We start from the raw sequence: 57671 nt of genomic DNA, 5'->3' as shown, positions 1-57671 counted from the left end.
CGCCGTCCTTCAAGTTGGTAATAGCGACAAAACTGACAAGCGGACGTTGAGCATTTAAAGGTCTTCATTGGATGTCTTAAAAAATGAACGTTTAATTAGCTGCCTATATCTTCTTAATTTCCATTATTTTTTACTTAAACTATTGATACTTTATATTTTCTTTATAATTGCTTTATATATGAACATATTTTCGCAAAGAAACGAAACAATCAGTTAAGCTTGGTCAGAAACTTGGTGAATTTTTGGTGAAACCCAATGGGGATCAAGTCTAACGGAAAACCTAATGTATAGTTAGATACGAAATTTTAGCGAGAAATTTTAACGAAAATGATAAGTTAAATCAATCTGATTGCCCAGCATTGATAAGCAGGGTCAAGGGGTGGGTAACCTCTCACCTAATCCACTAACCTTGCCACTGCTTGGTCGCACACAAGCCACAAACGTGCCAGCGCTTCAGTTCTCCTGGCGGTGTGGGACAATGACATTGCGGACAAAGGGGCAAGTTCTGCGATCGCGCCTTAATTTTTGCCGCCCACTGTTCAAATGCCGTTTGGGGTGTAGGCGGTTCCACAGGCGGATCGGCAGACGATGAGACCTCCGGTTCATCCACAAGGCTGGGATGTTCCGATTCCTCAGCCTGGGGTAAGGTTTGCTCTTGATACCACCATCCGGGCGAAAAACGGATAGTCTCTATCGGCGTGGACAATCGAGCATTAAGCTGTTTCAAAATAGAACGGCAATTTAAACTCAGATCTTGAGACCAAACCGAACTTGACGTGGCAACATAAAGAATATTCCGGGATAGTGAATGGGGTCTAGTTTGCTGCGCCCTATCTGCACCCACAACCTCAGCCCAACAGTCGCGGATCTGTTGAAATTGCTTTTGACCTTGCCAAAACGGCTGATTATCCAGTGCTTCTACTATATGATTAAGAGATTTCAGCATGAGTATTTATGCTTCCCTATACAGCTATCTTAAACCAACACCATCCTTAACGACTGTCTTCGTTGTCACAACGAGCCTCTAACTCAACCCTGCCGGATTAAACGGAAGTTCCCTTCATGAGCCAAAAAACCTCAGCTACATCATCAACTCCTTCCTCCCCTCTGTCGATTAACCCTGCTTTGCAGACGGCTTTAGGTAGCCTAGACGTGCAACTCGAAGCCGAATTAGCCCGCTATCGACGCCAACGTCGGGGACGTGGTATCACATCTCCCCAACTGCCGGGACGTTACCCCAAACAGAAACCGGGAGTCAATCAGCTTGAGCCGACAACAGCGTCTCCTATTTCTATCGCCCCAGCCGCCGATTCTACGAGTTCTCCCGGAGACATTGATCGGCAATCCTCTCCCGTGAGTGGTTCTCCCACACCAGAACAGAGGGAATCCCCAGAGACTGAACCCACTCCACCCCTGTTTCCTCCCCTACCTAGCCAGGAAGCCCCCTTGGTGAAGACTCAGGAGCAAAGCGTTACTGACTTCCCAAGCCTAGAGGAATCCCTAGAAGAGGACGGTAAATTAGTTGTCCCGACAACGGATCAGTCTCAGCCAGAAGACTACTTAGAATCCTCAGAAAAACTACGGCAAACGTTAGCCGAACAGGAAACCCCAAAGGAATCCCAAAAACCCATAACGAATAGAATCCTCACTCCCCTCGGTGTCGGTTCGATTTTACTCTTGCTGGTTTCGAGTGCGACATTGACCTATATTTTTCGGACTAGCCTAGGACTTGACTTCTTAGAAACTGAGATACCCACAACGGCTGAGAATTCAACAGCGACAACCGCTAATGGGGAAAATGAATTACTCGGCGTAAATCGACCTAATCTTGCCAGTGATGATGAATTCCCAGACGTGAATATCAATACACTCCCTAATCTGAAAGCCAATCCAACCTCTAGTCCAAGTGCTGCACCCATCGCCCCCATTCCCAATTCACAGCCTCCAGCAGCGGCTCCACCCACAGCTTCAGTGCTACCTTTACCCCAGTTACCGAATCCAGCCTCAAATTTACCATCCGCCCTTTTAACTCCTCCTACCCCACCACCTCCAACGGCGACGCCATCGGTGACACCAAATTCCTCACCCGCTCAACCCGAATCATCGACTAACAAGTCCTCAGAAAAAACGAATAAATCTACCTCGGCTGAACTGAATCCCAACAACGCCGTCTCGAATCTGAGTGATGAGTTCTATTATGTGCTGATTAACTCTAGCGATAGTAGTGTGCTGGAGACAGCCCAAACTATTGTCCCTGATGCTTACGTAGTGAACGTACCCGCAGGGACAAGAATTGCTATGGGTGCATTTAAATTAGAGTCAGAAGCCAAAACCCTGGTCGAGAGGCTTAAACAACAAGGGCTTTCTGCATCGATTTATAAACCTGAATGATTGTAAGAGTTCCCTAATCTCAACCGTTAACTTTAATTGTGTCCACCTACTTACATCAGACAAAGAAGCCTGAGATACCATAGGGTTAAAGTTTTCCCCACCCCTAACCACAATGGAGAGCTGCTATGGGATTGATTGATCGCATCTGGCGAGTAATTCGCGCCAACCTGAATAGCCTGATTGGACAAGCCGAAGATCCAGAGAAGATTCTGGAACAAGCTGTAGACGATATGCAGCACGATTTAATCCAAATGCGGCAGGCTGTCGCCCAAGCGATCGCGTCCCAAAAACGTACAGAACGCCAAGCCTCCCAAGCTGAATCAACGGCACAAGAATGGTACAACCGCGCTCAACTGGCACTGTCGAAAGGGGACGATAATTTGGCACGAGAAGCCCTAACTCGGCGACAAACTCATCAGCAAACGGCTCAAGCTCTCCAGGGGCAACTGGGGCAGCAAGGTGAGATTGTTACTAAACTTAAAAAAGATATGCGGACCCTAGAGAGTAAAATCTCGGAGGCAAAAACGAAAAAAGACCTTTACATTGCCAGAGCGCGTTCAGCTCAAGCCTCAGAGAAAATTAACGAGATGTTAGGAAATCTCAACACAGGCGGGACTTTGAGTGCCTTTGAGCGTATGGAAGACAGAGTACACGAACTCGAAGCCCGCTCGGAGGCGATCGCGGAACTCTCTAGTGGCGATGAACTGGAAAAGAAATTTAATGCCATAGAAAGTGGCAATGACGTTGATACAGAATTAGCCTCGATGAAAGCTAACCTAGGTGGCACAACGGAATCGGCACAATTACCGTCCGCTCAAGCCGCATCAGGTGGCAATGCGGAGATCGAGGCAGAACTGGACAAACTGCGTTCTGATCTGGATAAATCCTAGTTGATGCCCACAGACGTGCCATGGGACATCTGTCAAACGTCTCCTCAATACCAAAAACGAAGACGAGCTAGCACTATTTAGCTGGAAGTTTTTACACTAGATAAATAGCCTCCTGTCCGAATACCATAATTTGATGAGTGTTTCAATTACATTAACCCAGTGCTTTCTCCAAAAGGCAGGAGAGCCTCTATTCCACAAAATTGACCCCCTGAGCAGGTTCCCAAGCTTAGAGCCTGCTTGATACTTAGTTTGTACATTCCGCGAGGATAAACAGCGTCATGGGACTATTCGATCGCCTGAGCCGAGTTGTCAGAGCTAATCTTAACGATATGGTTAGCAAGGCTGAAGACCCAGAAAAAATTCTGGAGCAAGCCATTATTGACATGCAAGAAGATCTGGTACAACTGCGCCAAGCCGTTGCCCGATCCATTGCCACCCAAAAACGTACCGAGCAACAATACAATAAAAACCAATCCGAAGCCAATAACTGGCAGCAACGCGCCCAACTTGCCCTGCAAAAAGGGGATGAAAACCTCGCCCGGGAAGCACTCCAGCGTAAGAAATCCGTCGCTGATACAGCCGCGACCCTAAAAGGTCAGCTTGAACAGCAAACCACTCAAGTAGCCACCCTGAAGCGTAACCTGGTTGCCTTGGAAAGCAAAATTTCTGAGGCGAAGACCAAGAAAGATATGCTTAAGGCACGGGTGAGTGCTGCCAAAGCAAACGAACAGTTACAAAGCACCATTGGTCGGTTGGGAACCAGTTCGGCAATGGGGGCATTTGAGCGGATGGAAGACAAAGTGATGGAACTCGAAGCCCGTTCCCAAGCGGCTCATGAGTTGGGTGGTGCTGACTTAGAAAGTCAATTTGCTGCCCTGGAATCGGGTAGTGATGTTGATGATGAGTTAACGGCAATGAAAGCCCAGTTATCCGGTGGTTCGGTCTCCCAGCCCGCTTTAGAAGGCACATCGGAGCAGAAAACAGACTCGGGTGCTGCCCCCCAATCCGAAGTTGACGACGAATTGGAACAACTGCGAAAGCAAATCGACAATTTGTAAGCATCAGCCATCATCAACAATCCTAGAGACGCGCCATGGCGCGTCTCTAGATCATAATCATGACATTTCCTTTTCCTTGGATGTTTTCTTGCGATCGCCTGAAGGCTTAGACTGATCGAGAGAACCGGAAAAAACGGGCTGACTGACTGATCATCTGACAATGGCTAACCATTGTCGAGAGGCGGTGAGTCTCGCTAGAGTAGTCATTTGTGTTTATGGAGGGTGTTGTGAGTAACGTACTTGAGATTACCGATCAGGAGTTTGAAACCGAAGTTTTAAAAGCTGACAAGCCAGTGCTAGTGTATCTTTGGGCAAATTGGTGTGGACCTTGCCGCCTCGTCTCGCCCTCGGTGAATTGGATTGCACAAAATTATAGCGATCGCCTGAAAGTGACTAAGATGGAAGTTGATCCAAATCCCATTACTGTGAAACAGTATCACGTCGAAGGAGTCCCCTCACTCTTACTCTTTAAAAATGGAGAGGTTGCCCAGTTCCACGAAGGTGCTATTGGTAAGCAAAAGTTGCAGGAAATGATAGACAACGAGCTTTGAGTCTTTTCGGTTGTAGGGGTGGGTTTCACCATTATTGTTTTTTGCCACCAAACTGTCACTAAACCCACCCCGTCTGAATTACATATTACGATTTAAAATTTCCTATGCCCTCACGAATGATTTAAGGGCGGGTTTAGTCCAGTTATCGGTTTGTGGCAAAATGTTATAGCAGTAGACACATCGATTAGGACAAGCGAACTATTGTAGAGACGCGCCATGGCGCGTCTTTACCAAATGATGCGTCCTAACCGCTATGGCGGTTGCTATATTTGTCAAACCATAGGTGTCAACTTAAGGAACCCCCTTTTGCCTTCTGCATTTTGCTATAAAAAATGACCCATGACCCTTGTCTGTGATTTATATTACATTTTTAAACAAAAAGAATCACGGATGAGTTTAAGTATCGATCACTTAGGCTTGTCGCTAAATCTTCGATATTAAAATTCTGATAGAGAATTAAGGTCAAATTAAGACTCTAGAGGGGTAACGGATGATCAGGTTTAAGCATAACCTTGATCAGGATGGTTCTATCTTTTTTCGCTGAGTCTAGACAAAGGTGCTTAACTCAACTACTATGTTTCAAACTGCTATGTTTAGCGTGCCAAGCCGAGGGATGTCAGAGTTTATTCAGTCAGAATTCCTCCAAGCATTGCAACCCCGACAAGCCACTCCCAACTTGACTCTGACCCGTGTTCCCATCGATGAAACCTTATCCTTTGAATTATGGACACCCAAGTGGACACCTAGACTACGCGAGTTTAGCCCTGTAGAACTTAACCTGCTAGAGTGCGATCGCCCGCGTGTCAATCGGATTCTATCAAAGTTAACGTGGTTAATGGGAGCTATCTGTGTGCCAGAAGATGAGTTTGGAGTCGGAGACTGTCAACCCATCTATGACTGGGATGCTGTGCTTGAATTTGTGATTCGTGAAGGTCGCTGTATTAATCCCATTGTGACGCAAGTTAGGTTCAATCCTCAAACAATTATCCCCATTTATGATCGAAATCGCAAACAAGAGGGCATTATTCCGCCTCAAGCCTGGGAAATTTCACCGCCCCACTGGTCAATTATTTTTGATGACCTGATTCCAGGTGAAGACGGTTTTCAACTTAAACAAAGTGGCGATTGGGTATCTGTGGAAATTTGGACGGGTAAACCTATACGTCGAGAAGTTAGAAGTGGCAAGTTTTATACCGAATATCATGATCTTTACGCCACGAGTCGGTTAGCCAAATTCTAAAGCTAGGGCGATTAAAATCGCTGCTACACAAACAAAGTCCGCCTACGCGGACTGGGTTATTACGGCGGTAGCCAACCCAGATACAACACTAGAATTCTCTGTTCCCTATTCCCTCTTTTAACAAGAACGTAGCCGCGTCAGCAAAACCACAATTTCATCAATGGCTTGACGGATTGTACTCACTGATTGATTGGATTGATTCACCATAATACTAAATACCAAAGGTTGATAATCGGGAACGTCTACATAGCCGGAAAGGGTTGACACACCAGTCATCGTTCCGGTTTTGGCATACACTCGACCTTGGGCTGGGGTATTCTGAAAGCGTTGTCGTAGTGTTCCTTCTACCCCAGCCACAGCTAAGGAATCTCGATAGGATTGTGCCATCGGAGTTCGGGCGATCGCCTGTAAGGTTTGTACAATAGCCATGGGACTTACTAGATTGTGGCGAGACAATCCGGAACCATCAGCAAGGACGTAGGATTCCGGTTCAACCCCTAATTCGGTTAAGATATCTCTAATCTGTTCCCGTCCAGCTTTAGCGGTTGACTCATTTGCCTCTTTATCGGTCACACCCAGCGATCGCAATAAGGCTTCTGCATACAAATTATTACTTTGCTGATTGGTTTCAGCAATCAATTCACTCAGGGGAGGAGAGTCTACCGCCGCTAATTCAGTGTCTTCTTGAGAATTCGGTTCAGTCGTTACCAACCCTCGTTCCACCTGAATTCCAGAATCCGCTAACGCCAGACGGAAATGCTCCAGGAAATAGTCCGCCGGATCAGGAATTGCCACCGCCGTTAACCAAAGTCCTGCATCCGCCGCTAATTGACCACGAATTCGTAATAATGGTTTACCCAGCACCCCAGAAATATTAATTGATTCCGCTGGTTCGGCGTCAGTAGTAACAGTTTGATTTTCAATCTGCCATTGTTTTGCTGCAATGGGATCAGCCCAAGTCACGGTGAGGGGTTGTCCTATGTCTTGAGGCGTTAAGGTTAGTAATACTGCATTTTCATTGAGAATTAAGCTATTGACCGCCGTCCCATAATAAAATTGAATATCTGACCATTCCCAGGTTGGGTTAACCTTAGGTTCACTAAAATAACGATCTTCGACAATCAGTTGATCCACGCGCCGAATTCCCTGACGCTGAAGCTGTTGGGCTAAGTCTTTTAACTGATCCGTATTTAAACTGGGATCACCTCGCCCAACGACTCGTAATTGGGGTATAGTTCCTTCTGTTGGCGTGCCATAAATAGAGGTGCGAATGCGAAAATTAGCACCGAGTTGGGATAAAGCGGCGGCTGTGGTGAAGAGTTTGAGATTAGAGGCGGGGATAAAATAGCGATCGCGTTCCCGACTATATAAGGGTGTGTCTGAGAATAGGGGTTGGATCAAGATACCCCAACGCGCATAATCAAATTCGGGACGAGTTGCGATCGCGTCAATGGAGGCTTTGAGATCCGCAGGGCAAATTGTCGGCGTCGTATCCGGGGAGGATTCAACCGTTGTCGGCGGATCTGTTTGAGCCGTGACTGGGGTTGGCTGGGTGACAAGTTGTGCTTCGAGTAACAATAGCAACAGCAGCAGCAGTTGTTTGGGGGTAAACCGAGGGCGGTAAGGACGTTGATTGGTTTTGAATGAGACAAGAGAATTGAGCATAGACAGAGGTTTGCGCTACCTCTGATACTGTACAGGAGTTAAAGGTAAATCGGAATTAGTAACGGTTTATGAAGTATTTGATGCTGATTTCCCTAATATCAAAGTCCAGAAGATAACCACCCTACAAACCTATATCGAAGCCTGTTCCTACTACAACCTCAGCGCCTACAGGAAAGCGATAGAGGGGGTTCGAGGAATTACAAGGATTTCGCACTTCTTGACATTAAGGTTTAAATGCCGAACAGCTTATTAACATAACTTAATAGAGTTGAATTTATTTCCACTATCCTACTTAGTAAAATAAAATAACTTTACATCCGCTTCTACAGTTGTGCGGATTTAGTTATTTTATCCGTTTTGGTCATACAAACTGGATAACCAGGGCAAATCAGTCACCCCTGGATCATAGCCTAACTGACTTAAAAGCGTTGTTAATTGCCCCCGATGATGGGTTTGATGATTGAACATATGGGTAACTAAAACCCAGGTGGGTAAGATACGAGTTTGACCATCAATATTACTTCTATAGTCAAAGAGTTGATTTAACCAGTCCTCAGACAGCGTTTTTGTCCAGTCGATAATTTGCTGATCGAGTCTTTCTCGTTCTTGGCACAGTTGGTGAAAATCATTATACAAAATCTGTCCAATTTTAGTTCCGGTTAAAGGATTGCCCGTGAAACGTCCCATCCAGGCTAAATCGCCATAGAGTAGATGATTTAATGTTCCGTGAATGGACTGAAAGAAAGCACCAAGGTTTTCTTTGCGTTTTTGATCAGGTATTTGAGCGCAAATCGCATACAACTTTTGGTTCATCCACTGGTTATAGGATGCCATGAGTTCATAGGAACTGCGAGTATACATCATGGGATTATTGGCAAGATTGCTATCAGATTATATCGCGCTTATAGCAATGCGCTGTAAAGCACTTAAATTAAATGGTACTGATTTAAGGCTGGTGGGCAATGCCCACCATACGGGATATTAAGAGTTTTGAAGATTCCCCAATGTTTGTTGGGTATAGATAGTGAGAAAGATGCTCACACTACAATTCGCCATTCTGGACATTAAGGTTTAAATGTCAAACAACTTATGATGACACCTGACTCAAGGCTTGCTGTAAACGGGGTTTATCTTGTCCTTTCTGATGCAGCAGTACCCAAGACTCCATTAAATCAGGACCATGGACATCACCCGTAAGTCCAGCCCGCAGCGATCGCATGACTAACCCTTTCTTCACTTTTTGCTGTTTTGTTACCTGTTTAATGATTTGTCCGGCGGTTTCTGCACTGAATTCCGGCGTATTATCTAATGCGTCCAAAACCGCGTTCAGTACATCTGTAGCCCCTTCTTTTTTAAGTTGCTCAATTGCATCTGGGGTCAACTCAACCGAGTCGGTAAAGAACATCCGCGTCATCTCCACCGCATCTGGTAAGCGCGTCAGACTCGGACCAATCACAGCCGCTAATCGTTCTAACCAAGGGCGATTATTTTCCGGGTCAATCTCATACCCCGCTTCTTGCCAATAGGGAATCAGTAACTCGACTAATTCTGATGGTGATTTTTTGTGCAGATATTGACTATTGAGCCAATCCAGTTTATCCCAGTCAAACTTTGCTCCCGCTTTATTCACCCGATCAAAACTAAACGCTTGGGCGGCTTCTTCTAGGGTGAAAATTTCCTGGGTTGAATCCGGTGGTGACCAACCCAATAGCGTCATATAATTTGCCATGGCTTCCGGGACAAAACCCATGTTCTGAAACTCAGAAATCGAGGTCACGCCATCGCGTTTAGACAATTTTTGCCCCTGGGAATTTAGAATTAATGGCGTGTGAGCAAATTCGGGTACGGTTGCGCTGAGGGCTTCATACAGTAATATCTGTTTGGCAGTATTGGCAATGTGGTCTTCGCCTCGGATGACATGGGTGATTTTCATCTCTATATCATCAACCACGACCGCTAGATTGTAGAGAGGCTGACCAATTTCACCTTGGGATGCAGCGCGGGCAATGACCATATCCCCACCTAAATCACTCCCTTTCCAGGTGAGTTTACCGCGCACCAGGTCATTCCAGACAATCTCGCGATTATCGTCAATCTTAAACCGAATCACCGGCTGTCGTCCCTCCGCTTCAAAGGCGGTGCGTTGTTCGGGGGTAAGATTGCGGTGACGGTTATCGTAGCGAGGGGCTTGTTTCCGGGCTTTTTGGGCGTCTCGGAGTGCCTTGAGTTCGTCTTCTGTGGTGTAACAGTAATAGGCTAATCCGTTATCTAAAAGGGTTTGAATGGTGTGGTGATACAGGTCAAACCGTTTCGATTGAAAAACTGGTCCTTCATCCCAGTTGAGTCCTAACCAGGTGAATCCATCCAAGATATTCTGGGTGTATTCGGGGCGCGATCGCGTCTGGTCAGTATCTTCGATGCGTAAAATAAACTGACCCCCGTGGTGTCGGGCGAATAGCCAGTTAAATACGGCGGTTCTGGCGGTACCGATGTGTAAGTTTCCGGTGGGAGACGGTGCAATACGGACTCTAACAGTCACAAGATCAATCTCTGATGGTAGGGTGGGCTAAGTACTTTCCAGCTATTCATTCTAGCGTAGAGCGGCGCTCAGTTGTCGTTGGCGCTGACTTGAGCCTGTTCTTAACGTGATTTACCCACGGATAAAGTAGGAAGAATCACCCACCTTTGCTAATCATCAGGCGCTAAACACTCCCTCACCCCTCCCCGAAATGTTTTTTCAAACCACTTCAATAAACTTTTTGCCTCCTGGTAAATCTGCACCCACCACATAAAAATTATGAGGATAGATCCAGTTCGTATCCATAGGACCATGAATTTGAATACCCGTCATCACCGCATACTTAAATATAGAAGAATCTAAAGGATGCAAGAGGGTTTGTACATCATCAGAAATAATCTGACAAGCCAACTTAGTCATCTCAACTAAATTCGGTTTGTCTCCATAATTTATAGTGGACAGTATTTTTTGTCGGATAATAGATTGTTCCAGATCCTCGATATCCATTTGCAGATTAAGACGTCCTGATTTTAACTCGTTTACAATCGTTTCTAATGCACCACAGGCATGAGACGCTTTGTGGATACCTTCTCGATAAACCTTGCCAATTTCTCCGTCTCTAGAAATTGCAATATGAGGCATTGCTAAAAATGTAAAGCGGCGTATTCCATCGAAAATCGGAACGTGATCTGTTGCGGCAGCTAAACCCGTTTTTCCCATCATCACGAACCCAGCAAGACTACAACAATTAAAGGTTTTCCCCCAGTATTTAATGACTTCATTAAGTAACGGATCAGTAATTTCGTCCCGACAGAGTGCTGCCATTCCCATTGTATTTTCATCTTCAAAACCCAGGGCATTTAAACAATGGAAAGTTTTTTTCATGTAATCTTCCATAGGTAATGCACCTGGAAAATACCGTTGAAGACATTGATTGAAAATTGGGTAAGTGCTTGAGTCATAACCCGTGAATGGCAACATGACACCTTGAGTATCCTATAATTTATCGAAAATTATATTATTAAGACATCGTAATTCAGCTAGAAATCTCGATGTTGCCAGTAGAGGGGTTGAGACAAACGATAATGCCATTGGATTCACTGCGAATCTAACTCACCCCGTAGCGGTTGAGTGAGTAGGCATTGGATTCTGTGCCAACTAGACCTACATTCTTTAACCATTTTACGGGACTGACGGGGCTCGAACCCGCAACTTCCGCCGTGACAGGGCGGTGCTCTAACCAATTGAACTACAGTCCCAATTTCCGAGCCGAATTCTATTGTGACGAAGATTTATGGATTTGTCAAGCCAGTTCCGAAAAAAATTTTCTCTTGGGGTTAGAGAGGGGGTGCAGGGGAAGCAGGGGAAGATGGGGAAGATGAGGGAGATATGACGAATGACGTAGCTTGCTTCTCGCGATAGCGAGTATGACGAATGACAAATCGCAGAAACAAATTCTGCCAAAAATGTTTCAACAACGGTAAATTAATCCAGAACGCCTATTTCATGCCTAGAGGTTTCCACGTCTCTATCTCTCAATCGCTTCTCCTTGCCTTCTGTTTTAGCCTGATAACCACCGAGGCTACTGCATTCCCCGATATCCAAACCCATTGGGCAAAGGATTGCATTAACCAGATGGCATCTCGAAACCTAGTCACGGGTTACCCAGATGGCACGTTTCGCCCCAATGGTTCGATTACCCGGGCAGAATTTGCAGTGTTGATGCTGAATGCCTTTCCCGACGCCGAAGTTAAACGCAGTGGGATCACGTTTACAGATGTACCACAGAGTCATTGGGCATATCGGGCAATTCAGGATGTTTATCAACGGGAATTTTTCGCGGGTTATCCGGGGCAGATTTTTCAACCCAGTCAACCGATTCCCCGTGTGCAAGCGATTGGGGTTTTGGCGGGGGCGAAGAATTACAGCATTCCCAGTAATCCATACTCTACCCTGGGACAGTATTTCCAAGATGCCTCTGGTATTCCAGGATACGCTAGGAATGCGATCGCGGCGGCGGCGGTGAATACTCTGGTGGTGAATTATCCCACAGTACGACAACTTCGCCCTAATCAACGGGCGACTCGGGGCGAAGTTGCGGCGCTATTATGTCGGGCGTTAAATATTTATGCGGTTCCGCCTGAGTATATTGCTGGGGTTGAAATTCATCCTCAACAGGTGCGGACATTACCGGGAGGGCTGAATTCTGTTCCCACATTTAATAGTAATTATCCCGAATTAGTCAGAAGTGAAGGAATTTTGTTATCCACGTTTCCCCCAACCGGAAAGCGCATTCCTTCTGCCCATCTAAACTTTCCCTTTCAAGGACGGTTCGACATTTTTACCCATCATATCGCTAGGGCAGAAACTCAAGCAGAAACCCGTCCCCTGTATCAGGGATTACTGCTGCACAATCCTACCGATAAACCTGTAACGATTGAGGTTTTGCAAGCGGCGAGTTATTTAAGTACTCCTGATGCACCATTTATTGACTTACCGGATATAGTGGATAATCCCAATGGTCAGATTTATTCGGGACCCGGTAGTCGCACGATGAATGATATCCTGCGGGGGATGCGTCAGGACATATTTCCGGAACAATTAGTCTTAACCGCAGGGCAAACTCAACTGTTGATGAATCAGCCGATTCCTATCCGACGCGCACCTGCATCCAATGGGCGTTCCACGATGATGCGATTGCAGAGTAATGGTTCAGTTTATGTTGCTAATTTAGCCATGAAAGCGCCGCAAAACTCGAATAGGACATACCGCGCCCCGACATTAGCGGAATGGCAAACTTTGTTAGTTGAAGGAGAATTAGCCGAACCCCGGAATCTGACCCCAACCCCCCTTGACCCGCCTAGAGAACCGACAGTATTTGGACGAGTTGCCGGGGTTTCCCAAGGAACCGAATGGTTGGCAGAGATTACCGATACTTTAGAATCCGATAGTCTAAGAATTCCCCAACCCGGTGAGGCATTTTCCTATGTCTTAGGGACGCTGCATTTAATTACGTTAAATACAGGTCAAATTCAAAGTGCGCCGATGCTAGCCCGTTATCCGGATACGGCGTATTATGCTCATAGTAATTATGGCGTAGACTATAATTTAATGTTACCCCTGAAAAATACAACCAGTCAATCTCAAAGGGTTACGGTATCAATGCAAACGCCATTAAAAGATGAGGCAGGCACAGATAAATTACTGTTTTTGAATCCAACCGTTAATCAGGTCTTTTTTCGGGGAACGGTTCGGGTCACTTATGAAGATAATCAAGGGGAAAGTCAGACACGCTATGTGCATTTAGTGCAGCGTCGGGGACAACCGTCTGATCCCTTAGTTACGTTAAATTTAGCGCCAGGGGAACAGCGAAAGGTAAACGTGGAATTTATTTATCCACCCGATTCCACACCGCCACAGGTGTTGACGGTGAAGACGTTGGTGAGGTAGCAGCCCTCACCCCCAGCCCCTATCCCAAGCTGGCTTGAGCGTACCATTCCTTTTAAAATTTATTGCCACCAATGACACAAAATGAGCCGTTATTTCGTCAAAGGTTTAGAGGGTCATCTGCATTTTATATAGGGTCTTGAATAAGGCAGGGTGTATCTGCTTTCTTTCGCCTTGCCGACTCTGGGAAGGGAATGACATAGGGAGATCCCTGTCTCCCGTAGTCTAAGATACTTCTTATTCCTATTAGGGGAATTCAAGAAATTAAACAGGCTTATTTTTCCAACGGTTCGCCAGCCGCCTTCCAGCCATTAATACTGGGAGGAAAACTGCGAACATTCGTGTACCCTAACAACCGCAACGCCGTCATGCCAATTGCCGTGCGATGCCCACTCGAACAGTATAAAATTACAGGTTTATCCGTGGGAATTTTATCCAAATTTTTGGTGAGCGATCGCACGGGAATATTAATAGCGCCAGGAATGTGTCCTGAATCATATTCAGACGGTTCTCGCACATCAACCAATACGACATTATCCCGCTTTTTGAGCTTGTTCTTTAACTGCTTTACCTGCATTACTGTGTAGTAATCTCGTGGTAGCGAATTCAGCAACTGATCGACTGCTGTATAGACTTCTGCGCTAGGTGGACTCGTCACCTTAGATTCTACGGCAGCTAGGGCAGATTTAGGCAAAAATACACCACCTAGCAGAGTTAAAACCAGTAATAATCCCAGGATTAATCCTGATATCATTTTTTTACTTTTCATCATTTTGATCCTTAATTGAGTTGTTTTTCGTTTGTTGATTTTGGGCAATTGTAGTAATGCACCATTGCTCAAGGCTTTGGTTATTGACTTCCGGCTCACTAAACAGAAACCGCTAGATTTTCCTCCCAGCGGCGAGAACCGGATTCCCGACGAATATCTCGCCAAATCTGAGTCGCTGCTAAAGCACCATCTCCAGCCGCCACAACCACTTGATTTAACCCCACTTTTAAGTCTCCAATCGCAAAAATTCGCGGGTGAGACGTCCGCCCCATTTTATCGGTAATCAGATTACTACCCTTGACATCTAAATTGAATCCTTGGAGATAAGTATTGTGATAGCGTGACCCCATAGAAATTAATCCAGTTTCTAAGGGAATAATTGACCCATCCACTAACTCAACTCCCGTCATCTGGTGATTTTCACCCAGAAATTTCTTAATCGGGGTTTCCACCAAACGATAACCATGATTGTGCAGTTGAGAACGCATTGAGTCACTCACCGCAAACAGTCCATGAGTGAACACGGTGATATAAGGAGTAAACCAACTGAGATTAAACACCATTTCTTCAATACTGGCTTCACTACCCGCAATGAAACCACATTGTTTATCTGTCATTTCGTAGCCATCACAAACCATACAGACGTGTAAGTTATATCCTGCATAATCAAAGACATTTTGCATATCCTCCAAAGGGGGTAAATTGTCGATAATGCCACTCGCAGCAATTAAGTATTTCGAGCGGAATACGGGGTAAATACTATTTTTACGACCCACCTTTACCCGCACGGCAAACCTATCTCCCTCATCCACCACTTCTTCAACATAACCATTCAGCATATCACCGTTTAAAGAGGTATAATGCTGTTTCCCTTGTTGCAACAGAACGCGACCTGGAGTATCCGGTGGTAAGCCTAAATAATTGTGCAATTCCTGCATCCAGAATGAGCGAGCTTTGCCTTTATCAATAATTAAGCTTGAAAGGCGAAATCGTTGCAGATAGATTCCAGCAGAAAATCCACCGGCACCGCCGCCGACGACAATCGCATCATAAATGTGATTCAGACGTTCAGGCAATTTTTTTTTCGTGAGTTGCATAGTTTTAATAGTTCTAGAGAACTGAGAAAGACTTATCCAGTAAGCTTTAGCTTACTTTAGCTTTGAGCCAGAAATTTATTTCTTGGCTCTCAAGCCAACAACATTTCGCTTAAGGAGCATGCCATTTAACCTAAAGAGTCTCCACCCGCAACAAGCAAACAAGACTGACTTTATGATTCAGACGTTCAGGCAGATTTTTTTTCGTGAGTTGCATAGTTTTAATGGTTTTAGAGAACTGAGAAAGACTTATCCAGTAAGCTTTAGCTTACTTTAGCTTTAAGCCAGAAATTTATTTCTTGGCTCCCTGGCTTTTCCCAAACTCCTGTTATGACACATCTCTACTTTTAGTAGCCACTCCAGAAATATGAGGACTAACAATTGGAAAAGAAACCTGAAACTGTTGATAATTTAGGTTTTCAAATCCCGCCTTTTCTAATGCCAGCCAGGTTTCCCGATTCGGGCGACACCCATCAAACACCGTTTTCCAAATCGGCTCAATGCTACCTTGAATCCGCCGTTGCCAACTGCCACATTCAGCCGCCACATGTTCAACAAACAAAAAGCGACCTCCTGGCTTGAGAATTCGCCGAATTTCTTGTACGGTTGCGGGAAGATTGCTGACGGAACAGAGAACGTAGGTACTGACGACAGCATCCACACTATTATCCTCAACCTCAATCCGTTCAGCCGACCCACTTTTGATATCAATCCTGTTCAACCCAACCTGTTCGGCTTCCTGTTCCAGGTAGGAATGCATAAAGGGATTCGGTTCAACGCCTATCCAATGAATGTCAGTGGGATAATACTCTAAATTAACCCCAGCGCCTGGTCCAATTTCTAAGACTTTCCCCTGCAAGTCGGCAAATAAAGCCTGCTTGAGTTGAGCTAGGGTAGAATGGCTACTGCAATTTGCCAATTGAATAGCATTTTCATCGGCTGCGTTTGCCTTCGCCATTCCCCAAGCAAATAATTGTTTGTACCAGTTTGAACAGGGTTGTATTTTTAAGACCATAACGATTTACCATTCACAATTAGGGAACTTTCATGGTAGCAAGTTAGCATCCAGCTTGTTTCCTAGCAGCGATTCCCTTACGAATTGGTTTGAATCTCTAAGCCTAACCGTCGCCATTCCACCATACCGCCCGTGATGTTAAACACTTTAGCAAAACCCGCTTTAGCTAGTTGTTTGGCAGCAATAGGACTGCGATGGGCGGTTAAACAAATAACGGCAATGGGTTTGTCTTTGGGCAAATCTTGGAACCATTGCGGTAAAACCCAGCGGCGAAACATCGGGATCATGCCGATAATAAGGCGGGGTAAACTGAGGTTAATTGCGCTGGGAGCGTGACCCATGGCATATTCAAACCCACTGCGGACATCGATAAGTAAAGGCTGATTTGCAGAGTGGACAAATTCTTGGGGAGAACAGTCTTTGACAGAAGGAGAAAAAGAACAGACAGAGTTCATAAGTTATTTCCAATTCAACATGTTAAAATTCAATGACGTTGCTGTTTCCGTAGACATATTTGACCGAAAGTCTATAGGAACGTGGGAAATACCAGGAAATCCCATACCCTTTCTTCATAACATTGCCCCTAATACTCATTCACCCCTCCCAACCTCCCCTTACTAAAGGGAGGTGCCGTAGGCGGTGGGGTAAAAGTGCAACGTCATACAAACTTGGTATCAGACAAAATGATTAAAGTTTACACCCACCACGGTGTTTCCCCAGTGCGGGGATCAGTTTCCGTCCAAGGCGCTATGCGGATGTAGTCGCCTTCGATATTAACCTGCACCAGTTTTAGGGGACGGTCAGCCGGACCCCGGACAACAGAACCATCGGGACTATAACGAGACCCGTGACAGGGACATTGAAATTGTTGGTCGATATTGTTCCAAGGAAAGGTACAACCTAAGTGGGTGCAGTTATCGACAATTCCGATTGAGTCTAAGGTGTTATCGTCGGTAACGGTTAAATACGTCGGTTCACCTGCTAAACCCGCGACCAAAGCACGGGTACCTGCACCTTGGGCTACTATCTGGGACACGGGGATGGGATTCCCTAATTTATCTTTGGCGATAATCGAACCATCTGCGCCCCCTTCTTGGGGTGGGACAAAGAATTTAGCGGCTGGATAGAGGGCGGCGCTAGCTGTAGCGGCGATAGTTGCTCCGGTGAGGAAGTTGAGAAGCTGTCGCCGAGACATTGAGGGACTTTGCATCGATAGACTGTCTTCCATGGATATCCTCCGATTTGTGTAAAAAAAATTTACGATTTGTTAATTAGTTTAATAGCTATTTGGCTATTTAGTCAAGCAATAAGTTGTATGAGATGTGCTTAACCTACTTCAGGTGCTGGTGATGCTTCGTAGAGGGCGACCCGAACCGATTGAGTGGACGCCAGTTGTTGATTGATGCAAGCGGGTCGCCCCTACAGGGTAAAGGTATTTCGTTTTGGCATCTCGCGTTCGTGGAGTGCGGCTCAGTCCATATAGATTGTAAATATAGTTACAAAGTTGTATAGTGTTAATAAACAGTGGTGTAATCATGGCTCATATTGTGGTAATCGGTGCGGGTATTGGCGGACTACCCACCGCTTACGAACTGCGGCATCTCCTGCCTCACGTCCACCAAATTACGTTAATTTGTGACAAACCTAAATTTACGTTTATTCCCTCTCTCCCGTGGGTTGCGTTCAATTTAACTCCACTCCAGCGAATTCAAGTAGATATTGCTTCTGTGGTAAAATCCCGTCAAATTGAGTTTGTTCAAGGTAAGGTAACGGATATTGACCCCCATGCTCAATGGTTAAGGGTGGGAGACAGAACTATTAATTATGACTATGTAGTGATTGCTACCGGAGCAGAATTAGCCCTAGATACCATACCAGGATTAGGACCTGATAACGGTTACACCCAATCGGTGTGCAATCCTCACCATGCTTTGATGGCAAAAGAAGCGTGGGCGAAATTTCTGGAAAATCCTGGACCCTTGGTTGTGGGGGCGGTTCCGGGTGCGAGTTGTATGGGACCGGCTTATGAGTTTGCCCTATTAGCCGATTGGATACTGCGGCGACAAGGATTGCGAGAAAAAGTACCGATTACGTTTGTCACCCCAGAACCTTATGGGGGTCATTTGGGAATTGGGGGTATGGCAGATTCGGCGGAATTGGTGACTGAATTAATGCGCCAACGGCAGATTGAGGTGATTGAGAATGCTGAAATTACTGCCATTCATCCCCAACAGATCACCTTAGCAGAAGGTCATAGGCTACCATTCCATTACGCCATGCTGCTACCGCCGTTCCGGGGACCAAGCTTTGTCCGAGATGTCCCTGGGTTGAGTGATCACAAGGGTTTTCTACCTGTATTACCGACGTATCAGCATCCCTCATTTCCCTCTATCTATAGTGCGGGAGTGGTTGTGCAGTTATCGCCACCGGAAAAGACACCATTGCCTATCGGTGTGCCAAAAACGGGGCAAATGGCGGAGGCGATGGGTATGGCGGTGGCGCACAATATTGCCAGAGAATTGGGTGTGATTCAAGCGGCATCGGTGACGCCAACCTTAGCAGCGATTTGTATGGCGGATTTTGGTGATACAGGAATTGTCTTCTTAGCTGATCCCGTTTTACCTAATCCCAAAACAGGTCAACGGCGACGTGCGATCGCCAAACGCGGTCGTTGGGTAAGCTGGTTAAAGATTGCCTTTGAGCGATTTTTCTTAACTAAGATGCGATGGGGGTTATCTGTACCTTGGTTTGAGCGTTGGGGTCTGCGTTTGTTGGGCTTTTCGCTGGTAGAACCCATTCCAGTATCAAAGGATTATACAATTGAGTCAAGTTTGCAAGCGAGATAAGCGATTCAAATCCTGCATCATCCTCAATCAGCCGATTGGATGTAGGGTAGGTAAAATTTATACAACTTGAAACGCTTGTGGTATCGTTAGTTGAGTTATGTTTCAATGCAGCTCGCTACTTCATTGTCAGAGCATACGAGGACGGTATAGAAGCTGAAATGACCAATATGAAGGTTCAAAAGCTTCTGTATTATGTACAAAGTCTACATTTAGCCTTGTACGATGAGCCATTGTTTGATGAAGAAATCCAAGCATGGCGATACGGTTCTGTTTGTCCTCCTGCTTATAGATTTTACAGTAAATTTGAAGCTGAACAATTACCCATTCCTACCAAGGATGCTTCGCTTTTTGTTTCATGGGGGATTTAGGGGGATCGACAATGTACAGCATAGCCGAGCAAACTGCTGTAATTCCATTTTAGCAAGGCTTTGTATTTCAATTCTGTGCTGCTCAGGTGACTATTGGGGTATAAAACCTAGGTAAGCTGTCATGCATTTAAATTGGGTATTAGTAGCGAGCAAGATGCAAAGCCTGCGGCATGGCTTCGCTAAACGCACTACAAGGCTTTCGCCATTATTAGACATTAAGGTTTAAATGCCGAACAGCTTAGAGCTAGCATGGGAGTTCTTGAAACTAACCATTTTGCAGAGTAAGTCCGGAAGAGTCAGAATCAAGTTATACTAAAACATAAAGTTGAACAACTAAGAGGCGGTAAGTGCAATGGTTCAAAAAATTGCCCTCTTTAATCACAAAGGCGGAGTTAGCAAAACTACAACCACATTTAATCTTGGTTGGATGCTTGCCTCAAAGGGAAAAACAGTAATTCTTGTAGATACTGACCCCCAGTGTAATTTAACGGGTATGGCTTTAGGGCAAGGAACAGAGAGCGGCGAGGAAAGAATTGAGGCGATTTACAGTACAGATTCAAATATTAGAACAGGGCTAGCACCAGCATTTGAGTCACAGCCCAGGGCTATTGAGGCAGTAGATTGCATTCCCATTGAGGGACAAGAACGACTGTTTTTATTGCCTGGTCATGTTGGTTTTGCAGAATATGAAGCCACGTTGGGAATTGCTCAAGAGTTAGGTAGCTCAATTCAGGGTCTCAAAAACTTACCCGGCTCTATCACAGATTTATTAGATAAAACGGCTAAAAAGTTTAGTGCAGATTACATTTTGATTGATATGACTCCCAGCTTAGGAGCAATCAATCAAAATTTACTAATGACCAGTGACTTTTTTATAGTACCGACTACTGCCGATTTATTTTCTGTAATGGCAATTGATTCATTAGCTAAAATTTTACCTAAATGGTATGCCTGGGCGAAACAGGCTAGTTCGCTTCCTGTATTGAAAGCAGCATCCTATCCATTTCCTGATATTACACTACGCTTTTTAGGTATTATTGTCCAAAACTTTCGGATTATTCGCGGCCATGAAACTGCTGCTCTTGAAACATGGATGCGAAGAATTGAACAGGATATTCCTAAAAAACTGATTCCCGTTCTGAGGCAAAATAACATGATGCTTCCCGATCAACTTTATAGGGAGAATGGTATTGATCAAAGTTACACTCTTACGAAAATTCCCGACTTTAATAGGTTAATCGCTCTGTCACAGGAGTATCAAGTACCCGTCTATGCCTTGACACCTGAGCAATTACGTTCTGCTAAATGGCAGGGCAATGTTATAGAAAAAGCTCAAGATAAGCAAGAACAATTTGAAAGCACATTTTCGGATTTAGCCGATAAGATTATAGGACTCACTTCTCCTTCCTATGCAGTCAGCGCTTGATCAATTCCGAATCAGCATTGTTCGTGTTCGAGAGCTGATTTCTCTTCACAACTCTGTCAAGGCTCAATCTACTACCGCTCTAGATTTGTCAGATATTTTGAGAGCTGCTCTAGTTCTAGCTGTGAGCGCCTTGGATTACTATATCCATGAAGTTGTAACTCTAGGAATGCTAGAAATTCACAGGGGTCAGCGTTCCGAACCTAATCCTCCACGCAACAGTTCTCAATCTGCATTTTCTCGTTTTCAAGTTTCCCTAGGTGGCGCACGACAAGAACGATTGATAGCGATGGATATTGCATCCTGGTTAGAGAATGAAATTCAACAAAGTCAAGGTTCCTCATTTTTGCAGCAATCTCACACAGTTTCGGCTTTGCTCCCAGTTATATCAAGTGGCATTTTGAACAGACTGAATAATGCCTCTTGGCTAGAAGATAAAGTTCGAGAACGTCTTAGCTATCAAAGCTTTCAGCAACCTGAAAAAATAGCCGATGCCATTCGACTAATTTCAGATAAAAAATTGTGGGAAGAGGTTGCTCAGAAGTTTGGCAGATCCGCCAAAGATGTTAAACAACAACTGAGTGCGATAGTTGATCGTAGAAACAAAATTGCTCATGAAGCTGATATAGATCCTACATATAATATCGGAAGCCGCTGGTACATTGATGAAATTCTCGTCAGCGATGCAGTTAATTTTGTTGAGCAGGTTATTGAGACTATTCACCAAATCCTCTAAGTGTACGTGTAATCGGTGTATTTGAGTATAAGTTATTGTTTACTGCCAAATTTAATCAAGGATAACTCGGAAACTTCAAAGTTATTAAATATGCCACCTTATCTCGACGCCAGCAAGGTTAAGGTATGAACCCAATCCTGCCACCGTAGCGCTGTGATAGACTCAACATCAGACCAGCTCGGTTTGTTTAAGTAAACTATGCCTGTAAAAACCAAATCTCACGCATTCTCTCTCTTGCATGAACATCAACAACAATTGAATGGCGTGCGATCGCGGGAATGCGTGACCGCTTAATCCATAACTACTTCGGCATTGATTACGATATTGTGTGGGACGAAGATATGATGAAATGTAAAGTTGTCCTACTATGAGTCAGACCGAATGCCCTCTGCTGTTTGTGTCCAACACGTTCAAAAAACCTACGATAAAATTCCTGTGGTTAATGACCTCTCCTTCACTATCGAATCGGGAGAGATATTTGGTCTACTCGGTCCCAACGGTGCGGGGAAATCGACGACAATTCGCATGTTAACCACCTTAACCCGACCCACCGAAGGGCAAATTGAGATTGCAGGTTACAATGTGGTGCGCCAACCGGCTGAAGTTAAGCAAAATATTGGTGTCGTGTTGCAACAAACCAGTGTTGATAACGACCTGACCGTTTGGGAGAATATGGAACTCCACGGACGTTTGCACCACATTGCCAATCCCCGACGGCAAACCCTGATTAACCAGTGGTTGGAGTACGTAGAATTAGCCCAAAGGCGGGATTCGCCCGTCAAAACCCTATCCGGTGGGATGAAGCGTCGCCTGCAAATTGCTAGGGCGCTACTGCACCAACCCAAAATTCTATTTTTAGATGAACCCACGGTGGGACTTGATCCCCAAACCCGTCGCCGCCTGTGGGAGATTATTCGCGATTTAAACCGCCAAGGGATGACTATGCTGCTGACGACGCATTATATGGACGAGGTGGAGGTATTGTGTGATGCGTATGGGGCAAGTCAGCCAGGACGCATCGGGATTATGGACTGTGGTAAGCTAATTGAGCTGGGAACCCTGCAACAACTGAAAGCTAACCATGGTGAAGGGTTACTGATGAAACAAATTGGCGATCGCTTCGAGTATAAGTTCTTTCCCACTCTAGATGATGCCAATGCCTACCTTGACAGCTTACCGGATAAAACGGGTATGATGGTTCGTCCCTCAAATTTAGAAGATATCTTTGTGGAACTGACGGGACGACAACTCGATTGATGAGCATTTCGGTACTTGCCAATCCCTAATCCCCAATCCTTAATCCCTCATCACTCAACACTCGGTAAGGGCGGGTTTTGAACCCAAGTTATCGTCAACAGCTTGAGCGAACTCCCTAAACCCGCCCCTACACATTCAACACTCAAAACGTCCCCAATCCCCAATGCCTCGTCTAGCGACCCAAATTGAAGCGATTCTATACTTAAAGGGCAAACCCTTGTCCCTGACGGAAATTGCTGAGTGCGCCAGATGCGATCGCTCGGCGGTAGAAGATGCTTTAATTGAACTGATGTCAGACTATGCCTATCGAGACAGCGCCCTAGAAGTCGTCGAGACGCCAAAGGGCTATAGCTTGCAGTTACGGGCTTCATTTGCTACGTTAATGCAAAGTCTAGTGCCTGCTGAATTAGGTGTAGGAGCATTGAGAACCTTAGCAGCGATCGCAATCAAACAACCTATTGCTCAAACTGAACTGATCGACTTACGCGGTAGTGGTGCCTATCAGCATGTTCAAGAACTCATCTCCCTCGGATTTGTCAGCAGACGCCGACAAACTGATGGTCGTTCCTACTGGTTGCAAGTCACCAATAAATTTCATCAACACTTTGAACTCGATAACCTCCTACCGTCCCTACGGACATCCTCTCAATCCTAAGCACCACTTCATTTGAGCTTATCCTTCAGCCACAAGGACAATCCTGAATTTCTTCCTTAAGAACTAGGACTGTTGAACCAAAGCACCAAGTCGGTAGCTAGTACAATCGTTTAGAGTAGAAACAAGTAAGTCACATCTTTTAATTTCTAATGGTATTTAACTCTGACTTCCTCAATTCTCCCCCTGAAGATGACGCAACCAACCAACTCCTGAACTATCTCCAACACCAATCCCCCGATGTGCTGTCCCAGGTTGCCAAATCTGCCAGCCCGGAAATTCAGCAAATCATTTCCCAGAATGTCCAAGGACTGGTGGGCATGCTTCCATCTGAGAGTTTTAATGTACAAGTTACCACAGATCGCGAAAACTTAGCTGGATTGTTGGCTTCGGCGATGATGACGGGCTATTTTCTACGTCGCATGGAACAACGCATGGAACTCGAAGACAACATGACTGACACGATGAATTGGCATGGGAAATCCCATTACAACGACCACTCCAACGGTTCTTCCTTCTAAACCAATTCCTGTAAAAGCCTAAAAGTCATGGAAAAGCTATTCCCCCGTCTATGAAGACGGGAGGCGGGGGATTGGGCTGCCGTAAAGGGCAGTCGTTTTTGGGTGATTTATTAGCATAGCGCAGCGGAAGTAACTCGCCAGTTAACCCTAGACGAAAAAGCAGATACCAGAAACAAGTGCAGCCTTGGAGCCTTTACATCTCAGGTAGCGGCAAAGCGAGTATAATCAATACGATGCATTACTGTATGGCTAATCTTTAAATCCAGCCAAATTTTCCTAACATGAACAACTTATTGCCAATTATTACCGGATTTGTTTTAATCTACGCTTTACTCGTTTTGGTGGGTGGCGTAATCGGGTATGTCAAAGCCAAAAGCCAAAAATCCCTAATTTCGGGTATCAGTAGTGGTCTGGGACTTTTGGTGGCTTGGTGGCTTTGTCGGATTATCCCCATTATGGGACTCGGACTCGCCACCTTAATTTCTCTAGTGTTATTTATCGTTTTTATTATTCGCCTTTTCCGCACCCGCAGCTTTATGCCTTCTGGCATGATGATGGTTTTTTCGCTAATGGCTACGGTACTCTTTTCTGTAGGATTATTAGCAGCAGAGGGTTTCTTGCAATAGAAGATGATCTTTTCTCAATAACCCGGACGCTCAAGCAAAGTAGCAGGCGATAAGATGAGAAAATCTTTTAAAACTCCTTATGTTGTACTTCCTATCTTATTGGGCTGCTGCTTTTTCGTTTATTTCCTAAGTTCGGGTCAATATCCTTGGCTCAAATCCTTTTCTTTAGATATTGCCTCAGAAATTACTGGCATTCTAATTGTCGTCTTTTCGATTGATCGGGTCATTGCGATCGATCAAGAAAATCAACGCAGAAAACTAGAAGGTGTGGCATTCCTGCAACTAAGGAGACCGCTTCGGCGTCACTTTTATTTATTTTTTAATATGTTTAAGGCGGCTATTGCCGAAAAACCCGATAAAAATTATCAAACAGTCGTTGACTTATTTGATCATACATTTTTTGAAGAATTAGCGTTTCTCGATTTTTCAAAACCAGCCCCTGTCTTGGGCGCAATTGAAGCGGATTGGTCAGATTATCTATTACGTGAATGCTCGCAGTTTAAGGATTCCTTAAACCGCACTATGGAAAAATACTGTTTATTTTTACAACCTGAACTCATTGAATTGATGGAAGAAGTTATTAATTCTCCATTTCTGTGGATTGTCTTCAATGCGCCTGTAATTCGGCAATTCAGTGCAAAAAATAATACATCGAATTCTTATAATTTATTAGCCAGACAAGAAATTCGGGATTTACTGAAAGAGTATATTCAACTTATTACAGCGTTATTAGAGCAATATAATCAAAGAGTTCCTGAAGACAAGCAAATTAAAATTTCTGATGAATTATGGGCAAAGGAAGTTCTACCAAAAATTGGTAGTGGTCGAATCTAAGTAGGTGGACAGAATTAACGTGAACGGTGAAGAACTCGCTTCGCGAGAAGCAAGCTACGTCATTCGTCATCATCGCTCTTCGAGAAGTAAGCTAAGTCTAAATAATTCATAAGCCCTAATTCATTCTATTAAACGACTCGAATCCATCCCCGATGTAAACCTTCATAAATCCGTTCAACTAAGTGTTCCTCTTCCATTGAGAGTGATTGTTTCGATAAAAGGGCTGACATAAACAGTTGTTGATCAATCCAGCTAATTTGACGCATATCAATAATGCGATGGGCAATTTGCTGGACGGGAAATTTGGGAAAGCAAACTTGAGCAGATTTCATTGGGTCTTTGGCAACGTGGTGTATCTCTCCTTGTATAAAATATATTAAAGAACTTATCGATTTTTTAACGTGATCAAATCAGCAGATTGTCAGTGATTATGACTTAACCAAAATTGTGATAAGTATTTATTCGCCAAGTGATGCTTCCTGAGGAAGGATTATGATAAGTTTGTCTTCTTTAAGTGATCTAAATCACAAAATGCTGGGAATGACTATGCAACTTACAGCAGATTTCAGGTTGATGAGGTACAGTCTCTAAGCAAGATCCCCGACTTCTTCAAGAAGTCGGGGATCTGTCTGTGTACCTCACTTACTACCAAAAGCGCTGTATCAATCAATATGACCTAAAACCCTTACAAAGGACAAATGACAAATGACAAATGACGATCTCCACCGTTAACTTTAATTGCCCCCACCTACTTATACCTTTTGTTGCCAATACTTAAATGCTTTGACCTGACCTAATTCTAATAGGTGCGAGTCTCTTAGGGTGAGGGTAAGGGTTGGCGGCGAGGGTTCAACTCCCAAGGCGGCGATGATTTGATGACCTAAGACTCGTCCGAGTCGTGGCGGTACAGCATTCCCTACCTGTCGAAATCCGTGCCATTTCGTAACATGAAAGCGAAACCAGTCCGGAAATGAATGTAAACGTGCGGCTTCTCGGACTGAAATTACCCGTGGATAGTTAGGATGAATGGGACGGGGGGAGGTATAGCTACCCCGATCATATCCAGTACCTGCTCGTAGAGTGTAGCAGGGTTTGTCCCAGTCTAGGCGTTGTAGGCGACTAATGGCTTCCAATTGACCCGGTGGTGTTTGATTAAACCGTTCAATAGAGGCTGGATTATGTCGGGTTCGCTTAGAACTGGTTAAGAGGAACGGATTCCATTGGCGGGGATGGGCGAAATTAAAGGGATCGGTGATGATATTTCGTAGTTTTTCTACGTAAGGCATCGCTAATGCCTGGAGTAATTGTAACTGGGGGAGTGTCAGTTCTACCCAGTCTAAGGTCTGGAGTTCAGTAAAATCATCTAAATTCGGTAAATCCGCGATCGCATCTTGAACAGTACAAAATTCGGAGGGTGATTGCAATTGAGGTTGAGGATAGGTTAAAGGTTTAACGCCCACCTGATTTCCCAACACAAATAACCGTTGTCGCTGCTGCGGGACACCGAAATTAACCGCGTTGAGGACTTGGATGGGTTGAGTTATCTCATATCCGGCGGCGTTAAACTCCCATTGCAACCGATTCAATAAGTCTTGGTATTTTTTCCACCCTAAACCCGGAACATTCTCCATGAGAAAATAACGAGGCTGGAGTTCTTTGACCAAGCGACAGAACTCAAAGACTAAAAGGTTACGTTTGTCACAAACCTGACGTTTCCCCATGACAGAGAATCCCTGACAAGGGGGTCCACCAAATACTAAGTCTATGTCCATCCTGTCGCGATCGCTCACCCGAACCGGACGTTTTCGGCGATCGCACCAATCCTGCAAGGCTTTCTGGATATGGGTTCCCGTCAACTCAGTCACATCAGCGCACAAGACATGAGTCTGGGGAAAGTTAAACTTATAGACAGCCGCGTGAATCGGGTCTTTTTCCACGGCGATCGCCACATCAAACCCCGCCTGTTCGATTCCCAAGGAAAACCCACCAACACCTGCAAATAAATCAATGGCGACAGGTCGATACCCTAATTTTGCCATCCCCTCATCCGTTGTTTTATATCAAGTTGCAGTCTAATGTACAATCTTCTGCCTTTTTATCCTAACCTTCAGACGTTAGAGGTAACGTCTCCATCTGACTGATAATTTCCAATAATAAAAGTCCCAAACTCTTGTTCAACGCCGCATTACTTTCAGGACAACTGTGCTGCATCAAACAGCGAGGACAACCCTGATCACAGTCACACCCTTCTGCTAACACCTTAGCTTTGAACGCAAAGTCCCAGAAGCGATGAAAAATAGCCTCAGATACCCCATTTCCCCCTGGTGTTGTATCAAACCAATAGCCAATTGTGGGTAAGGTGTGTTGACGGTTGGGTTTGTTCACGATTAGACTATTTACCTCTTGAGTCTCACTCAAAATTAATAAGGGTACAGCCAAATTAATTTGGTGGGTAATAGAATGTAACGCAATCCGTTCGGGTGGACAAGACCACAGACAGGTATAGTCACTCGGAATATTCTTCCCATACTGCTGAATCAATTTTTGTTTGATTCCTTTAACCTGTTGAGTCAAATAGTCCTGAATCGGTTGATTAACTTCAATTTGCAGTACAGGTGCTTCCAGTCGAGTTAAATAAGGCTGCTCAAAATTCACCGTTTTAATCCGTTTCTGGATTTCAGCAAACCGTGTCCTGCGCCGACAGTCTGGACATTGAGCTTCTTTGACAGGTGTATGATACCGCCGACATTGAAAATTTTGGCAGGTTTTGTCGTATTCTAGACTGTAGAGTGTATATCCATTAACGTAATCGGTAATTTCTCCCCAACCCAGAATTAGGCGTATTCGTCCTTCCGGAATTCTTGTTGGCAAAATCTTCGGTTCAGCTAAGTAAGATTTGAGTTCAATCTCAGTTTCTTGTTCCGCACGAGTTAACTGCTGGGGATCTTCAGCTAGAGGTTTTAAAATTGCCTGTTGATTTTCCAAATCCAGACTTTGACAAGAATACCAAACCCGATCGCCCCAAGGTGACTGATGCTGATAAATTGCCTCAGGAAAGACTTCTCGCTGGGCGTGCTTTTCATCCAATTCCTCAAATTCTTCTCCCGTCTGTTGATCCACTAATGTCACCGTAAAATGGTTCGTTCCTCGCATTTGCACGTCTTTATGGGGATAAGGTTTCGTCCACAAGTGCTGGTGGCGAGAGAGGGATAACTGGTTTTGATTCATCAACTGAATAGCAATGTCTGCGGCGGACTGACCAAAATACTGATAGAATTTCTCCAACGGAATACCACTCTCACAAGCCCCACAAAGTAAATGCTGTTTGAGGAAGACTTGATAATCGGGATTACATACCGCACTTTCAACTTCACCTCTTAACAATAAGTCCGGGTTATTCCCATAAAAATAATCCAAGGCGTTTTGGGCAATGGGCAGAAAAATCACTAAACCAGGGCTTTTTCGTCCCGCCCTTCCTTGACGTTGACGTAACTGCATCAGTGAACCGGGATAACCGCGCAGTAAGCAACAATCCAGTTCTGGAATATCAATCCCTGCTTCTAAGGCTGAGGTTGCCAGAATAATGCTAATTTCTCCCGCACTCAGTTGCTGAATAATTTGGCGACGATGATGAGATTTAAGGGAACCATAAAATATTCTCACTTGGGATTTAAGGTAACCTTGTCCCCGTTGTTCTAGATGTTCTTGGATCTGGTTTAAGAGAGATTTGAGGGAAATGCGACTATTACAAAAAACAATCCCCTTTAATCCTTGCTCTAACCAAGACAAGACAATCGCACACGAGTCAATATTGGCATACTTAGACGGGGCTAAACAGAGGGTTGTCCGCGCCGCCGTTGCTGCACCACTGTTCTCGATTAGCGATAAATTTCCCCGTCTTCCACTAAAGGTTTCGGCTAATTCCCCTGGATTGCCAATTGTTGCCGTGGCAAAGATATGTTGTAATTGAGTGGAATCTCCACCACTTTGATCGATCGCTAATCGCAACCGTCGCATTAGATTGGCAAAGTGAGCGCCAAAACTACCGCGATAAGTATGGGCTTCATCAATCACCAAATAACACAGATTTCTCAGAAACCATTGCCACGACTGCCATTGGGGTTTAAAAAGTTTAAAAAGTTGATGGTGGAGTAAGTCAGGGGTGATACAAACAATTTGCGGCGATTGTTCTAATAATTTAATCCGTTCAGCCATGGGAACATCTCCCGTCAGCATCACTACATTAATCCGCTGAAACTTCGGGATTAGGTCAATAATGTCGTGAATTTGCCGCAACTGATCCACCGCCAACGCCTTTAAGGGAAAAATAAATAGGGCGGTGCTGTGGGGATTGATCAGACAGGTTTCCAGAATTGGGAGAAGAAACGCCAGAGTTTTGCCACTGGCTGTTGGGGTTGAGAGTAAAATATCCCCCCCTTGACGCAACGCCTGTAATGAGGCGTACTGATGAGACCATAGAGAGTTAATTCCAATGGTATTTAAGGCGTAGTGGAGAACCTTGGGTAAATTCTGGGGTAAAGGTTCCGCCTTTTCCTGGGAAGCGGGAGTAATTTCTACAGCGGTTAATTTTTCTGCATCGAGTAGGCTTTGAGCGATCGCACGAAATGCAGGGGGTTGAATCGCGGCGATGTCGGCTTCACTGACTTGGGGAGTTGCTGACGGAGATAATGCAGGGGTTGAAGATAGGATAGGATGGCTGGGTTCAATTGACTCATGCTGTCGAATTTCTAGGTAAGCGCATTCCAAGTGCGTTTCTATCTCGGCTCGTTGATCGGGAAACGCGGCGGTGTAGACGGTTAAAGCGGCTTCCAATCGTTGAATGGCTTGGCGTAGGTTCCTGATGCGATCGCCTTTATTCCGCTCTAAATAAATTAACCCCAAATAATAGTTAGTTTCCGCCCAATCCTGGGGATCATCAGCCTGAGTGAAAACCTGAGCCGCAATTTCGTAGCTAATGCGGACAATTTCCAGATGATCCGTGCGATCGCCGCCGGGAAACTGGTTAATAAACTGACTAATTCCCCGCAGGCGTCTTGCCAGATCCGGCTTGTGACGATCATCCAATTCAGCCAACCTTGCGATCGCCCATTCCTGTAGCACCAGGGCAAACCTCTCATTCAGCTTATCAGAGTTCTCTGCCAGGAACGTATGCACCACAGATACATCCTCGTTGCTGGGTAAAGTAATCAACAACAATTGGTGGAGAAACGTCTTCAGGGTTTCCCAGTTTGGATCAGCCATGATCTAAGCCAGCATTCTGCCAGCGCGTTATTCCTATCAGGTCTGCTTGTTCAATTATTGTACAGTAGGGGATAAGGAAAGCTTCGGTTAACCTTCAATCCCACCAATAGGACATCACCACCGCGTCGCGATCGCGTTGCATTTCCTGATCCGAAACCCCAGCTTCTAATCGAGCCATCAGTCGCCGTTTGAGTCGCCAAGTGTAGTCTTCATTTGTACCATCGGTTATATCTACTGAGTCAGCTCGCCACTTTTTGCCTAAGTCTAAAAGCTGAGACACGATTGTGTCTTGGTTTTCTGCCAGAATATAGAGTGTATCTGCTGGATAAGCGACAAAACGAAGAATACTGGTTTCCGGCATTGGACGATAGTTTGCCATTGCCAGAAGCGTATCAATCACACCGCCAAAGCTTAAACCATTTTCGTCGGGGGCAAAAATCGGTTTCGTGAACAGAAAACTTGCCCATAACGATGAGTTGTTGGCAAGATCTGTAATCACTTCCTCACCGTCAAACTCATTGAAGCGGCGTTGCCAAACTAGGGCAGCGAATAATTCTTGAGGGGAATAGGATTGAGCTATAAGTTTTATTTTGGCTAAGTCAAGCATTACTTTTAAATTATTGAAATCGGTGAAAATAAGCTAATGGTTTTGGATGTTTGTGCGTGACTGGGTATTCCTTAAAATGAGGCAATGTCTAAGCTGTTCGTTATTTAAAGCTTGTTGCCAAGAATAGCCGAATTCTTGTCGTGCAATTAATTGGCGACTTATACCCAATTTAAATGTATGACAGCTTAAGATATACCTTCGTTCATCCCAGCTCCAAGATTTGATCGTACATACCTACACAGTATGCCAATAAAATTGCTATGATGGTCAGTCGATGGGACTACTATAACATTGGTTCAGCCATCAAATCCGATGCTGTTCCAGACGTAGTCGGTTAGGGAAGCATCTCAATTCAGCACAATTAGTGGTAGTGGAAGCATTTTGTCACCTAGAATTTATGACTTATGCACGCCTCTACATAACCCTAATTGAATAAGGGCGGGTTTTGTTTTTCACTTATGGGTGAGAAAGGGCGGGTTTTGTTTTTCACTTATGGATGAGAAAGGGCGGGTTTTGTTTTTTACTTATGGGTGAGAAAGGGCGGGTTTTGTTTTTTACTTATGGGTCGAATAGCTGACTTTAGTCCCTAAACCCGCCCCTACAGAGTCCCTAAACCCGCCCCTACAGAGTCCCTAAACCCGCCCCTACAGAGTCCCTAAACCCACCCCTACAGAGTCCCTAAACCCTCTCCTACAGGGGAATACTTGGCTCCGAAGACAAATGACAAATGACGAATAACTATGTTCTGTCAATCTTACCCACCGTCTGCCCTTAAAATGCGCCGCCTATCTTTTTTTCGGAATTGGATGATTGTAGTCCTACTATTACTTTGGTGTACAAGCTGTTCATTTCAAGACTCAGAAGATATAAATTTAACACTCAACGCCCAAGCCGCAGGTCGTCCTGGACTCTACAGCTTGAGTGGCACAACTAATCTCCCTGATCAAAGTCAAATTACCGTAGCCGCAATTCGCGATTTACGGTTTCCGGATCAGGCGGTTTATCGCGATGAATCGTATTCTCCTTATTCCATTCTGGATCGTCAAGTGGTCAGAGTTGAGGACGGAAAATGGCAAGCTACGCTAAATTTATGGCAAGTAGCGCCCGATGGATATTTCCGAGAAGCATGGCAACTGGATCAATCGCCCATTGGTGATTCCTTGCAACCCTCTGCTGATGTATCGTTTGTGGCATTATTTGATCCACAGGGTCAACTGCCAACTGTAGAAAATCAAACCATCCAAACACCCGAACTTGAAGGTCAACTGGTTCGCTTTACGAACGAAGGTCAGCCTTATGTTAAAGTCACTCAAAGCCAACGGATTCCTTTGCCAACGGGTCGAAAAACTCCCCCTGTGGTTAAACCTGAAGATAGGAATTGGGGTTGGGGAACGCAGCGCTATGAACTTCCATCAAAACCCCCAACGCCTGGGAATGTACGTCCGCCGACGTTGAAAACTGAACAAACCAATCAACCGCTTTTGCCTTCAGAATTTTTGCGCTGATGGACAACAGAAGGCATTAATTGACACTCCTCGCCCTAAAGGGTCGAGGATTCTTCATTCATAGACCCAACTTGCCCAAGCAGGATTGCTCCAGCTAAGGTAGAGGTCGAATCTCCAGAAGCGTTCGAGTCTATGACCCAAGTTCCGCTATGCCCTAGCGTACTCAAGGCTAATTTTAGGATGTTAATGGCAGCATTCCAATCCCTATCTGTGGTGAACCCACATTGACAAACATGAGTCCGAGTTGATAGAGATTTTTTGACAACTGCACCACAGCTAGAGCATTTCTGGGAGGTATACGCTGGATTAACAGCAACCGTTACTTTACCCAACTTAGTCCCAAAATACTCTAGCCATTTCCTAAATTGATACCAACCCGCATCATTGATCGACTTGGCAGATCGACTTGGCAAGACAATGATTTTTAGCTAAATTCCCGCTCCTCAAGTCTTCATAGGCGACCAAATCGTTAGATTGGATAACGCAACGCGCTACTCTCTTCGCGTGTTCTTCACGTTGCCTACTTATTTTAAGGTGCACTCGTCCTAATCGATTAATGGCTTTCTTGCGGTTGGATGAGCCTTTCTTTTTACGAGAGACGCGCTTTTGTCTAAACTTTAAACGTTTCTCGCTCGTTCGATAAAATCTAGGGTTAGGTTCAGTATGCCCATTGGAGTCTGTGTAGAACTCTTTGAGTCCTACATCCAACCCAATCGCTTTACCTGTTGGTTGACTGTCTACTTTAACTTCTGCTTTGAGTGACGTACCCAGCGCTGCCCTTACGGGACAGCGTGGGCTTCTGATGCCTTGAATAAGGCGGTCAAAACTTCCTTCAAGGTACTATTAGTAGTGGAAGAAACCACTACAGGATTCCCTTTACGGCGTTTTAGGGTAGGGAACACGTCCAGCCCTACACGTTTTAGGTTGATAGCAGCATTAATGTCTCTATCAACCCAGATTTGCAACTGTTCATCCCAATACTCTCGAATCGAACAATCTGTGAATACAAACTCGTCTCGATAGCAGAGGATTTGGGAAGTATAAGCAGGATTCTTTTCAACGACCACAGCCCCAGCTTTTGCAGCTATGTAACTTAGCGTGGAAAAGAATTGTCCGAATGCAGCATCCAGCCAGGATTTGTTCAGTCCTGACTTTGCGGATTGCCCGTTGGGAAGGTATTTCCCGTCATCATCTTGTTTAGGTGCATTACGCTTGGTCAATCCTTTGAGGTTTAAGTCCTCACAGAAAAACACCTTCTTCCCGGTTCGCACCAATTTGTACGCACTCTTGTACTGGAAATCTTGACGACTCCTAGCAATGCGCTGATGAAACCTTGCTTCTCTTTTGGCTAGTTTACGGCGACGGCGAGACCCTTTATTTTTAGCGTTTCGCTTGGTCTGCAACTTCCCTAGCTTGTCGAGGTTTTTCCTCAGGGGCTTAAGAGAGGGGATGCTTTCACCTTCAGAGGTGGCAATATACACATCTTCGTTCAGGACAGCATCTAGTCCCATCGAATTGTCCCAAGTCGGGATTGTCTTATCTGGGGTAAAGTCTGGAACGGATGGGTCGTCTAAAATGAATGACACATACCAGCCGTCAGATTTGTTCGTAACACTGACCTGCTTGAGGTTAAAACCATCTGGTATCGGGCGATGAGTTCTCACCTTGACTAACCCAATCTTGGGAAGCCTTAGGTAGAGCCAACGACCGTTGACCGTGCAGAACTTCAACCACTCATTCTTTGCCCCATCAAAGACCATCGTGCGATAACGAGACTCGCTCTTAAACCGAGGCTTGCCAGAGCGTTTCCCATCCTTGTCCCCCTTGATGTATCGCTCGAATGCCTTGTCAACTCGCTTGCAGACATCCTGCAAGATAGTCGAATAGATATCACTGAAGTCTAAGAGTTCTCCTGACCATCTCACCAGTACCAAGTCTTCCTTGATGCTAGGTAGTTGATTCTTCTGGTTGTAGTAGTTGGGACGTTCCTTGAGTTCGGGCAAGTGACAAATCAGGGGACAGGAATTAACCGGACATCGGTTCTGCTCCCACCAATCCAGTCGTTCACCCAGCATCCGGTTGTACCAATAGCGACAAACCCTCAATCCATTGTTGAGGGAGATCTTTTGCTTGTCACTGGGATACAGGCGGTATTGGTAGGCTGTTTTCATGTCTTATATTGTACCGCACTATGGTTAAAAAGAAACGCTACAGGTCTAGTTCTCGCTCCGTCTCAGACCTTAAAGCACATTTAGTGCTGACGACCAAGTATCGAGCGAAGTGCATTAATGCTGCACTACTAGAACAGCTCGAAACCAGCATTAGGGGGCTGTGCGAAAAATGGGGAGTAACAGTGATTGAATTCAACGGAGAGGATGACCATGTTCATCTGCTGTTTTCTTATTACCCACAGATGCAACTTTCTAAGTTCATCAATAACTTGAAGACTGTTACTAGTGGTAAGGTTAACAAGGAGTTTTCTGAGCATCTGGCTCAGTTCTTTTGGAAAAAGGATGACGATAGCAAAAGGGAATTCTGGAATGACTCCTATGCTATTGAGTCTGTGGGTGGAGCGAATATCGAGGTTCTGGAACGATATATTCGCGGACAGAATGCACCTACTCGTTAATCACTCTCGGTATCGAACCCCAGTGATTAACCGCCTATCCATCCCAGCGCCGCCTTTCAGGACGGCGTGGGGCTTCCGGCGTTTTTGCTAAAAACTGAACGTAGTAGCCGTCTGCACGACGCACCAATCTAACCCGTTTGATTTGTTCAAGTTGATAGTAGTTTAAGTCCCACGTCCCTTTGAGTTTGAGCGAGCCTATTCCTTTTTGATCAGTGAAAGTAATCCGCTTGCGAGTTTCCGAGAGTTTCCACCCCGAAGTCTTATACTCCACTGAGCGAGTATTCTTCTTAAAGCGTGGATAACCTTTCTGGCCAAGAAGTCCTTTCCGACAATTATCGTAGAATCTGGCAATGGCAGAATAAGCTCTTTCAACAGATGCCTGACAAGCATGAGAGTTCAAAGCCTTAACATAAGGAAACTCAGCCCTTAACGCGGTGTTATAACGATACAAATCTTTTTGCCCTACCCCTGGGTTATCCATCCAATAGCGGACGCATTTATTCCGAACAAACTGAGCGGTTCTGATTGCTTCGTCTATTGCCGTGTATTGAGTTGTTTTCCCTTGAGCTTTGAACTCTAGTACAATCATTGACGTGGAAAACTTCTACATCAAAATTCTAACAGACAAAGGGAATAAAAGCCGTCCTAAAAGGACGGGGCTTGAATCCCATATTTTCGGTCACTGATAACCGAAGGACAAAATCCGCTCTTATTCCAATCCCTGATTTTTCGTATTGCCCAAGGGTTATTCTCGTCGCTCAATCACGAGTTTCAAACGAGCCACCAGCGCCCCGATCGCGCCGACAGCCGCGATGACGGGAAACAGCGTCACCCCAACGACTCCACCAACGACGCCAACGGTTAGGGGAATTTCGATTAAGATTTGATCTTCTTCATTCTTGACGATAATCCGGCGAATGTTACCCTGATGGATCAGTTCCCTGACCTTACCCACTAAGTCATCGCCACTAATGGTGAATTCTTCAACATTGACTTGGGTTGTGGTATCAACGTCGGGTTCAATAGACTGTAACTCATTTTCTAGAGGAACGGTGTTAGCGTTAATTTCCTCGACGCTTTCTTCTGTGCGAATTGGTTCGTTCATGGTTAAGCACTTGTATGTCACTATCTTTCAGGGTAGCGAACTCAGTTGCTGGAGAGTTCACCAGTTAGGTTGAATTGATTGGATAATTCGGGACACTATAAAGAAATCTCTACCGTATCGTTTGGCACAATACATCTATAGGTACTTGACAAGGAAAGGCAAAATGTATCCAAAACTGTTGGTTGTGTGTTTTTTCCTGACTGGATTAGGATTAGCGACTCCCATCCGGGCAGAAAATGCGGATCAGGTTCGCCAATTATTGGAAACTGGAACCTGTCGCCGATGTGCTTTGGAAGGGGCGAATTTGAGAGATGCAGACTTGAGACTCGCTGATCTGAGAGATACTGATTTGAGAGATGCGGATTTAAGAGGGGCGGATCTCAGAGAAGCCGACTTGAGGCGGGCAGATTTGACCGATGCGAATCTCAAAGGGGCTGATTTGAGGGGGACTTATTTGAGATTAACGAATTTGACTGATGCGAATCTGAAACGGGCGAACCTTTGCGGTGTGATTATGCCCGATGGCGAAACCTCTGAGCAGGGATGTGAGGAGTAGCCCGGAGTTCAAACTCCGGGCTAAAAGCTCAAGTCCATTCAAATGGACTAACTTCAGGGCAAACCCTAAATAGGGGTTGCTAAATAAGTGTTGTGGTGAGGGGAAGCAGGGGAAGCAGGGGAAAGTCTTGCAAATTTAGGAGGTTTTAACATTAGTAATGAGTGATTTAATTCAGCAAACGGTAATTCTCGGCGGTGGGTTTACCGGACTGTTTACTGCCATACATTTAAGCCGTTCCAATTATCCGCGCTCAGTTATTCTTATCGATCGCGAAGAACGTTTTCGCTTTAAACCCCTTCTCTATGAGTATTTCAGTGGTCAAATGGAGGAGCCAGAGGTCATGCCTCGTTTTGAGGAGTTACTTAAAGGTAGCGGCGTGACTTTCGTGCAAGATGTGGTGCAAACCATTGACCTGCACCAGAATCGAGTTACGTTAGCCTCAGGAACCTCTTGCCCTTACAGCAATTTGGTTTTAGCTTTAGGCAGCGTCACGGGCTATTTTGGCGTTGAGGGGGCAAAGGAGAATGCTTTGCCATTTCGGGAAGGAAAAGATGCGATCGCACTAGATCAGCGCTTACGGGAATGCCTGATCCAAGCGATGCAAACCCAAGACAGGGAACAACGCCGCCGACTGTTAACCTTTGCCATCATTGGGGGTGATCCGACGGGAGTTGAATTAGCCGCAACCTTAGCTGATTTACTGCCACCTTGGTATGAGGCAATGGGGGGTCAATCCCAAGAAATTCGGGTGGTACTGCTCAATCGTGGACGCGAAATTCTCAAAGGTGACATTAATGATCCCCTGCGAGACACAGCACACAAGGAGTTGCAAAACCGTGCGGTTAAGGTGGAATTGCTTAACGAGGCACAAGCGACTGCTGTTCGCCCGGATTCCTTGGACTATGAACAGGGGGATAAGGTGGAAACCTTACCCGCTGCAACGATTGTGTGGACAGCCGGGACTTCCACCCATCCTTTAATTAAGGACTTACCCATTGCTGAGGAAAAGCGCGATCGCAAAGGTCGTCCCTTGGTTAAACCAACCCTGCAACTGTTAGAGTTTCCCGACGTTTTCGCGGGCGGTGATTGCGCGGCTGTGGAGGGCAAATCCCTACCGCCGACAGCACAGGTAGCGCATCAACAGGGAGACGCGATCGCGTCTAATCTCCAAGCCTTAGCCAAAGGCAGAGAACCCAAGCCTGCTGACGTTAGCATCAGAGGCACACTGATGAAACTAGGGTTAGAAGAGGCGGCGGCAAACATCTCGAATCAGGTTGAGGTGGATGGCGAAATCGGACATTTAATTCGCCAAGGCACTTATATAAATATCTTGCCCACACCCCTACGAGATTTTAAGTTGACAGCGAAATGGTTCACAGAGGACGTTTATCAGGAATATTTAGAACCCAAGGTAACCGGAAAAACCGCGAAAGTTGTGGCGGGTGCCGTTGTGGGTACACTGATTGCCAGAAAATTGCTCAAAGGATTAGGGGACGAGGATAAAAAGTGAAGTCAAAAACCTGAAGGTGAGGAAGTTTTGAGTGTTGATTGTGTAGGGGCGGGTTTTATAGCGCTACGCGCTAGGCAATGGGCAATAGGCAACACCTCGGCTTACCTCGGCTCCGCTCGGTAACACGCTCGGTGTTTCATGGGCAATAGTTATGCTATTATTAATTAGAAAAAAACCAATTAAAACTCAAAAAGGTTATGAGTTTAACTCCTGACTTACTCAACCGAATTACGCAAAATCCTGGTCAATGTGGTGGTCGTCCCTGTATTCGAGGAATGCGAATTCGAGTCACCGATATTTTAGAGATGTTGGCAGAAAATGTTAGCATTTCTGAAATTCTAGAAGACTTCCCTGATTTAGAACTAGCAGATATTCAAGCTTGTTTAGTCTTTGCAGCACGACGTAAGGATAAACCAGTCAGGAGCAATAGTGATGAATACAAAAGCGTTACAGGGTCAGGTTGCTTTAGTAACAGGGGCAAGTTCAGGAATTGGCAAAGCCATTGCGATCGCGTTTGCCGAAGCTGGCGCTAAAGTTGGCGTGAACTACCGCAGTAGCGCAGAAGATGCGGAACAAATTGTCTCAGGCATTCGCGAAAAAGGAGGAGAAGCGGTTGCTTTACAGGCAAATGTTGCCAAAGAGGATCAAGTGCAGCGCCTGTTCTCTGAGTTAATTGAAACCTACGGCACGATTGATATTCTCGTCAACAATGCGGGGCTTCAGAAAGACGCCAACTTTATCGATATGTCCCTGGAGGATTGGCAATTAGTTATTGATGTTAATCTAACCGGACAATTTCTCTGTGCGCGGGAAGCTGCCAAGGAATTTATCCGCCGAGGTGTTGTTGAAGAACGCTCTTGTGCCGCAGGTAAAATTATTTGCATCAGTTCCGTTCATGAAAAAATTCCTTGGGCAACCCATGCGAATTATGCGGCATCTAAAGGAGGTATTAATATGTTGATGCGAACCATAGCACAAGAGTTAGCCCCGCACAAAATTCGTGTTAACAGTATCGCTCCGGGGGCGATTAAAACTCCGATTAATCGTCAGGACTGGGAAAATGAAGAAGCCAAAGCCGAGTTACTCAATTTGATTCCCTATCAACGGATTGGCAAGCCTGAAGATGTTGCGAGGATGGCGGTTTGGTTGGCTTCTGATGACTCGGATTATGTCGTCGGAGAGACGTTATTTATCGATGGAGGAATGATGCTCTATCCGGGCTTTGCTGAAGGGTGATAGAGTCAATTAGGTCGGGTGGGCATTGCCCACCCCATCGATTTCTACACCGAAAAAAGGTGAACAGCGCAGTGTGGAGTGGACATGAGAACGTCTAAGTGGGTGATTTTGGAACTCTTAGGTATATTGTGTGCGATCGCGCTCATCTATTTTTCCCCGAAACCTCAATCTGCTATTCCCCAGGAACCCAGTTACGCCCTGAGTCAGCCAGCGAGAAATCAACCGCTTTTTTATCCCCTTAAACAAAACATTGACCCAAAATTATATCACTCTGTCGGGGATTGGGTGGGACGATTAATTTTACCCTCCCGGTTATCCAATGTTCCGGTATTGGAGATTTTTAGTCTTGGCGGGATTGTTAGGAATTGCCTGTGCGGTTGCTTATGGTGTGACGCGATCGCTTTGGTCTGCTGTTAGTTTACACTGGCTAGCAGTGATTATTTGGCTATTTGTTTTCGGGGGAAAGGGTAAACTCCACCTCAAACCGAGTGAGATGTTGCACGAGTCGCACTAACGTTTACGCCGATAGAGGGTTATGAAGATTCGGATTGCTCAAGCCTCGGATAGTCCCGAATTAGCCAAACTGTACCAAGAAACGGTACTCGCGATCGCGCCTCAATTCTACTCTGATGCTCAAACCCATAGCTGGGCGTCGTTTGCTGAGGATACGGTTGGGTTTCGGGCGTTCATTTTGTCAGGGACAACATTTGTGGCAGTGGATGAAACCGGGATTCTCGGCTTTGCGGGAATAGCTGATAATGGTCATATTCTCTCAGCTTATGTGCGGCGCGATCGCATCCATCAAGGGATTGGTTCTCAACTGATGGACATTCTCTTGGATTATGCTAAATGTCACAGGATTCAGCGCTTATATGCAGAAGCGAGTGAGTTTAGTTTGGGGTTGTTTAAAAGGTTTGGTTTTCAGGTTTATAATACGGAGATTGTCGAGCGTCAAGGGGTGGAGTTTCAGCGTTATTTGGTTGAACGGTTCATCCTCATCCCTTAACGTTTCCAGCTTTGCATCGCAGGTACACGGATTACGGTACAGAGTTTGAGAGAATAGGACACGGCAATGCCCACCCTACTCAATCGCCTGTTGTAGGTTTGCTTTATTAACCGAAAGTCCCAAGGTTTCCAGGGATGCAAGATTCGTCGCCAATAATTCCTCCACCATTGCATTCACCTTACCTGAGACAAGATCACGCCACCCCTGACGCTGTAGGGAATGTCCATCCTGCTTACACCATTGTGCGATCGCCTCAGATAGATCTTCTATCTTATCGGGTAACGGTTCAATTAACTCAGCCAAATCAGCCAAGTCTTGAGGCGAAAAAAGCGATCGTTGATGCTGTAACAGTTCAATAAACGCCATAACATTTTGTTGGGCAAATAACCGTGCGGCTTGTTGAACCACTTCCCCAGGCAAATCTAATCCTTCAGCAATCATCTCCTCACTCAACCCTAACTGCATTAGGCGGGGTATAGCTTTTAACTTGGCTTTTTTCTCACCTTCTTCTTGCGCTTCCTGATAAACCTTGGTTTGTTTGAGTTCACTTAACCCGAACATAGCTTGTATCTCCTCTCGGCTTTTTTGCGGTAATTTGTAAACGATGATTGTCTCGATTAAATCAATCAGATTCTGTTTAGTCGTCTCATCAGTTATCTGGACTTGGGCTTGTTCAATCAAGCGCTTTGCTTGTTCCGGGGCTGTCTTTTCCCTCTCAATCACTAGCTTAACAACATTAATCCCCAAAGAATCCGATGCATCCTCTCCTAACTCATTTAAGTATATCCGAGTAACCCGGCTGAAAAGTTCCCTAAAGTGTAAGGGTTGTTCCCTTTCAATCCGGCGAGTGGGATAAATGACCACAACCTGCCATTGATGAACAGGCTTGTATTGCTTCAGAAAGATAAACAGTTCCGTAAATAAACGATAATATAAGTTCTCATCCGGTTGAAACTGAACCTCGACTACATAAAAGGGTTCGTTCGATTGTTCATTCTTCGGCACAAACAACCCATCGAGTCGAAATGACAGTTCCTTAATTTCACGGGATGTGAATTCATATATCTCAGCTTGTTCTGGGGATTGGTTAATTAGTTCAAAGAAGATACTGGGAAACCCTTTGAACAAGCGATAAAAAATGCTGTCAGTTTTCACGTTCTCCTTGGGCTTTCCATCACACAGTTGACGATTAATACTGTGTCACCCCTGAAGCGGAAAATTCCTATCGCCACAATCTTGACAAATTGAACCAATTATGGATAAGCCAAGATAGACGACGCGATCGCACCTGTGGAAACCCGGTAGGGGCGACTCATCTGCATCAATTAAACTTGCTCACGTCAATAGCCCCGGGTTTGACTTTTCTGCACTTGCGCCAATAATTGTTCCTGAGTATGAGCCGTAGGTTTACAACTGAGTCCCTGACAAACTAAGCCAACGGCATCCTCCGGAAGACTGGGTTCTAATCGATACATAGTCGCCGGAAAATACTGCGTCATTAGGGATAAAATCTGAGCCACACTGGTGCGAATTAGGGTAGAATTGCGGAACCAATCTAAAGCCGTAAACAGACTGGGACAGGATTGGGGTGACTGGTTCATTACACTACTAAACGCATTTAAGGCTTGTTCAGCGCGATCCAGATAAGCCAAGTTTTCCGTGAGTAACGTCAGACGCACCAAATTCGCGATCGCGACACCATTCGCCGCTGGGGTGGCGTTATCGGTATAACTGCGTTCCCGTACCAATAAATCCTCACTACTATCATTAGCGGCGTTATAGTAGCCTCCGAGTTCCACACTCCACAGGTATTCGTCAAATCCCTCCTGTACCTTAATCGCTTCCTCTAACCAACTATCCGGGATTGGCGATTGGGAAGACTCCTGTGCCGTTGCTAATCCTAGTGAAGCCTGATGCAAGTCCAATAAGGCTTTAATAAATAACGCATAATCTTCCGACTGTGCCAAGACAGACGCTTGACCTTCGTAATTCAAGCGATGGAAACGCTGATCTACCCATTGATTCTCTAGAATAAATTTAGCGGCTGTTGTGGCTAATTCCAGGTATTCGGGTTTACGAAATACGCCATACGCCCTAGCTAAACCAGAAATCATTAGGCTATTCCACGCCACAATCATTTTCGTATCTGTAACCGCCGGAATGCGACCTGACCAATTCTTTGTTTTTGCCTCTTGATTGTTTTGGGCGGGGGGGAAGGTTTCTAAGCTGTCGGGAGGGGAACCATAACGGGCAGTAAATAGTTTGGCTAATGCCGTTTCTAAGGTATCGCTTAACTGATCCGAATAACGGCGCTGCAATACATTTTGTCCTTCAAAATTACCCTCAGACGTAACCGTAAATTGTTCTTGCAATTCTGCCAATTCTTCAGCGGTGAGGAGTTGTTGCAATTCAGCATAACTCCAGACATAAAATGCCCCTTCTTCCGGTTCGGCGGCGCTGGGTTCGGTGAAACTATCCGCATCTTGGGCGGCGTAAAAATAACCGGACGAGGCGGTCATTTCCCGGGTCAACCATTGCACGGTTCCCGATATTGCCCGTTCAAACGCAGCTTCTTTAATCCCCACACTCCACAGATTTGCCAGATACTCGACAATCTGCCCATTATCGTAGAGCATTTTTTCAAAGTGAGGCACTGTCCAAGTGGCGTCTACGGTGTAGCGATGAAAGCCGCCCGCAACGTGATCATAGATTCCCCCTTTAGCTAAATCTAACCCACGCGATCGCGACGCTTGGTATGCATCAACCTCGGTCATCTCCTGGAAGCGAATTCCCCGCAAGGCTAAATCCGCATAGGGAATCATCGGAAAACTTGGTCCATAACTCCCACTATCTACAATCCGGATCGTTTTGTCCATTCCCTGGCGCAGTAATTCAGCGGTGAGTTGTCCGGAAGCGGGGAGGAGAACTGACTGTTGTAGATGACCCAGAATCTCGTCTTTAAAGTTTTGCAGCTTCGTCTTTTCTACATCATAGAAGCGGCGAATCGCTTGTAATACTTGTAAAAAGCCCGGACGCCCATAGCGCGGTTCTACGGGGAAATACGTCCCGCCGTAAAAAGGAACCCGATCCTCTGGCGTCAGAAAAATATTTAGGGGCCAACCCCCTTGACCCGTCATCATCTGCAACGCTTGCATATAAATGCTATCAATATCGGGGCGTTCTTCCCGGTCTACCTTAATCGGCAAGAAATTGGCATTCATGTACTGCGCGATCGCCGGATCAGAAAAGGCTTCCCCTTCCATCACCGTACACCAGTGGCAGCTTGAGTAACCAATGGACAGGAAAATTGGCTTATTGTCTGCCTTAGCCGTGAATAAAGCTTCATCACTCCAGGGCCACCAATCGATAGGATTTTCCGCATGCTTACGCAGATAAAGGCTTTGGCATTGGGCAAGGCGATTGGTCATGACTACTGTAATTACTCTAGATGCTCTCTGGATCAGTGTATCGCGGTATCGCAGTTTGCGGTTTTGTTCGGAGTTCGTAGTCAGGGCTTTAGCCCTTCATTATTAAAGTTTTATAATCTTAAGCACCTGTTCTCCAATCCCCAGAATGTCTAATCAACCCAAAAACCATCACCGTAGTATTCCCGTTCGCGATCGCGCCATTGAACACCTTCCTGGATTGAGTAAAGAAGATTGGGCTAAACTTCAGCAACAGGGAATTACAACAACGGCTCAACTCCTCAAAGTCGCAAATAATCGCCAATCTCAACAACTCCTAGCCAATCAACTGCAAATTAAGGCACAGTGTATACATAAATGGGTCGCATTGGCTGATTTGGCTCGCGTACCTAGTGTTGGCTATGAATACTGTGGGTTATTGCTGCACGCGGGCATTATTTCAGTCAAGCAGCTTGCTCAAACACCGACTCACAAGTTACACCAGCAAATTTTACGACTCCAAGTAGCAACAATGCAACGGCGTGATTTGTGTCCGACAGTTGATCAAGTCGCCGCCTGGATTCAACAAGCACGACAGTTGGTTCAGGGATAATATCATCTGAAGCAATGTAGAGACGCGCCATGGCGCGTCTGAAACCGGGGGAAGTCAAGATACTTTCGTTACTTTAAATCAGAAAATGCTTCGGGTGAGGCTATGCTTCCATTGAATAGCTGTAAACCAGAATTGGCAAGGGTTTTGGCTTAAGTTGATCCGGATGAAGGCTTGCGCTTGATTCATCGCAGACGAGTGTTTGATACTCACTGACGAGTGTTTGATACTCGCAGACAAGTGTTTGATACTCACTGACGAGTGTTTGATACTCATTGACGAGTGTTTGATACTCGCTGACGAGTGTTTGATACTCATTGACGAGTGTTTGATACTCATTGACGAGTGTTTGATACTCGCTGACGAGTGTTTGGTACTCATTGACGAGTGTTTGATACTCATTGACGAGTGTTTGATACTCGCTGACGAGTCTTTGGTACTCGCTGACGAATCTTTAATACTCGTCAACAGAATCCATCGCCTCCCCATCCTGTAGAGACGCGCCATGGCGCGTCTCTACAACCGGAATGCAGCGCAGTCAAATCTAAACCACCCGAATCGCGAGGGGCTACCCCTTCAACGAAGTAAGGGGTAGGGGGATAGCGGAAAATGCGAGGGGTCAATCCCCGAAGTATTTTCAATCTCTCTCTTTCTATCTATCTATCCCATGTAGTGGTATAGTTTAGCCATGAAACAAGTTCTCACAATAGTTGTAAAGCTCCAGCCCTCTCCTGAACAAGTTGCCTTCTTAGAGGCAACTCTTCAGGCGTTTGCGGACGCTTGTAACTACGTGAACGAAAACACAGACCCTAAGCTGACCAACAAAATTGCTATCCAGTCCTTAGTCTACCAAACCATCAAGAAAAAATTCAATCTGGTGGCAAACATGGCAGTTAGGGCTTGTGCGCGTGTAGCTGCCAACCGCAAGGTAGCCAAGCTAAAAGGCAAACCTGTTAAAAGATTTGCCCCAAGCAGCATGGACTGTGACAAAGACTTGTTTCGCTGCCGAGAACAAGACTGGACGGTAAGCCTTGCTACCGTTCACGGCAGAGAGCGAATTGAGCTGAAGTCCGGGAATTACCAAAGAGGAAAACTCAAAGGGAGAAACCCGACTTCTGCTCAACTGTGCAAGCATCGCGATGGTCAGTTCTACCTGCACATCCAAATTAAAGACGAAGCTCCCGACTCATCCGTGAAAGACTTGGTGATAGGTATCGACTTGGGACGCCGAGACATTGCAGTTACATCAGAGGGCAAAAAGTGGGACGGTAAGCACATTCAGTCAGTACGAGATAAGTTTTATAAAGTTAGGGCGTCTCTCCAGAAAAAAGCCTCGAAAGGCACGAGGACGACTCGGCGCAGATGTCGAGAAGTCTTGAAACGGCTGTCGGGACGAGAGAGACGCTACCAGCAATGGCTCAATCACAACATCTCCAAATCGGTGGTTAGACGAGCAGTTGAGTATAGTGCCTCTATTGCTATAGAAGACCTTACGGGAATTAGGGAGAGAACCAACGAGCAACCCAGAAGCAAGACGGAACGTAGACGCTCAAATTCATGGGCATTCTACCAACTGCGAATGTTCATTGAGTACAAAGCGCTTGGGGCAGGTGTTCAGGTTATCCCAATCCCCCCTGCCTATACTTCCCAAATGTGTCACAATTGCCTACACATTCACCCGGTAAAAGGAAAGTCTTACCGTAGTGGCAAGACTTTCAGGTGTGGGCATTGTGGTTGGCATGGAGATGCCGACTTTAATGGAGCCAATAATATTGCACTTGTGGGGCTGTCTATAAACCAGCCTGGAGGCACGGGGTTATCGTGCAAGCTAAGCCGAACTATTAAGTATGTTCAGCTTAGCTTGTTCGATGACTGAGCGGGCTACTAAAAACCCAGACCTCAGCTCTTAGCAGGTCTGGGTAGTTTATATAAAAATAAGGCTAAAGCCGCAATACTTCTTTAACCTTTTGTATACTTATATAATTGTGCTTTTCTAAAAATAGCACTACGGGGATAGGTTAGGACATTCCTTTGTTGCCCATTATCTGTTGTTTGTTGCCTTTTCACCCAATTTTATTGTCCTAACCTCAATCGGTAATACTATACCCCTCAGCCGCTTAAGTCGTTGTTTCTGACTCTTTATCTGACTTGGGTGTCTTTGTCTTCATCGCCTTAAACCGTTCTCCTAACTCTTCCGCCGCCGCCTTTAAACCGGGAGTGCGTTTAGCTGCTGTCTTCACATAGTCATAAACTTCTAAACTACTCGTCATCGCCTCACTCCCCACCGCCAGCAGCGTATCATCTACCTTTTCCGTCAGTTGGCGCAACTCTAAGAAAATTTCCCCCAGCGCCATTGCTAACTGATAATCTTGGACAAATTCGTTCACATCAAAGCTATTGGGCAGAATATCCGGATTCGACTGGGCTATATTTAAACTATTTTGGACAAAGCCTAAGCTTTTATCGCCCATTTTAAACAGCTTGCGGCGTTCGTCAACACTCAGATTGACTAAGAACGAGAGTTTTTCTTCAATGGTTTTGATAGCGGCTTTAATCGCGGCTTTATCTTCGTCCGAAAGCGTCGCGCTAATATTTTGGTAGGGCATAATCGTTATCCTGAAAGGGTTCTGTGGATAGATGAGCCAATCCGGATTCAGTCGGTGCTAGGGTTTAGTGATGACAGATAAGCCAAAAGATAGATGACTGAAGACGGGGTTAAGTTCATCTATATAATAGGATGCCAGTTTTTTGGGTAATTTGCCCAGTCGAAGCTTACAGGGTTGTCAAGTCGCGTCGTAGGGTGCGTTAGCGAAGCGTAACGCACCTCAAATGCAGAAATTAGGCAAGACTATTATCCTGATTTAGACACTGAGGATATTCGGGCTGGCTTGAGTTATGCGATCGCACTGTTTGTAGTAGGCACTTTAGTGCCTTAAAATGAGGTGTCATAACGAACTTGAACAAGTTCTACAAACCTATTCTGAAGCAGAATTAGCCGGATCATTCGTCGTTGTCGAATCGGATAAACACAGATTTAGAAAATTATCATCAAGTTGAGCGTAGGGGCGCACCGACGTGCATTGGTATCAACTTAAGGTCGAAAACCAATGCTGGTAAGGTTTTTAGCCATGCCTATCTACGGCTCGACATTTTCCCCCTCATCCCCTAACCCCTTCTCCCGACCCCCCTCGTTCCCCCCTACAAGAGGGGGGAGGACAGAGGATACTTCGTTTTTGTGGCACGGGGGAGGACAGAGGATGCTTCGCTTTTGTTGCACGGGAGAAGGGGAACCGGACTCTCTCCGGACTCTCTTGCTCCCCTCTCCCCGGCGTGGGAGAGGGGCTGGGGGAGAGGGGTGGAGCTTAAGTTGACACTAATGGATAATATCGTGCCCTCATCTAGCTACATTCAAGATCGCACCCACGCCGATCATCTTGAATGTAGCCCGGTTGTCTGGTTTACCCGGATGAGATGGTTGGACTGGGTTTTAGACGCGCACATCATGACAGGCGCACGTCGGGATTTGAGGGCGCACGTCGGTGCGCCCCTACGGTACGGGTTAAATCAATCCCCAATCCCCATCCTTTACTTTTGACAAAAGCCCAACCGCTCCCGCGCTTCCTCATGCGTCGCCAGATAAGCCTTGAGCCAATCACAACCCTCTGCCAAGAGTTCATCTAAATTCCGGTAAACTGGCTTTAACACGACTTTATCCTCTTGAATCAGGGCAATGGTGCGCCCATCGGGGCTGAGAGTTCCATAGCCGACAAATTCAGCAATCTGCCGCCCTTGCAAGTCCCAGAGGCGGGCAGTATTGTCAAAAGAGCCAGTCAGGATTTGCTTGCCATCGGGACTGAAGGCTACAGCATTGACCGAACCCTGATGCCCGGTTAATTCCTTAATGAAATTACCCTGGTTATCCCACAGGCGGGCAGTTTTGTCCCTAGAGCCAGTCAGGATTTGCTCACCATCCCGGCTGAAGGCTACAGCAATGACCGAACCCTGATGCCCGGTTAATTCCTTAATTAAATTACCCTGGTTATCCCACAGGCGGGCGGTGTTGTCAGAGGAGCCAGTCAGGATTTGATTGCCGTCGGGGCTGAAGGCTACAGCATTGACCCAACTCTGATGCCCGGTTAATTGCTTAATTAAATTGCCCTGGTGATCCCACAGGCGGGCAGTATTGTCATCTGAGCCAGTCAGGATTTGCTTGCCGTCGGGGCTGAAGGCTACAGCTATAACCGAACCCTGATGCCCGGTTAATTCCTGAATTAAATTGTCCTGGTTATCCCACAGGCGGGCGGTGTTGTCCAATGATGAGCTAGTCAGGATTTGCTTGCCATCGGGGCTGAAGTCTACTGTATCGACCCTAGTCTGATGCCCAGTTAATTGCTTAATTAAATTGCCCTGGTGATCCCACAGGCGGGCGGTGTTGTCATAAGAGCCAGTCAGGATTTGGTTACTATCGGGGCTGAATGCTACAGCCATAACAGGACTCTGATGCCCGGTTAATTCTTTAATTAAATTGCCCTGGTTATCCCAGAGGTGGGCGGTTTTGTCAGATGAGCCAGTCAAGATTTGCTGATCATCACGGTTGAAGGCTACAGCTATGACCCTACCCTCATGCTCTAGTTGATTACGTTCCCAAATATTGTCTAGGATGGTCTGGAGTGCCAAAAGTGGACTAGCAGCAGGATACTTTTCTAAGGGGCGACCATCTTTAACCCAATCTTCCAACTCTTGCCCCGCCTCCATGGCAGTCATCAAGGCTTCTATTTCCTGATATTCAAATTGTCTAATCGCCGCCACACCAGCTAGCTCTAGTTCAGTTCCTGCCTGAGCTTCCTGACGTTCAGCTTCGGCTTGGTTTAAAGCCACCTCAGCCGCTTCTACTTTCTGATTTGCCTCCGCTTCCCTTTGCCTCGCATTAGCCACCCGTTCATCTGCATCCTGAATTTTCGCCTCAGCTTCTCGATTGACTCTATCCCGTTCCGCCTGGGCTGCGGCTAATTCTTTCTTTGCCTGATTCACATTAACATTGGCGAGTTTTTCCCGTTCCTGGGCTTTGGTTACCTCTCGTTCTGCCTGTTCCCTGACCGATTCAGCGCGTCTTTTCGCCGCTTGTTCTTTGCTCAAGGCTGCTTTGACTTCCACTTGAGCCTTTTTAGCTTGTTCCTCGGCTATGCTTCTATTCTCTTTTGCCTTTTTAGCTTGTTCCTCAGCTATGCTTCTATTCTCTTGTGCCTTGTTCGTCTTTTCCCTTTCCTGTTCAGCTTCCTTTTTCGCCTGTTCTGCCTTTTGTTCCGTTTCGTTTAAATCACCTTGAGCTATCTTTAAACTGCGATTAACGGTAAACGCCAAACCCCCCAATACAAAGACTAAAAGCCAGACAACACTGAGAGCAGCTATTCCACTGCGTACAACCTTCTTTTGTCTCTGTTGAAAAACCTTAAACCGCTCCTCACTCCGCCGCCGTTTCTCCCGTTCCGCCTTTAATTCGGCAACAATGCCAAACCCTTCCTGCTGGCGAATCAACTCAACTAAATAATCATGCACTAACTGATATCTATCCTCTGGCTTTTCCGGCACTTCCACCACCAACCCAGAATCCACCAGAATCTTCAGCACTAACTCAAACTGCGGCACATCCATCACCCCATCTAAGGGTAATGCCCTTAACTCCGCTATCAAATCACGACGAGTCTTCAGGGGACGAGTATTCTTCTCATCCGTCAACAAATACAACACCAACTCCCCAACTCGTTGATTCTCCTGTCCACAATCCTTAATCACGGCTTCTACATACCGCTTCACCAATTCATCCTTAGTCCCCCGTTGGCGATACTCAGCCAGCGTCGTTATCCCCTCGGCTTGCAATTGCGCCCCAACAATTTGCAACTCAATCGGGCGCACCTTCCCCGTATCTCCCGCCAAATCCTGCACCAACTGCCCAACTAATTCCGACTCCAGATGAAACTGAGAACGCGCCGTCAACTGTTGAATAATCACCTGGGCATCCTCTGGGGCAAAATCCCCCAACTCATAGCGATTACTTTTATTCAGAATATCATTATTAATTACATCAATCCGCGCCAGTCGTTCACACTCCAACAGATAATGGAGATAGTCTTCCCGCAGGGATAAAATAACTTTCAGATAGGGGAGATTCAGACAATCACTGAGGAACTCAAAAAAGGGTTTTCTGGCAGCAGTATCCTGACAAACAAAGAAGAACTCCTCAAACTGATCAAAAATCAATATTACTAACCGATGGCGCTGTTCATTTTGTTGTAGTTGTTCGAGGACGAGACCTAACCCCCCAGCCCCCTTCCCTGCCAGGGAAGGGGGAGTATTTAGAGGAGGATTGTCGGGAATATTTAGAGGAGTATTACTAACAGTATTTCTAGAAATCTTGCCCCCCTCTCCTTGTAGGAGAGGGGTTGGGGGAGAGGTTTCCCCCTCTACCAACAACCGCCCCAACTCTTCCACCCAATTCGTATAAACCCGCACCGGAATCGGTAAAACATCCAACCCCTTAACCATTTGCTTCTGCCGTAACGCTGGCACCAATCCCCCATTCACAATCGAACTTTTCCCCACACCGGATTGCCCATGAATCACGGTTAACTTACAATCATCACGGGCAATTCTACCGATTAAACGCGCCACATCCCGCCCTCTTCCCGACGCCGTAATCTCCAACGCCACCTTATCCTGAGACTCTCCCGGTAAGGGTTGCAGACGACTCGCGCCAATAAATGCCCGTAAGCCTAACTGACTTTCAACTAACCCTTGTTCTTGCTTAATCGCAAATGCCTTTAAATACTCCTTTTGATTAAAATAGAGCCGTTGCAGTTCCTTTAAACTATCACTATAAACCTGGGGATTATCCTGGGGATGGGTTTCAACTCTCACCCGTTCCAATGTCTCAATCGCGGACGGAATTTGATTTAATCCTTGCTGGGCTTTGGCTAAGAGGAATAGATATAAACTGTGTCCTTGATCCGATACATTGGTAGAGACGTTGCATGCAACGTCTCTACATTGTAATGCCTGATTTGCTAATCGTTTTGCCTCCTGCCAATTCCCTCGCGCCAGCGCCACTTCTGCTAAAAAGCCATAATCCTGCGCCTGTTGTCGCTCACTTCCATAAACTTGATGTAACCTTAACCCCTTTTCCGCTAATTCCTGTAACCTATCCCACGCTTCTAACCGTTGTAAAACCTCCCCCAACTCCCCGATAAATCGCGCCACTAAATCCGGACGTTCCACTCCCTCAAATACCGCTAATCCCTGGTGAAAATAATCCCTCGCCTCCTGCCAATAGCGGCGTTGTTCCGCCCGATTCAACTGGGCTTGACGCCAAGAACATAAACCCAAGTGAATCAAGACAATCCCTTTCCGTTCAGGATGCTGGTTGGGCGGTGATTCCCCCCGTGAAAGACTCCGTTGATAATGGGCAATGGCGTCATCTACGTTATCCTGAAGATAAGCCTCCCTGCCCCAAACAAACTCTAACCCGGCGGCTAAATCCGCCCCTAATTCTTCACCTCGCCCTTGTAAATCCTGCCGCGCTAATTCTAATTCTGAACTCGCTACCCACTCCTCAGCAAATACCGCCTCTACCCCCCGATTCAGAAACTCAATCAACGCCGCTGAAGTTAAAAAAAAGGAAATAGGCGGAGCGCCCCAATTATAGAAATCCGGTATTAACCGGACAAACTGTTTCAATACCTCATCCGTCACCCAAATAACCAAGGGAAACTTAAAGTTTTTCCGAAATTCCTCCCGAATGTGATTGGTGGCTAGGAGGAGATTATCTAAATCTGTAACATTCTCCAACCCCAAAATCATTAACGCCGATAACGGCTCATCTCCAACTTCAGTTTTAATCGCACCGTAGAGGGTATTCGTTGACGGCGATAACACCAATTCTCGAATCTCCACCCCACAGTGCTGATGTAAGTCTTGGCAAATCTGCTCTTGTAATTCCCTATAATTACAGCGGACAAAAATCAGCGAAAACCGCCGCCCACTGGATAGGCTAATCGCCCGACTTAATGTATTCAGCGATCGCGGATTATCAGGTGCAGACGCTTCGGGATGATCGGAATCAGTCATAACATTAAAAGTTGATTCATAACCGTTGTAGGGTGGGCAAGAGTTATAAACCTGGAACTCCTTATATTATCTTAGTTGTTATTGCCCACCCTACGGTAACTGTATGAGTGTAGTTGTAGGGTGGGCAAGAGTGATCAACCTGGGACTCCTTATATTATCTTAGTTGTTATTGCCCACCCTACGGTAACTACTACGGTAACTGTATGAGTGTAGTTGTAGGGTAGGCAAGAGTGATCAACCTAGAACTACTTATATTATCTTAGTTGTTATTGCCCACCCTACGGTAACGTCGGTAACTGTTCCAGACGCGCCATGCAACGTCTCTACAATTGGCGGGTTTCTAACAAAACTGGATTCACCCCAAACCATCGCCCTTGGGAATCGCGATATTCAAACACAAATAAACTGCGTAATAATGTTTTATGTCCATCCTCCCCACTCACCCGTTGCTCTTGGTTTACCCGCCGCAGTAACTCCCACTCATCATCGGTAATCCCTAAGACTAAACTATCCCGATATTCCCGAATCGCCATCTCTACAGTATCGCGGCAGATCGGCGGATCTTGTTCCTGTAGACAGCGAAACAGCATCCCTAATAAGTTTCGCACATGACCGCCACTAATGCGACATAAACGGTCTAAGGTTTCCCCATTATCAAAGATTTGAGTGACTAAACTCAAGCGATCCTCCGGTGTCACCTCTGGAAACGCCCGGGCTAAAATCAACTGCTGTAACAGGGCAATTCCTTGATCACAATCGCTCCCATCCCGTAACTGAATCGGCACCATCGGCAAGATTTGCGGCGCGATTCCCCCACCAAACCGATTGGTTAAAGCCTGATAATCATTAGAGAAAATCAACGCCAATGGGATAGTATAAACAAGATGACAGTTGAGTTTGCCTAACTGTTCACCCCGATCCACAAACAGATATTCGGGTTGAGTCCGTCCGGAATCATTGCGACGGTCTTGAACCCGATCTAAATTATCTACAATAACCACTAATCCCCGTTTTCCTTGGCGTTTCAACTCCTCCGTTGCCCGGGCTAAGATTTCCTGATTCAAAGAGTCGAGAATCCCACTGGTACGCGGTTCTAGATATTGCCGCAAGCGACTACGAAGCTGGGGACTTTCTTTAGTTTTGGCGGTGAGTTTAGCCAGACTTCCCGGTAACGAGAATCCCGCCTCCAGGGATAACTCAATCGGGGTTTGCAGAAAATCCGCAATCTCCTGAAAGCGATCGCGAAAATATCCCGGTTTAAGCTTAATCCCTACCGTTTCCAGACTTTCACTCACCTGACGCGCGATCGCGAGTAAAATATCAGTAATATCCACATCCGTCATATCCAAGTCTTGGGTAGACTCAAAATAGACGACATGAAAGCCTTGTCCCTCTAAGTCAGCTTGTAAGCGGCGTAACTCCGTAGACTTCCCACAGCCAATATGTCCGGTAAACAGTTGACAAGTGGGTTGATTGAGACGGGAACGCAAAACAATCGTCCGTGAGAGTGCTTCAATAATCTTACCGCCGCGAACTGAGGCAAAATCAATATAATACTGACGATCTTCAGGATTCGCGATCGCGAGAGTTTTACTCGGATCACAAGCATCAAAGAATCTCAGAAAATCTAATTCCATTTTTGTTTAACGTCGTTCAACCCAACCTATCCAGGTGACTAAAACATTGCCTCTACTTCTGCCAAAGGTATAGTGGCACGTTGCCGTCGATCACTAATCATTTGCCAAAATTCTGCTGAGAGTTGCAGATTCAATTGCTCCGGATCAACGTTTGTCAATCCTAAAAAAAGGGCAATGGGTTTACCGTTTTGGGTAATCAGGATCTGTTCCTCCTGAGCATTTCGCACATAATCCTGTAATTGTTCAGAAAGTTGTTCTAGGGTTAACTGTCTCATCCCACGATCTCCTCTGTAGTTTGTCCCGGTGATTTCCGGCAACAGCTCGAACGTAAACGATTTTTCCGTCCTCATCTACATCATAGAAGACTCGATACTCTCCCACCCGCAATTCCCAAATGGGGGGAACTGTCTCAAACCTGGGTACTAAAGGCTCAAGGCGTTTGCGATTCCTTGTTATCACTGTAGGTTCATGGGTGAGTTGCTGGCGAATTGCGTCAAGGATTGGGCGACGATCAAAAGCACGAATTGCCCTAAGTTCTTCAACGGCTAAGTCAGTCACTTCAATGACATAGGAAGTCATCACAGAAAACTCCAACGAGTATACCAGCCAGTAGTTGTAGGGTGGGCAAGAGTTATAAATCTTGAAATTCTATTAGACTGCAACTTGGTATAACGAGTATTGACAAGCGTTCTCCCTAATGCTTAATACCTAGTCCTTCGCTAACACACCATTGAGGAAAATATCAGCAATACCCTCTGCCATGTCTTGCACATCTTTGAGGGAGGCTCCTGGTTCCATAATCGTCTCATCGCTAAACCCCGCCACAGCAAACATACCTAAAAATACCCTAGCCACAACCTTGGGATTAGTCCGCCGATAGATCCCCCGCTCCATAGCCGTTTCAAAGAACGCCTCCGCCACATCGGACATTTTAGCGATAACTTCTGACTGGATGCGATCGCGTAAATCGGGGTGAAACTGGGCTTCCATAAAACAAACCCGCATCATATCAGCATTTTCATGCATCCGCATCATCCGCCGCCGCATCACCTGCGCCACGGCTTTATAACTCCCCATTTCGCTTAATTCCGTCAGCAAATCCGTGAGCAACTCCACCCATCCTTGAGTCGCCACCTCGACTAATATGGCTTTTTTATTCTCAAAATGGCGAAACAGAGTCCCCTCAGCAACCCCCGCTTTTGCCGCTAAGTCGCGGGTGGTGGTTCCGTTATAGCCGCGACTGGCAAATAAGCGTTGGGCAGCATCTAGGATACGCTGCTTTGTCTCTGTCTCTGACTGAGGGGGCTGACGTAAAATTCGCATTGGACTCCAAAATGAGTTGCAAGGGCTATGGGCAACAGGTCATCTATGCCAGAAAAGGCACGCTTTTAAGTTTAGATGTATTTTACACTAGGTTATTTCTTCCCCCAAACGGGTGAAAATTTACAAAAAGTTAGTTGTCATGAACGACAAGTCCCATGATAGGAGGAAGCCGGGGAAGTTAAACTATATAAAGTCCTATGGCATTTCGCCTCCCGTCAACAACCCAGCGCTGACCGATACGAGCGGTACAGCGTGGGCTTGAAAATTTCTTTTCAAGCCTTGTTGATTAGCCTTAGCAGCTCGTTAATAGTAAGAGCTGCTCCGTTTATCGAGAATATATAGGCATCGTGGGGTGCAGGATTGACGCTTCGGCTCCGCTCAGCGTCAACTATCCGTTTCCTAGCTCCACGCTCTGCGGTTTTTCATTAAACATTCCTGTTGGGTAGGGAAAGTGTGGAAACATCAAAACCTCGATAAACATTGGCGAAGGAAACCACACCCTGAGCGAAGTCGAAGGGTGAAAACCTTAACTTTAGGTAAAAATGAAAGTTTACGTTATTAACAGACACGGGCGTCCCTTGATGCCCACAACTCCCAGAAAAGCAAGACTCTTACTCAACAGAGGTAAAGCCAAAATCGTTGGACGTGAACCATTCACTATCCAGTTAATCCACGGTTCAAGTGGTTACACTCAACCCGTAGAGTTGGGTATTGACGCAGGGTACGAGAACATTGGATTCAGTGCCGTCAATGAGAAAGAGGAGGTAATAGGTGGCGAACTTAAAATGCTCAAGGGAATGTCTGAAAGGATTACCGAAAAGCGGAAGTATCGTCGCACTCGTCGAAATCGACTCAGATACCGAAAGCCGAGCTTTTCCAACCGAAGAGTCAATAAAGGATGGTTAGCACCCAGTATCCAGCACAAACTAGATACTCATCACCGCCTTATCGACAAAATCTGCCGCATCCTTCCAGTCAAAGCTGTAACTATTGAAGTAGCAGCTTATGATATCCAGAAAATCAACAATCCCACGATTGAGGGAGAACAATATCAGTACGGAGAAAAATACGGTTTCGACAACCTGCGGGAATATATCCTGCACCGGGATAGACATAAGTGTCAGAATCCAAATTGTAAGAACAAAGCAGATAGTCCTATTCTGCAAGTTCACCATTTAGGCTTCTGGAAGAATCCCCCTGATCGTACAGACAGACCAGCTAATCTGGTAACTCTGTGTACTAAGTGTCACACCTCAAAG

General features: G+C 45.8%; 50 protein-coding genes, 1 tRNA gene and 5 pseudogenes (1 of these 56 running past the window's edge). 28 read left to right on the top strand and 28 right to left on the bottom strand.

The window, feature by feature from the left end; genetic code table 11:
* Together RID53_RS15700 and RID53_RS15695 are read right to left on the bottom strand one after the other, a co-directional pair.
* Window positions 1-68, bottom strand: partial view of a hypothetical protein gene (locus RID53_RS15700; RefSeq protein WP_446388989.1) — the beginning only. Its footprint begins 241 nt before the window's first position; 68 of the gene's 309 nt are visible here — the first part of the coding sequence; it begins with the start codon at window positions 66-68; its stop codon lies beyond the left edge, outside the window.
* A gap of 335 nt (window positions 69-403) precedes the next feature.
* A complete protein-coding gene (locus tag RID53_RS15695) occupies window positions 404-946 on the bottom strand; it encodes a DUF721 domain-containing protein (RefSeq protein WP_446388988.1) in 543 nt (180 codons plus the stop codon).
* Window positions 947-1062: 116 nt separating this feature from the next.
* On the opposite strand from RID53_RS15695, the gene RID53_RS15690 reads away from it, so the two are divergent.
* The 5 genes from RID53_RS15690 (at window position 1063) to RID53_RS15670 (ending at window position 6130) form a co-directional block, all read left to right on the top strand.
* Window positions 1063-2391, top strand: coding sequence for a hypothetical protein (locus tag RID53_RS15690; RefSeq protein ID WP_446388987.1), 1329 nt, complete (start codon window positions 1063-1065; stop codon window positions 2389-2391).
* A 125-nt stretch (window positions 2392-2516) separates the two neighbouring features.
* Window positions 2517-3281, top strand: coding sequence for a PspA/IM30 family protein (locus RID53_RS15685; RefSeq protein WP_446388986.1), 765 nt, complete (start codon window positions 2517-2519; stop codon window positions 3279-3281).
* Window positions 3282-3559: 278 nt separating this feature from the next.
* Window positions 3560-4339, top strand: coding sequence for a PspA/IM30 family protein (locus tag RID53_RS15680; protein ID WP_446388985.1), 780 nt, complete (start codon window positions 3560-3562; stop codon window positions 4337-4339).
* 227 nt (window positions 4340-4566) lie between these two features.
* On the top strand, window positions 4567-4890 hold the full coding sequence (gene trxA, locus RID53_RS15675; protein ID WP_446388984.1) for a thioredoxin: 324 nt from the start codon (window positions 4567-4569) through the stop codon (window positions 4888-4890).
* Window positions 4891-5479: 589 nt separating this feature from the next.
* Window positions 5480-6130 carry a hypothetical protein gene (locus RID53_RS15670; protein WP_446388983.1) on the top strand — a complete coding sequence of 217 codons (651 nt, stop codon included), beginning with the start codon at window positions 5480-5482 and terminating at the stop codon, window positions 6128-6130.
* A 117-nt stretch (window positions 6131-6247) separates the two neighbouring features.
* Here the strand turns inward: RID53_RS15670 and dacB are convergent, their stop codons facing one another.
* The 5 genes from dacB to RID53_RS15645 form a co-directional block, all read right to left on the bottom strand.
* Window positions 6248-7795, bottom strand: a complete 1548-nt coding sequence (dacB, locus tag RID53_RS15665; protein WP_446388982.1) for a D-alanyl-D-alanine carboxypeptidase/D-alanyl-D-alanine endopeptidase — start codon at window positions 7793-7795, stop codon at window positions 6248-6250.
* Window positions 7796-8143: 348 nt separating this feature from the next.
* On the bottom strand, window positions 8144-8656 hold the full coding sequence (locus tag RID53_RS15660; RefSeq protein WP_446389052.1) for a DinB family protein: 513 nt from the start codon (window positions 8654-8656) through the stop codon (window positions 8144-8146).
* Between the two features lie 226 nt (window positions 8657-8882).
* Window positions 8883-10334: a glutamate--tRNA ligase gene (gene gltX, locus RID53_RS15655; RefSeq protein WP_446388981.1), complete on the bottom strand. Its 1452-nt coding sequence runs from the start codon at window positions 10332-10334 to the stop codon at window positions 8883-8885.
* A 198-nt stretch (window positions 10335-10532) separates the two neighbouring features.
* The gene (locus tag RID53_RS15650; RefSeq protein ID WP_446388980.1) at window positions 10533-11210 is read right to left on the bottom strand and encodes a hypothetical protein; all 678 of its coding nucleotides are present in this window, start codon (window positions 11208-11210) and stop codon (window positions 10533-10535) included.
* A 288-nt stretch (window positions 11211-11498) separates the two neighbouring features.
* Window positions 11499-11572 (bottom strand) — tRNA-Asp (locus RID53_RS15645).
* Between the two features lie 247 nt (window positions 11573-11819).
* On the opposite strand from RID53_RS15645, the gene RID53_RS15640 reads away from it, so the two are divergent.
* Window positions 11820-13763, top strand: coding sequence for a DUF3370 family protein (locus tag RID53_RS15640; RefSeq protein WP_446389051.1), 1944 nt, complete (start codon window positions 11820-11822; stop codon window positions 13761-13763).
* Window positions 13764-14034: 271 nt separating this feature from the next.
* Here RID53_RS15640 and RID53_RS15635 read toward each other — a convergent pair whose 3' ends face one another.
* The 5 genes from RID53_RS15635 to petC form a co-directional block, all read right to left on the bottom strand.
* On the bottom strand, window positions 14035-14529 hold the full coding sequence (locus RID53_RS15635; protein WP_446388979.1) for a rhodanese-like domain-containing protein: 495 nt from the start codon (window positions 14527-14529) through the stop codon (window positions 14035-14037).
* A gap of 98 nt (window positions 14530-14627) precedes the next feature.
* Window positions 14628-15626 carry an NAD(P)/FAD-dependent oxidoreductase gene (locus tag RID53_RS15630; RefSeq protein WP_446388978.1) on the bottom strand — a complete coding sequence of 333 codons (999 nt, stop codon included), beginning with the start codon at window positions 15624-15626 and terminating at the stop codon, window positions 14628-14630.
* A gap of 325 nt (window positions 15627-15951) precedes the next feature.
* The gene (locus tag RID53_RS15625) at window positions 15952-16638 is read right to left on the bottom strand and encodes a class I SAM-dependent methyltransferase (protein WP_446388977.1); all 687 of its coding nucleotides are present in this window, start codon (window positions 16636-16638) and stop codon (window positions 15952-15954) included.
* A 77-nt stretch (window positions 16639-16715) separates the two neighbouring features.
* A complete protein-coding gene (locus RID53_RS15620) occupies window positions 16716-17093 on the bottom strand; it encodes a rhodanese-like domain-containing protein (protein WP_446388976.1) in 378 nt (125 codons plus the stop codon).
* Between the two features lie 239 nt (window positions 17094-17332).
* Window positions 17333-17866, bottom strand: coding sequence for a cytochrome b6-f complex iron-sulfur subunit (petC, locus tag RID53_RS15615; protein ID WP_446388975.1), 534 nt, complete (start codon window positions 17864-17866; stop codon window positions 17333-17335).
* A gap of 307 nt (window positions 17867-18173) precedes the next feature.
* Here petC and RID53_RS15610 point away from each other — a divergent pair, with 307 nt between their 5' ends.
* From RID53_RS15610 to RID53_RS15565, 10 genes and pseudogenes are all read left to right on the top strand, one after another.
* Window positions 18174-19484 carry an NAD(P)/FAD-dependent oxidoreductase gene (locus RID53_RS15610; protein ID WP_446388974.1) on the top strand — a complete coding sequence of 437 codons (1311 nt, stop codon included), beginning with the start codon at window positions 18174-18176 and terminating at the stop codon, window positions 19482-19484.
* Window positions 19485-19561: 77 nt separating this feature from the next.
* Window positions 19562-19822 (top strand): annotated as a pseudogene (locus RID53_RS15605) (Panacea domain-containing protein); the annotation flags it as partial.
* A 382-nt stretch (window positions 19823-20204) separates the two neighbouring features.
* On the top strand, window positions 20205-21278 hold the full coding sequence (locus RID53_RS15600; protein ID WP_446388973.1) for a ParA family protein: 1074 nt from the start codon (window positions 20205-20207) through the stop codon (window positions 21276-21278).
* Window positions 21262-22011: a HEPN domain-containing protein gene (locus tag RID53_RS15595; RefSeq protein ID WP_446388972.1), complete on the top strand. Its 750-nt coding sequence runs from the start codon at window positions 21262-21264 to the stop codon at window positions 22009-22011. The genes RID53_RS15600 and RID53_RS15595 overlap by 17 nt, the downstream gene beginning before the upstream one ends.
* A 254-nt stretch (window positions 22012-22265) precedes the next feature.
* Window positions 22266-22382, top strand: a pseudogene (locus RID53_RS15590) (HepT-like ribonuclease domain-containing protein); the annotation flags it as partial.
* Window positions 22383-22392: 10 nt separating this feature from the next.
* Window positions 22393-23268, top strand: coding sequence for an ABC transporter ATP-binding protein (locus RID53_RS15585; RefSeq protein ID WP_446388971.1), 876 nt, complete (start codon window positions 22393-22395; stop codon window positions 23266-23268).
* Between the two features lie 163 nt (window positions 23269-23431).
* The gene (gene scpB, locus RID53_RS15580; RefSeq protein WP_006105500.1) at window positions 23432-23923 is read left to right on the top strand and encodes an SMC-Scp complex subunit ScpB; all 492 of its coding nucleotides are present in this window, start codon (window positions 23432-23434) and stop codon (window positions 23921-23923) included.
* Window positions 23924-24072: 149 nt separating this feature from the next.
* Entirely contained in the window at window positions 24073-24441 is a 369-nt protein-coding gene (locus RID53_RS15575; protein ID WP_446388970.1) for a DUF760 domain-containing protein, read from the top strand.
* A 281-nt stretch (window positions 24442-24722) separates the two neighbouring features.
* Window positions 24723-25067, top strand: coding sequence for a TMEM14 family protein (locus RID53_RS15570; protein WP_446375076.1), 345 nt, complete (start codon window positions 24723-24725; stop codon window positions 25065-25067).
* A 54-nt stretch (window positions 25068-25121) separates the two neighbouring features.
* Window positions 25122-25901 (top strand): hypothetical protein, encoded by a 780-nt coding sequence (locus RID53_RS15565; RefSeq protein WP_446388969.1) that lies wholly within the window; start codon window positions 25122-25124, stop codon window positions 25899-25901.
* A gap of 128 nt (window positions 25902-26029) precedes the next feature.
* On the opposite strand, the gene RID53_RS15560 is transcribed toward RID53_RS15565, so the two are convergent.
* From RID53_RS15560 to RID53_RS15545, 4 genes are all read right to left on the bottom strand, one after another.
* Window positions 26030-26233 (bottom strand): hypothetical protein, encoded by a 204-nt coding sequence (locus RID53_RS15560; RefSeq protein WP_006105494.1) that lies wholly within the window; start codon window positions 26231-26233, stop codon window positions 26030-26032.
* A gap of 420 nt (window positions 26234-26653) precedes the next feature.
* Entirely contained in the window at window positions 26654-27940 is a 1287-nt protein-coding gene (locus RID53_RS15555; RefSeq protein ID WP_446388968.1) for a DNA cytosine methyltransferase, read from the bottom strand.
* A gap of 61 nt (window positions 27941-28001) precedes the next feature.
* Complete coding sequence (locus RID53_RS15550; RefSeq protein WP_446388967.1) at window positions 28002-31163, bottom strand: DEAD/DEAH box helicase; 3162 nt, start codon at window positions 31161-31163, stop codon at window positions 28002-28004.
* A 94-nt stretch (window positions 31164-31257) separates the two neighbouring features.
* Complete coding sequence (locus RID53_RS15545; RefSeq protein ID WP_446388966.1) at window positions 31258-31770, bottom strand: hypothetical protein; 513 nt, start codon at window positions 31768-31770, stop codon at window positions 31258-31260.
* A gap of 740 nt (window positions 31771-32510) precedes the next feature.
* On the opposite strand from RID53_RS15545, the gene RID53_RS15540 reads away from it, so the two are divergent.
* A complete protein-coding gene (locus RID53_RS15540; protein WP_446388965.1) occupies window positions 32511-33275 on the top strand; it encodes a hypothetical protein in 765 nt (254 codons plus the stop codon).
* Window positions 33276-33310: 35 nt separating this feature from the next.
* On the opposite strand, the pseudogene RID53_RS15535 reads toward RID53_RS15540, so the two are convergent.
* Window positions 33311-34034, bottom strand: a pseudogene (locus tag RID53_RS15535) (RNA-guided endonuclease InsQ/TnpB family protein); the annotation flags it as partial.
* Between the two features lie 20 nt (window positions 34035-34054).
* Window positions 34055-35446 carry an RNA-guided endonuclease InsQ/TnpB family protein gene (locus tag RID53_RS15530; protein ID WP_446388964.1) on the bottom strand — a complete coding sequence of 464 codons (1392 nt, stop codon included), beginning with the start codon at window positions 35444-35446 and terminating at the stop codon, window positions 34055-34057.
* A 20-nt stretch (window positions 35447-35466) separates the two neighbouring features.
* Between RID53_RS15530 and tnpA the strand changes: the two genes are divergently transcribed.
* Window positions 35467-35904, top strand: coding sequence for an IS200/IS605 family transposase (gene tnpA / locus RID53_RS15525; protein WP_446388963.1), 438 nt, complete (start codon window positions 35467-35469; stop codon window positions 35902-35904).
* An 88-nt stretch (window positions 35905-35992) separates the two neighbouring features.
* On the opposite strand, the pseudogene RID53_RS15520 reads toward tnpA, so the two are convergent.
* Window positions 35993-36493, bottom strand: a pseudogene (locus tag RID53_RS15520) (RNA-guided endonuclease InsQ/TnpB family protein); the annotation flags it as partial.
* Between the two features lie 156 nt (window positions 36494-36649).
* Window positions 36650-37009 (bottom strand): DUF4342 domain-containing protein, encoded by a 360-nt coding sequence (locus tag RID53_RS15515; protein WP_044210663.1) that lies wholly within the window; start codon window positions 37007-37009, stop codon window positions 36650-36652.
* 163 nt (window positions 37010-37172) lie between these two features.
* Here RID53_RS15515 and RID53_RS15510 point away from each other — a divergent pair, with 163 nt between their 5' ends.
* From RID53_RS15510 to RID53_RS15485, 6 genes and pseudogenes are all read left to right on the top strand, one after another.
* Complete coding sequence (locus RID53_RS15510; RefSeq protein ID WP_446388962.1) at window positions 37173-37565, top strand: pentapeptide repeat-containing protein; 393 nt, start codon at window positions 37173-37175, stop codon at window positions 37563-37565.
* Between the two features lie 157 nt (window positions 37566-37722).
* The gene (locus RID53_RS15505) at window positions 37723-39075 is read left to right on the top strand and encodes an NAD(P)/FAD-dependent oxidoreductase (RefSeq protein ID WP_446388961.1); all 1353 of its coding nucleotides are present in this window, start codon (window positions 37723-37725) and stop codon (window positions 39073-39075) included.
* A 197-nt stretch (window positions 39076-39272) separates the two neighbouring features.
* A pseudogene (locus RID53_RS15500) lies at window positions 39273-39491 on the top strand (DUF433 domain-containing protein); the annotation flags it as partial.
* 16 nt (window positions 39492-39507) lie between these two features.
* Window positions 39508-40311 (top strand): SDR family oxidoreductase, encoded by an 804-nt coding sequence (locus RID53_RS15495; protein WP_446388960.1) that lies wholly within the window; start codon window positions 39508-39510, stop codon window positions 40309-40311.
* 84 nt (window positions 40312-40395) lie between these two features.
* The gene (locus RID53_RS15490) at window positions 40396-40728 is read left to right on the top strand and encodes a hypothetical protein (protein ID WP_446388959.1); all 333 of its coding nucleotides are present in this window, start codon (window positions 40396-40398) and stop codon (window positions 40726-40728) included.
* Window positions 40729-40846: 118 nt separating this feature from the next.
* Window positions 40847-41317, top strand: coding sequence for an N-acetyltransferase family protein (locus RID53_RS15485; RefSeq protein ID WP_446388958.1), 471 nt, complete (start codon window positions 40847-40849; stop codon window positions 41315-41317).
* Window positions 41318-41392: 75 nt separating this feature from the next.
* Here the strand turns inward: RID53_RS15485 and RID53_RS15480 are convergent, their stop codons facing one another.
* Both RID53_RS15480 and RID53_RS15475 read right to left on the bottom strand, forming a co-directional pair.
* Window positions 41393-42472: an Rpn family recombination-promoting nuclease/putative transposase gene (locus RID53_RS15480; protein WP_446388957.1), complete on the bottom strand. Its 1080-nt coding sequence runs from the start codon at window positions 42470-42472 to the stop codon at window positions 41393-41395.
* 185 nt (window positions 42473-42657) lie between these two features.
* A complete protein-coding gene (locus tag RID53_RS15475; protein ID WP_446388956.1) occupies window positions 42658-44745 on the bottom strand; it encodes a thioredoxin domain-containing protein in 2088 nt (695 codons plus the stop codon).
* A gap of 145 nt (window positions 44746-44890) precedes the next feature.
* Here RID53_RS15475 and RID53_RS15470 point away from each other — a divergent pair, with 145 nt between their 5' ends.
* Both RID53_RS15470 and RID53_RS15465 read left to right on the top strand, forming a co-directional pair.
* Window positions 44891-45334, top strand: coding sequence for a DUF4332 domain-containing protein (locus tag RID53_RS15470; RefSeq protein WP_446388955.1), 444 nt, complete (start codon window positions 44891-44893; stop codon window positions 45332-45334).
* Window positions 45335-46019: 685 nt separating this feature from the next.
* A complete protein-coding gene (locus tag RID53_RS15465) occupies window positions 46020-47207 on the top strand; it encodes an RNA-guided endonuclease InsQ/TnpB family protein (RefSeq protein WP_446388954.1) in 1188 nt (395 codons plus the stop codon).
* Window positions 47208-47448: 241 nt separating this feature from the next.
* Here RID53_RS15465 and RID53_RS15460 read toward each other — a convergent pair whose 3' ends face one another.
* On the bottom strand, window positions 47449-47937 hold the full coding sequence (locus RID53_RS15460; protein ID WP_446388953.1) for a hypothetical protein: 489 nt from the start codon (window positions 47935-47937) through the stop codon (window positions 47449-47451).
* A gap of 782 nt (window positions 47938-48719) precedes the next feature.
* Here RID53_RS15460 and RID53_RS15455 point away from each other — a divergent pair.
* Window positions 48720-48926 (top strand): hypothetical protein, encoded by a 207-nt coding sequence (locus RID53_RS15455; protein ID WP_446388952.1) that lies wholly within the window; start codon window positions 48720-48722, stop codon window positions 48924-48926.
* Here RID53_RS15455 and RID53_RS15450 read toward each other — a convergent pair.
* The 5 genes from RID53_RS15450 to RID53_RS15430 form a co-directional block, all read right to left on the bottom strand.
* Window positions 48917-53452: an nSTAND1 domain-containing NTPase gene (locus tag RID53_RS15450; protein WP_446388951.1), complete on the bottom strand. Its 4536-nt coding sequence runs from the start codon at window positions 53450-53452 to the stop codon at window positions 48917-48919. The two genes, RID53_RS15455 and RID53_RS15450, sit on opposite strands and share 10 nt — an antisense overlap.
* Window positions 53453-53775: 323 nt before the next feature.
* Window positions 53776-55089, bottom strand: coding sequence for a P-loop NTPase fold protein (locus RID53_RS15445; RefSeq protein WP_446388950.1), 1314 nt, complete (start codon window positions 55087-55089; stop codon window positions 53776-53778).
* Between the two features lie 38 nt (window positions 55090-55127).
* Window positions 55128-55364 carry a type II toxin-antitoxin system Phd/YefM family antitoxin gene (locus tag RID53_RS15440; RefSeq protein WP_446376799.1) on the bottom strand — a complete coding sequence of 79 codons (237 nt, stop codon included), beginning with the start codon at window positions 55362-55364 and terminating at the stop codon, window positions 55128-55130.
* Entirely contained in the window at window positions 55333-55668 is a 336-nt protein-coding gene (locus RID53_RS15435; RefSeq protein ID WP_052307422.1) for a type II toxin-antitoxin system RelE family toxin, read from the bottom strand. The genes RID53_RS15440 and RID53_RS15435 overlap by 32 nt, the downstream gene beginning before the upstream one ends.
* Before the next feature lie 129 nt (window positions 55669-55797).
* A complete protein-coding gene (locus RID53_RS15430; RefSeq protein WP_446388949.1) occupies window positions 55798-56412 on the bottom strand; it encodes a TetR/AcrR family transcriptional regulator in 615 nt (204 codons plus the stop codon).
* 542 nt (window positions 56413-56954) lie between these two features.
* Between RID53_RS15430 and iscB the strand changes: the two genes are divergently transcribed.
* A partial coding sequence (iscB, locus tag RID53_RS15425) for an RNA-guided endonuclease IscB (RefSeq protein WP_446388948.1) occupies window positions 56955-57671 on the top strand: 717 nt, incomplete at its 3' end.

Source organism: Coleofasciculus sp. B1-GNL1-01 (assembly GCF_040220235.1).
In the GTDB taxonomy this organism is placed as follows: domain Bacteria; phylum Cyanobacteriota; class Cyanobacteriia; order Cyanobacteriales; family Coleofasciculaceae; genus Coleofasciculus.
The sequence above is the reverse complement of the archived record's forward strand: the minus strand, read 5'-3'. Positions and strand labels throughout refer to the sequence as shown.

Coding starts and splice junctions, on each gene's coding strand:
- RID53_RS15695 (WP_446388988.1), bottom strand. CDS start 946: ATGCTGAAATCTCTTAATCATATAGTAGAAGCACTGGATAATCAGCCG.
- RID53_RS15690 (WP_446388987.1), top strand. CDS start 1,063: ATGAGCCAAAAAACCTCAGCTACATCATCAACTCCTTCCTCCCCTCTG.
- RID53_RS15685 (WP_446388986.1), top strand. CDS start 2,517: ATGGGATTGATTGATCGCATCTGGCGAGTAATTCGCGCCAACCTGAAT.
- RID53_RS15680 (WP_446388985.1), top strand. CDS start 3,560: ATGGGACTATTCGATCGCCTGAGCCGAGTTGTCAGAGCTAATCTTAAC.
- RID53_RS15670 (WP_446388983.1), top strand. CDS start 5,480: ATGTTTAGCGTGCCAAGCCGAGGGATGTCAGAGTTTATTCAGTCAGAA.
- dacB (WP_446388982.1), bottom strand. CDS start 7,795: ATGCTCAATTCTCTTGTCTCATTCAAAACCAATCAACGTCCTTACCGC.
- RID53_RS15660 (WP_446389052.1), bottom strand. CDS start 8,656: ATGTATACTCGCAGTTCCTATGAACTCATGGCATCCTATAACCAGTGG.
- RID53_RS15650 (WP_446388980.1), bottom strand. CDS start 11,210: ATGGAAGATTACATGAAAAAAACTTTCCATTGTTTAAATGCCCTGGGT.
- RID53_RS15640 (WP_446389051.1), top strand. CDS start 11,820: ATGCCTAGAGGTTTCCACGTCTCTATCTCTCAATCGCTTCTCCTTGCC.
- RID53_RS15635 (WP_446388979.1), bottom strand. CDS start 14,529: ATGAAAAGTAAAAAAATGATATCAGGATTAATCCTGGGATTATTACTG.
- RID53_RS15630 (WP_446388978.1), bottom strand. CDS start 15,626: ATGCAACTCACGAAAAAAAAATTGCCTGAACGTCTGAATCACATTTAT.
- RID53_RS15625 (WP_446388977.1), bottom strand. CDS start 16,638: ATGGTCTTAAAAATACAACCCTGTTCAAACTGGTACAAACAATTATTT.
- RID53_RS15620 (WP_446388976.1), bottom strand. CDS start 17,093: ATGAACTCTGTCTGTTCTTTTTCTCCTTCTGTCAAAGACTGTTCTCCC.
- petC (WP_446388975.1), bottom strand. CDS start 17,866: ATGGAAGACAGTCTATCGATGCAAAGTCCCTCAATGTCTCGGCGACAG.
- RID53_RS15610 (WP_446388974.1), top strand. CDS start 18,174: ATGGCTCATATTGTGGTAATCGGTGCGGGTATTGGCGGACTACCCACC.
- RID53_RS15600 (WP_446388973.1), top strand. CDS start 20,205: ATGGTTCAAAAAATTGCCCTCTTTAATCACAAAGGCGGAGTTAGCAAA.
- RID53_RS15595 (WP_446388972.1), top strand. CDS start 21,262: ATGCAGTCAGCGCTTGATCAATTCCGAATCAGCATTGTTCGTGTTCGA.
- RID53_RS15585 (WP_446388971.1), top strand. CDS start 22,393: ATGCCCTCTGCTGTTTGTGTCCAACACGTTCAAAAAACCTACGATAAA.
- scpB (WP_006105500.1), top strand. CDS start 23,432: ATGCCTCGTCTAGCGACCCAAATTGAAGCGATTCTATACTTAAAGGGC.
- RID53_RS15575 (WP_446388970.1), top strand. CDS start 24,073: ATGGTATTTAACTCTGACTTCCTCAATTCTCCCCCTGAAGATGACGCA.
- RID53_RS15570 (WP_446375076.1), top strand. CDS start 24,723: ATGAACAACTTATTGCCAATTATTACCGGATTTGTTTTAATCTACGCT.
- RID53_RS15565 (WP_446388969.1), top strand. CDS start 25,122: ATGAGAAAATCTTTTAAAACTCCTTATGTTGTACTTCCTATCTTATTG.
- RID53_RS15560 (WP_006105494.1), bottom strand. CDS start 26,233: ATGAAATCTGCTCAAGTTTGCTTTCCCAAATTTCCCGTCCAGCAAATT.
- RID53_RS15555 (WP_446388968.1), bottom strand. CDS start 27,940: ATGGCAAAATTAGGGTATCGACCTGTCGCCATTGATTTATTTGCAGGT.
- RID53_RS15550 (WP_446388967.1), bottom strand. CDS start 31,163: ATGGCTGATCCAAACTGGGAAACCCTGAAGACGTTTCTCCACCAATTG.
- RID53_RS15545 (WP_446388966.1), bottom strand. CDS start 31,770: ATGCTTGACTTAGCCAAAATAAAACTTATAGCTCAATCCTATTCCCCT.
- RID53_RS15540 (WP_446388965.1), top strand. CDS start 32,511: ATGTTCTGTCAATCTTACCCACCGTCTGCCCTTAAAATGCGCCGCCTA.
- RID53_RS15530 (WP_446388964.1), bottom strand. CDS start 35,446: ATGAAAACAGCCTACCAATACCGCCTGTATCCCAGTGACAAGCAAAAG.
- tnpA (WP_446388963.1), top strand. CDS start 35,467: ATGGTTAAAAAGAAACGCTACAGGTCTAGTTCTCGCTCCGTCTCAGAC.
- RID53_RS15515 (WP_044210663.1), bottom strand. CDS start 37,009: ATGAACGAACCAATTCGCACAGAAGAAAGCGTCGAGGAAATTAACGCT.
- RID53_RS15510 (WP_446388962.1), top strand. CDS start 37,173: ATGTATCCAAAACTGTTGGTTGTGTGTTTTTTCCTGACTGGATTAGGA.
- RID53_RS15505 (WP_446388961.1), top strand. CDS start 37,723: ATGAGTGATTTAATTCAGCAAACGGTAATTCTCGGCGGTGGGTTTACC.
- RID53_RS15495 (WP_446388960.1), top strand. CDS start 39,508: ATGAATACAAAAGCGTTACAGGGTCAGGTTGCTTTAGTAACAGGGGCA.
- RID53_RS15490 (WP_446388959.1), top strand. CDS start 40,396: ATGAGAACGTCTAAGTGGGTGATTTTGGAACTCTTAGGTATATTGTGT.
- RID53_RS15485 (WP_446388958.1), top strand. CDS start 40,847: ATGAAGATTCGGATTGCTCAAGCCTCGGATAGTCCCGAATTAGCCAAA.
- RID53_RS15475 (WP_446388956.1), bottom strand. CDS start 44,745: ATGACCAATCGCCTTGCCCAATGCCAAAGCCTTTATCTGCGTAAGCAT.
- RID53_RS15470 (WP_446388955.1), top strand. CDS start 44,891: ATGTCTAATCAACCCAAAAACCATCACCGTAGTATTCCCGTTCGCGAT.
- RID53_RS15465 (WP_446388954.1), top strand. CDS start 46,020: ATGAAACAAGTTCTCACAATAGTTGTAAAGCTCCAGCCCTCTCCTGAA.
- RID53_RS15460 (WP_446388953.1), bottom strand. CDS start 47,937: ATGCCCTACCAAAATATTAGCGCGACGCTTTCGGACGAAGATAAAGCC.
- RID53_RS15450 (WP_446388951.1), bottom strand. CDS start 53,452: ATGACTGATTCCGATCATCCCGAAGCGTCTGCACCTGATAATCCGCGA.
- RID53_RS15445 (WP_446388950.1), bottom strand. CDS start 55,089: ATGGAATTAGATTTTCTGAGATTCTTTGATGCTTGTGATCCGAGTAAA.
- RID53_RS15440 (WP_446376799.1), bottom strand. CDS start 55,364: ATGAGACAGTTAACCCTAGAACAACTTTCTGAACAATTACAGGATTAT.
- RID53_RS15435 (WP_052307422.1), bottom strand. CDS start 55,668: ATGACTTCCTATGTCATTGAAGTGACTGACTTAGCCGTTGAAGAACTT.
- RID53_RS15430 (WP_446388949.1), bottom strand. CDS start 56,412: ATGCGAATTTTACGTCAGCCCCCTCAGTCAGAGACAGAGACAAAGCAG.